This window comes from Shimia sp. R9_1 (assembly GCF_017743775.1).
GTDB lineage: Bacteria > Pseudomonadota > Alphaproteobacteria > Rhodobacterales > Rhodobacteraceae > Shimia.
The window spans coordinates 115,344-172,353 of record NZ_JAGHRN010000002.1 but is presented as its reverse complement, the minus strand read 5'-3'; the positions used below and the strand labels follow the sequence as shown (position 1 = coordinate 172,353).

Annotated in this window: 50 protein-coding genes, 2 tRNA genes and 1 riboswitch (2 of these 53 only partly in view); of the genes, 29 read left to right on the top strand and 23 right to left on the bottom strand. The window is 58.7% G+C overall.

What is annotated here, in order from left to right:
• The 5 genes from galE to J7399_RS07165 all read left to right on the top strand — a co-directional run.
• A protein-coding gene (gene galE, locus J7399_RS07185; protein WP_209084981.1) for a UDP-glucose 4-epimerase GalE crosses the window boundary here: on the top strand, nucleotides 1-804 show its 3' portion. The gene continues 180 nt to the left of window position 1, outside the view; the window shows 804 of its 984 coding nt (coding positions 181-984); its start codon lies off the left edge, out of view; it ends in the stop codon at nucleotides 802-804.
• Nucleotides 805-853: 49 nt separating this feature from the next.
• Nucleotides 854-1,837: a glycosyltransferase family 2 protein gene (locus J7399_RS07180; protein ID WP_247742804.1), complete on the top strand. Its 984-nt coding sequence runs from the start codon at nucleotides 854-856 to the stop codon at nucleotides 1,835-1,837.
• A 185-nt stretch (nucleotides 1,838-2,022) separates the two neighbouring features.
• Nucleotides 2,023-3,009 (top strand): glycosyltransferase family 2 protein, encoded by a 987-nt coding sequence (locus J7399_RS07175; protein WP_209084979.1) that lies wholly within the window; start codon nucleotides 2,023-2,025, stop codon nucleotides 3,007-3,009.
• The gene (locus tag J7399_RS07170; protein WP_209084978.1) at nucleotides 3,006-4,703 is read left to right on the top strand and encodes a beta-1,6-N-acetylglucosaminyltransferase; all 1,698 of its coding nucleotides are present in this window, start codon (nucleotides 3,006-3,008) and stop codon (nucleotides 4,701-4,703) included. The genes J7399_RS07175 and J7399_RS07170 overlap by 4 nt, the downstream gene beginning before the upstream one ends.
• Before the next feature lie 6 nt (nucleotides 4,704-4,709).
• A complete protein-coding gene (locus tag J7399_RS07165; protein ID WP_209084976.1) occupies nucleotides 4,710-6,134 on the top strand; it encodes a sulfotransferase family 2 domain-containing protein in 1,425 nt (474 codons plus the stop codon).
• Between the two features lie 60 nt (nucleotides 6,135-6,194).
• Here J7399_RS07165 and J7399_RS07160 read toward each other — a convergent pair whose 3' ends face one another.
• The 7 genes from J7399_RS07160 to J7399_RS07130 all read right to left on the bottom strand — a co-directional run bounded on the left by J7399_RS07160 (nucleotide 6,195) and on the right by J7399_RS07130 (nucleotide 11,083).
• Entirely contained in the window at nucleotides 6,195-6,659 is a 465-nt protein-coding gene (locus J7399_RS07160) for a PTS sugar transporter subunit IIA (RefSeq protein ID WP_209057914.1), read from the bottom strand.
• A gap of 42 nt (nucleotides 6,660-6,701) precedes the next feature.
• Nucleotides 6,702-7,271, bottom strand: a complete 570-nt coding sequence (raiA, locus tag J7399_RS07155; RefSeq protein ID WP_209057912.1) for a ribosome-associated translation inhibitor RaiA — start codon at nucleotides 7,269-7,271, stop codon at nucleotides 6,702-6,704.
• A 347-nt stretch (nucleotides 7,272-7,618) separates the two neighbouring features.
• Nucleotides 7,619-8,377, bottom strand: a complete 759-nt coding sequence (lptB, locus tag J7399_RS07150; RefSeq protein ID WP_209057910.1) for an LPS export ABC transporter ATP-binding protein — start codon at nucleotides 8,375-8,377, stop codon at nucleotides 7,619-7,621.
• 3 nt (nucleotides 8,378-8,380) lie between these two features.
• A complete protein-coding gene (lptA, locus tag J7399_RS07145) occupies nucleotides 8,381-8,863 on the bottom strand; it encodes a lipopolysaccharide transport periplasmic protein LptA (protein ID WP_348539444.1) in 483 nt (160 codons plus the stop codon).
• 3 nt (nucleotides 8,864-8,866) lie between these two features.
• Complete coding sequence (gene lptC / locus J7399_RS07140; protein WP_209057908.1) at nucleotides 8,867-9,478, bottom strand: LPS export ABC transporter periplasmic protein LptC; 612 nt, start codon at nucleotides 9,476-9,478, stop codon at nucleotides 8,867-8,869.
• Nucleotides 9,479-9,484: 6 nt separating this feature from the next.
• Entirely contained in the window at nucleotides 9,485-10,459 is a 975-nt protein-coding gene (locus J7399_RS07135; RefSeq protein WP_209084974.1) for a KpsF/GutQ family sugar-phosphate isomerase, read from the bottom strand.
• Nucleotides 10,460-10,471: 12 nt separating this feature from the next.
• Complete coding sequence (locus J7399_RS07130) at nucleotides 10,472-11,083, bottom strand: ribonuclease D (RefSeq protein ID WP_209084973.1); 612 nt, start codon at nucleotides 11,081-11,083, stop codon at nucleotides 10,472-10,474.
• A gap of 215 nt (nucleotides 11,084-11,298) precedes the next feature.
• On the opposite strand from J7399_RS07130, the gene J7399_RS07125 reads away from it, so the two are divergent.
• The 3 genes from J7399_RS07125 to J7399_RS07115 all read left to right on the top strand — a co-directional run bounded on the left by J7399_RS07125 (nucleotide 11,299) and on the right by J7399_RS07115 (nucleotide 16,525).
• Entirely contained in the window at nucleotides 11,299-12,003 is a 705-nt protein-coding gene (locus J7399_RS07125) for a hypothetical protein (protein WP_209084972.1), read from the top strand.
• Between the two features lie 290 nt (nucleotides 12,004-12,293).
• Nucleotides 12,294-13,409 (top strand): efflux RND transporter periplasmic adaptor subunit, encoded by a 1,116-nt coding sequence (locus tag J7399_RS07120; protein WP_209084971.1) that lies wholly within the window; start codon nucleotides 12,294-12,296, stop codon nucleotides 13,407-13,409.
• A gap of 5 nt (nucleotides 13,410-13,414) precedes the next feature.
• A complete protein-coding gene (locus tag J7399_RS07115) occupies nucleotides 13,415-16,525 on the top strand; it encodes an efflux RND transporter permease subunit (protein ID WP_209084970.1) in 3,111 nt (1,036 codons plus the stop codon).
• Between the two features lie 108 nt (nucleotides 16,526-16,633).
• Here the strand turns inward: J7399_RS07115 and J7399_RS07110 are convergent, their stop codons facing one another.
• Together J7399_RS07110 and J7399_RS07105 are read right to left on the bottom strand one after the other, a co-directional pair.
• Entirely contained in the window at nucleotides 16,634-16,948 is a 315-nt protein-coding gene (locus J7399_RS07110) for a hypothetical protein (RefSeq protein ID WP_209084969.1), read from the bottom strand.
• Nucleotides 16,949-17,389: 441 nt separating this feature from the next.
• On the bottom strand, nucleotides 17,390-19,864 hold the full coding sequence (locus J7399_RS07105) for an AAA family ATPase (RefSeq protein WP_209084968.1): 2,475 nt from the start codon (nucleotides 19,862-19,864) through the stop codon (nucleotides 17,390-17,392).
• Nucleotides 19,865-20,285: 421 nt separating this feature from the next.
• On the opposite strand from J7399_RS07105, the gene J7399_RS07100 reads away from it, so the two are divergent.
• Together J7399_RS07100 and J7399_RS07095 are read left to right on the top strand one after the other, a co-directional pair.
• Nucleotides 20,286-20,891, top strand: a complete 606-nt coding sequence (locus J7399_RS07100) for a recombinase family protein (protein WP_209084966.1) — start codon at nucleotides 20,286-20,288, stop codon at nucleotides 20,889-20,891.
• A gap of 585 nt (nucleotides 20,892-21,476) precedes the next feature.
• Nucleotides 21,477-21,881 (top strand): hypothetical protein, encoded by a 405-nt coding sequence (locus J7399_RS07095; protein WP_209084964.1) that lies wholly within the window; start codon nucleotides 21,477-21,479, stop codon nucleotides 21,879-21,881.
• Here J7399_RS07095 and J7399_RS07090 read toward each other — a convergent pair.
• Both J7399_RS07090 and J7399_RS07085 read right to left on the bottom strand, forming a co-directional pair.
• Nucleotides 21,863-23,302, bottom strand: a complete 1,440-nt coding sequence (locus tag J7399_RS07090; RefSeq protein WP_209084962.1) for a DUF6538 domain-containing protein — start codon at nucleotides 23,300-23,302, stop codon at nucleotides 21,863-21,865. The genes J7399_RS07095 and J7399_RS07090 overlap by 19 nt on opposite strands.
• A gap of 80 nt (nucleotides 23,303-23,382) precedes the next feature.
• A tRNA-Leu gene (locus J7399_RS07085) sits at nucleotides 23,383-23,469 on the bottom strand.
• Nucleotides 23,470-23,705: 236 nt separating this feature from the next.
• On the opposite strand from J7399_RS07085, the gene J7399_RS07080 reads away from it, so the two are divergent.
• A complete protein-coding gene (locus tag J7399_RS07080; protein WP_209084961.1) occupies nucleotides 23,706-24,686 on the top strand; it encodes a complex I NDUFA9 subunit family protein in 981 nt (326 codons plus the stop codon).
• 88 nt (nucleotides 24,687-24,774) lie between these two features.
• On the opposite strand, the gene J7399_RS07075 is transcribed toward J7399_RS07080, so the two are convergent.
• From J7399_RS07075 to J7399_RS07060, 4 genes are all read right to left on the bottom strand, one after another.
• Nucleotides 24,775-26,241, bottom strand: coding sequence for a globin-coupled sensor protein (locus J7399_RS07075; RefSeq protein WP_209084960.1), 1,467 nt, complete (start codon nucleotides 26,239-26,241; stop codon nucleotides 24,775-24,777).
• 389 nt (nucleotides 26,242-26,630) lie between these two features.
• Nucleotides 26,631-27,410, bottom strand: a complete 780-nt coding sequence (locus J7399_RS07070) for an ion transporter (protein WP_209084959.1) — start codon at nucleotides 27,408-27,410, stop codon at nucleotides 26,631-26,633.
• Nucleotides 27,411-27,545: 135 nt separating this feature from the next.
• Nucleotides 27,546-28,388 carry a sterol desaturase family protein gene (locus J7399_RS07065; protein ID WP_209084958.1) on the bottom strand — a complete coding sequence of 281 codons (843 nt, stop codon included), beginning with the start codon at nucleotides 28,386-28,388 and terminating at the stop codon, nucleotides 27,546-27,548.
• Nucleotides 28,378-28,944 (bottom strand): TetR/AcrR family transcriptional regulator, encoded by a 567-nt coding sequence (locus tag J7399_RS07060; RefSeq protein WP_209084957.1) that lies wholly within the window; start codon nucleotides 28,942-28,944, stop codon nucleotides 28,378-28,380. Before J7399_RS07060 ends, J7399_RS07065 begins: the two co-directional genes overlap by 11 nt.
• Before the next feature lie 116 nt (nucleotides 28,945-29,060).
• On the opposite strand from J7399_RS07060, the gene J7399_RS07055 reads away from it, so the two are divergent.
• The 3 genes from J7399_RS07055 (at nucleotide 29,061) to J7399_RS07045 (ending at nucleotide 31,368) form a co-directional block, all read left to right on the top strand.
• Nucleotides 29,061-29,906, top strand: a complete 846-nt coding sequence (locus tag J7399_RS07055) for a bifunctional helix-turn-helix domain-containing protein/methylated-DNA--[protein]-cysteine S-methyltransferase (protein ID WP_209084956.1) — start codon at nucleotides 29,061-29,063, stop codon at nucleotides 29,904-29,906.
• A 153-nt stretch (nucleotides 29,907-30,059) separates the two neighbouring features.
• The gene (locus J7399_RS07050; protein WP_209084954.1) at nucleotides 30,060-30,707 is read left to right on the top strand and encodes an OmpA family protein; all 648 of its coding nucleotides are present in this window, start codon (nucleotides 30,060-30,062) and stop codon (nucleotides 30,705-30,707) included.
• Nucleotides 30,708-30,822: 115 nt separating this feature from the next.
• Nucleotides 30,823-31,368: an NAD(P)H-dependent oxidoreductase gene (locus tag J7399_RS07045; protein ID WP_209084952.1), complete on the top strand. Its 546-nt coding sequence runs from the start codon at nucleotides 30,823-30,825 to the stop codon at nucleotides 31,366-31,368.
• A gap of 153 nt (nucleotides 31,369-31,521) precedes the next feature.
• On the opposite strand, the gene J7399_RS07040 is transcribed toward J7399_RS07045, so the two are convergent.
• Nucleotides 31,522-32,556 carry an FAD-dependent oxidoreductase gene (locus tag J7399_RS07040; RefSeq protein WP_209084950.1) on the bottom strand — a complete coding sequence of 345 codons (1,035 nt, stop codon included), beginning with the start codon at nucleotides 32,554-32,556 and terminating at the stop codon, nucleotides 31,522-31,524.
• A gap of 87 nt (nucleotides 32,557-32,643) precedes the next feature.
• Between J7399_RS07040 and mnmD the strand changes: the two genes are divergently transcribed.
• Nucleotides 32,644-33,321 (top strand): tRNA (5-methylaminomethyl-2-thiouridine)(34)-methyltransferase MnmD, encoded by a 678-nt coding sequence (gene mnmD / locus J7399_RS07035; protein WP_209084948.1) that lies wholly within the window; start codon nucleotides 32,644-32,646, stop codon nucleotides 33,319-33,321.
• Complete coding sequence (locus J7399_RS07030) at nucleotides 33,318-34,184, top strand: DMT family transporter (protein WP_209084946.1); 867 nt, start codon at nucleotides 33,318-33,320, stop codon at nucleotides 34,182-34,184. Before mnmD ends, J7399_RS07030 begins: the two co-directional genes overlap by 4 nt.
• On the opposite strand, the gene J7399_RS07025 is transcribed toward J7399_RS07030, so the two are convergent.
• Nucleotides 34,181-36,133, bottom strand: a complete 1,953-nt coding sequence (locus J7399_RS07025) for a lytic transglycosylase domain-containing protein (protein WP_209084945.1) — start codon at nucleotides 36,131-36,133, stop codon at nucleotides 34,181-34,183. The two genes, J7399_RS07030 and J7399_RS07025, sit on opposite strands and share 4 nt — an antisense overlap.
• Nucleotides 36,134-36,297: 164 nt before the next feature.
• Here J7399_RS07025 and dapA point away from each other — a divergent pair, with 164 nt between their 5' ends.
• Complete coding sequence (gene dapA, locus J7399_RS07020) at nucleotides 36,298-37,170, top strand: 4-hydroxy-tetrahydrodipicolinate synthase (RefSeq protein WP_209084944.1); 873 nt, start codon at nucleotides 36,298-36,300, stop codon at nucleotides 37,168-37,170.
• A gap of 104 nt (nucleotides 37,171-37,274) precedes the next feature.
• On the opposite strand, the gene ubiB is transcribed toward dapA, so the two are convergent.
• Nucleotides 37,275-38,810, bottom strand: coding sequence for a 2-polyprenylphenol 6-hydroxylase (gene ubiB, locus J7399_RS07015; RefSeq protein ID WP_209084942.1), 1,536 nt, complete (start codon nucleotides 38,808-38,810; stop codon nucleotides 37,275-37,277).
• Nucleotides 38,807-39,556, bottom strand: coding sequence for a bifunctional demethylmenaquinone methyltransferase/2-methoxy-6-polyprenyl-1,4-benzoquinol methylase UbiE (gene ubiE, locus J7399_RS07010; RefSeq protein WP_209057858.1), 750 nt, complete (start codon nucleotides 39,554-39,556; stop codon nucleotides 38,807-38,809). Before ubiE ends, ubiB begins: the two co-directional genes overlap by 4 nt.
• Before the next feature lie 232 nt (nucleotides 39,557-39,788).
• Between ubiE and mutM the strand changes: the two genes are divergently transcribed.
• The 7 genes from mutM (at nucleotide 39,789) to J7399_RS06975 (ending at nucleotide 47,864) form a co-directional block, all read left to right on the top strand.
• On the top strand, nucleotides 39,789-40,640 hold the full coding sequence (mutM, locus tag J7399_RS07005) for a bifunctional DNA-formamidopyrimidine glycosylase/DNA-(apurinic or apyrimidinic site) lyase (protein ID WP_209084941.1): 852 nt from the start codon (nucleotides 39,789-39,791) through the stop codon (nucleotides 40,638-40,640).
• Between the two features lie 63 nt (nucleotides 40,641-40,703).
• Complete coding sequence (locus J7399_RS07000; RefSeq protein ID WP_209060194.1) at nucleotides 40,704-41,480, top strand: enoyl-CoA hydratase; 777 nt, start codon at nucleotides 40,704-40,706, stop codon at nucleotides 41,478-41,480.
• Between the two features lie 178 nt (nucleotides 41,481-41,658).
• Nucleotides 41,659-42,810, top strand: a complete 1,152-nt coding sequence (locus tag J7399_RS06995; RefSeq protein WP_209084939.1) for a cytochrome c peroxidase — start codon at nucleotides 41,659-41,661, stop codon at nucleotides 42,808-42,810.
• A 109-nt stretch (nucleotides 42,811-42,919) separates the two neighbouring features.
• Nucleotides 42,920-44,182 carry an imelysin family protein gene (locus J7399_RS06990; protein WP_209084938.1) on the top strand — a complete coding sequence of 421 codons (1,263 nt, stop codon included), beginning with the start codon at nucleotides 42,920-42,922 and terminating at the stop codon, nucleotides 44,180-44,182.
• A gap of 55 nt (nucleotides 44,183-44,237) precedes the next feature.
• Nucleotides 44,238-45,758, top strand: a complete 1,521-nt coding sequence (locus J7399_RS06985) for a di-heme oxidoredictase family protein (RefSeq protein ID WP_247742803.1) — start codon at nucleotides 44,238-44,240, stop codon at nucleotides 45,756-45,758.
• Nucleotides 45,758-46,792, top strand: a complete 1,035-nt coding sequence (locus J7399_RS06980) for an imelysin family protein (RefSeq protein WP_247742802.1) — start codon at nucleotides 45,758-45,760, stop codon at nucleotides 46,790-46,792. Before J7399_RS06985 ends, J7399_RS06980 begins: the two co-directional genes overlap by 1 nt.
• A 1-nt stretch (nucleotide 46,793) precedes the next feature.
• On the top strand, nucleotides 46,794-47,864 hold the full coding sequence (locus J7399_RS06975) for a DUF1513 domain-containing protein (RefSeq protein ID WP_209084935.1): 1,071 nt from the start codon (nucleotides 46,794-46,796) through the stop codon (nucleotides 47,862-47,864).
• 129 nt (nucleotides 47,865-47,993) lie between these two features.
• On the opposite strand, the gene J7399_RS06970 is transcribed toward J7399_RS06975, so the two are convergent.
• A tRNA-Lys gene (locus J7399_RS06970) sits at nucleotides 47,994-48,069 on the bottom strand.
• A gap of 98 nt (nucleotides 48,070-48,167) precedes the next feature.
• Here J7399_RS06970 and dapF point away from each other — a divergent pair.
• From dapF to J7399_RS06955, 3 genes are all read left to right on the top strand, one after another.
• Nucleotides 48,168-49,022 (top strand): diaminopimelate epimerase, encoded by an 855-nt coding sequence (gene dapF, locus J7399_RS06965; RefSeq protein ID WP_209084934.1) that lies wholly within the window; start codon nucleotides 48,168-48,170, stop codon nucleotides 49,020-49,022.
• Nucleotides 49,019-50,284: a tRNA (N(6)-L-threonylcarbamoyladenosine(37)-C(2))-methylthiotransferase MtaB gene (mtaB, locus tag J7399_RS06960; protein WP_209084933.1), complete on the top strand. Its 1,266-nt coding sequence runs from the start codon at nucleotides 49,019-49,021 to the stop codon at nucleotides 50,282-50,284. The genes dapF and mtaB overlap by 4 nt, the downstream gene beginning before the upstream one ends.
• 72 nt (nucleotides 50,285-50,356) lie before the next feature.
• A complete protein-coding gene (locus tag J7399_RS06955) occupies nucleotides 50,357-51,010 on the top strand; it encodes a glutathione S-transferase (RefSeq protein WP_209084932.1) in 654 nt (217 codons plus the stop codon).
• Between the two features lie 7 nt (nucleotides 51,011-51,017).
• On the opposite strand, the gene J7399_RS06950 is transcribed toward J7399_RS06955, so the two are convergent.
• A complete protein-coding gene (locus J7399_RS06950; RefSeq protein WP_209057822.1) occupies nucleotides 51,018-51,458 on the bottom strand; it encodes a 6,7-dimethyl-8-ribityllumazine synthase in 441 nt (146 codons plus the stop codon).
• Nucleotides 51,459-51,536: 78 nt separating this feature from the next.
• Nucleotides 51,537-51,744: riboswitch (FMN riboswitch) on the bottom strand.
• Between the two features lie 62 nt (nucleotides 51,745-51,806).
• On the opposite strand from J7399_RS06950, the gene J7399_RS06945 reads away from it, so the two are divergent.
• Together J7399_RS06945 and J7399_RS06940 are read left to right on the top strand one after the other, a co-directional pair.
• Entirely contained in the window at nucleotides 51,807-52,445 is a 639-nt protein-coding gene (locus J7399_RS06945; RefSeq protein WP_209084931.1) for an FMN-binding negative transcriptional regulator, read from the top strand.
• 12 nt (nucleotides 52,446-52,457) lie between these two features.
• Nucleotides 52,458-53,063 carry a glutathione S-transferase gene (locus tag J7399_RS06940; protein WP_209086043.1) on the top strand — a complete coding sequence of 202 codons (606 nt, stop codon included), beginning with the start codon at nucleotides 52,458-52,460 and terminating at the stop codon, nucleotides 53,061-53,063.
• A gap of 358 nt (nucleotides 53,064-53,421) precedes the next feature.
• Here the strand turns inward: J7399_RS06940 and fdhF are convergent, their stop codons facing one another.
• A complete protein-coding gene (gene fdhF / locus J7399_RS06935) occupies nucleotides 53,422-56,208 on the bottom strand; it encodes a formate dehydrogenase subunit alpha (RefSeq protein WP_209076007.1) in 2,787 nt (928 codons plus the stop codon).
• Nucleotide 56,209: 1 nt separating this feature from the next.
• Nucleotides 56,210-57,010, bottom strand: the 3' portion of a protein-coding gene (locus J7399_RS06930) for an NAD(P)H-dependent oxidoreductase subunit E (RefSeq protein ID WP_209084930.1). The gene runs 891 nt beyond the window's last position; only the last 801 of its 1,692 coding nucleotides appear in the window; its start codon lies off the right edge, out of view; it ends in the stop codon at nucleotides 56,210-56,212.

Genomic DNA, 57,010 nt, shown 5'->3' with positions numbered 1-57,010 from the left:
GTGTTTGCCAAGTATAAACCTGTGGCCGTGATGCATTTTGCGTCGCTGTCTCAGGTGGGCGAAAGCATGTCTGAGCCCGGGAAATACTGGCGCAACAATGTGAATGGCTCCCTCAATCTGATTGAGGCCTGTATTGCGGCGGATGTGAAGCAGTTTGTCTTCTCATCAACCTGTGCGACCTATGGCGATCATGACAATGTCACTCTGGACGAAGAGGTTCAGCAGGCACCGATCAATGCCTATGGCGCCTCCAAGCGCGCGATCGAAGACATGCTCAGCGATTTTGGCGCGGCGCATGGTTTGGAAAGTGTGATTTTCCGCTACTTCAATGTGGCCGGCGCCGATCCAGAGGCTGAAGTGGGGGAGTTCCATCGCCCGGAAACCCATCTCATCCCCCTGATGTTGGATGCGATTGACGGCAAGCGGGATGCGCTCACCATCTTTGGCACCGACTATGATACACCCGATGGCACCTGCATTCGCGACTATGTGCATGTCTGCGATCTGGTGGATGCTCATGTGCTGGGGCTGAAGTGGCTGCAGGACGGCAAGGGCAGCCGGATCTTCAACCTTGGCACCGGCAGTGGGTTTTCAGTGCGCGAGGTGATTGACCAATCCCGCATCGTGACCAACCGGGAAGTGCCTTACAACGAAGGTCCGCGGCGACCGGGGGATTGCACCAAGCTGGTTTCAGGCTCGACACGTGCGGAGAAAGAGCTAGGGTGGGCGCCAAAGCGTTCCAAAATGGACCAAATGATCGCCGATGCATGGAGATGGCATCAGAACGGGCACTACGACAAGTAACCTGAGCGCGCAGCCCACAGCCAAGCCGGATTTGTGGGCGGCTTACCGTATGCGATGGCGACGGCGCGGATTGCTGTGGCGCAGTTTCCGCAGCCGCCATCAACTGACATCGGTTACCGATCGCACCGACCTCATCAAGCGCGGAGACGTGCTTGTGGTCATGACCCTGCGCAATGAGATCACCCGGCTTCCCTATACTTTGGCGCATTATCGACGGTTGGGCGTCGGCCAGTTTCTGATCGTTGATAACGGCAGCACAGACGGCAGCGAGGCTTATCTGGCGCAGCAACCCGATGTGTCGCTGTGGAAAACCGACCGCAGCTACCGTGCGGCACGGTTTGGTCTGGACTGGATGACATGGCTGCAGATGAAATACGCCCACGATCATTGGTGTCTGATGGTCGATGCGGATGAGCTGCTGATCTATGCGCATCATGACAAACGCGACTTGCCAGCGCTTACCAGTTGGCTCGATGGGCGAGGGCAGCGTGTGTTTGGCGCGCATATGCTTGATGTCTATCCCAAGGGGCCGCTCTCAGAGGCGCGCTATGAGGCCGGTCAGGACCCGATGGAGGTGCTGCAATGGTTTGATCCGGGGCCTTATCGCGCACGGCGACAGGTACCGCTGGGCAATCTCTGGGTGCAGGGCGGTATGCGGGAGCGTGTTTTCTTTGCGGACAAGCCCAAACGCTCCCCGACGCTCAATAAAATCCCGCTGGTGCGGTGGTCGCGCCGCTATGCCTATGTGAATTCATGCCATTCCGCGCTGCCTGCACGGTTGAACCACGGCTATGACGGACCGTGCGGGGATGCCCCTTCCGGAGTGCTGTTGCACACCAAGTTTCTGCCCGAGATTGTTGCCAAATCGGAAATAGAAAAGCAGCGCAAACAGCACTTCCATGCGCCCGCGAAATTTGATCACTACTATGATGAAATCGCGGCGTCCCCTGATCTGTGGTCAGAGGAGTCCCGCAAATTTGAAAACTGGCAACAGCTCGAGGCGCTTGGTCTGATGAATTCGGGCGGCTGGTAAAAGTCGAAACGTATTCCCACAGGAACCCTAGACAAATTTACCGCTATGTAACCGTTTTTAAAGGCGTTGCCTCCATTAATGGTAACGTGGCATAAGCTTACATACATGGGAATAACCCACATGCGCACAGAGATGCGTCTGTTGGGAGAGGTTAGGCTGACTTGGGCGTTTGGGACTCTTATAAGATGAGGTTGCGGCGGCGCCACCGGCTGTTGCGATCGATCCGAAAATCCCGCGAACTGAGCCCTGTTCAGAACAACACGCATGCCATTCGCCCCAATGATATCCTGCTGGTAAGCACCTTTCGAAACGAGCTGATCCGGCTGCCGTATTTCCTGGAATACTACCGCAAGATGGGGGTCGACCATTTCCTGTTTGTGGACAATGACAGCACCGATGGCACGCTTGAGTATCTGAGCGGGCAGGACGATATTTCTGTCTGGTACACCCAGCACAGCTATCGCCGCTCCAAATTTGGCATCGACTGGATGAATGGGCTGCAGCGCACCTATGCCCATGGGCACTGGTGTCTGGTGGTCGATCCGGATGAGTTCTTCATTTACCCCTTCTGTGACACGCGCCCGATCAGAGCACTGACGGATTGGCTTGATAACTCCTCAATCCGCAGCTTTGGCGCGATGCTGGTGGATGTGTATCCCCGCGGGCGGCTTGACCGGACAACCTATCGGGCAGGACAGGATCCGCTGGAGATCGCAAACTGGTTTGATGCGGGCAACTATACGCTTGAGAAGAACCCGCAATATGGAAATCTGTGGATCCAAGGTGGTCCGCGCGCACGGATGTTTTTTGCCGACAATCCACGCGCGGCGCCAGCGCTCAACAAGATACCGCTGGTCAAATGGAACCGACGCTATGCCTATGTCAGCTCGACCCACAGCCTGCTGCCGCGCGGCCTGAACCAAGTCTACGATGAATGGGGCGGCGAGAAGGCCAGCGGCGCATTGCTGCACACCAAGTTTTTGAACACCTTCTCCGAAAAAGCGGCAGAAGAGATGGAGCGCAGCCAGCACTATGCCAGTTCGCGCGAATACAAAGCCTATGCGGATCAGCTTGGTGAACAGCCTGAGTTTTGGTGCAAGTGGAGCGAGAAATACATCAACTGGCGCCAGCTTGAGATTTTGGGGCTGATGTCGAAAGGCAACTGGGCGTGAGTGTCGGCATCCTCATGCTGGTGCACACCGCACTGGACCGCGCCGAGCAGGTGGCGCGGCACTGGGCCAACGCCGGCTGCCCGGTGGTGATCCATGTGGACAAGAAGGTGCCGCGCAAAACCTACGACCGTTTTGTGGAATCCTGCTCGGATCACTCGATGATCGTGTTCTGCAAGCGCCACAGCTGTGAGTGGGGCATGTGGGGCATCGTGGCCGCCTCTCAATCCGCAGCCGAGATGATGCTGGAGCAGTTTGCCGATGTGCATCACATCTATCTGTCCTCGGGGTCCTGTCTGCCGCTGCGGCCCGTGCAGGAGCTGAAAGACTATCTGGCGGCGCGCCCGCGCACGGATTTCATTGAAAGCGCCACAACGGCGGATGTGCCCTGGACCGTTGGCGGGCTGGATCATGAGCGCTTCACGCTGCGCTTTCCCTTTTCATGGAAAAAGCGCCGCTACCTCTTTGACAAATGGGTCGATATTCAGCGGTTCGTGCGCTTCAAACGGACCATTCCCAAAGGCATCGTGCCGCATATGGGCAGCCAGTGGTGGTGCCTGACCCGCCAGACCCTCTCCGCGATTTTGCAGGATCCCGACCGTGAGATCTTTGACAAGTTCTTCAAGCGGGTGTGGATCCCGGATGAGAGCTATTTTCAGACCCTTGCGCGGGTGTATTCGAGCAATATCGAAAGCCGTTCTCTGACGCTGTCGAAATTCGATTTTCAGGGCAAGCCGCATATCTTCTATGACGACCACCTGCAGCTTCTGCGGCGGTCTGACTGTTTTGTGGCGCGCAAGATCTGGCCCCATGCGGAGAAGATCTACGGAGGCTTCCTGCGGAGCCCTGAGGGCGCAATCAAGATGAGCGAACCCAATCCGGCAAAGATCGACCGGATTTTTGCCAAAGCGGTGGAGCGGCGGACCAAGGGACGCTCAGGTCTCTACATGCAGAGCCGGTTTCCCAATGAGGGCTGGGAAAATGGCATGACCTTTGGGCGCTATTCGGTGTTTCACGGCTTTACCGAGCTGTTTGAAGATTTTGAGCCGTGGTTGGCACGCGCCACTGGCACGCGCGTGCATGGCCATCTCTATGCGCCGGAGCGTGTGGAATTTGAAGGTGGGCAGCGGGTGCTCAACGGGGCGCTCAGCGACTCGCCCAAGCTCAGGGATTACAACCCGATTGCCTTTCTGACCAACCTGGTCTGGAACACCCGTGGCGAACGGCAGTGTTTTCAGGTGGGGCCGCGCGATGAGGGCGCGCCGGTCTGGTTCATCTGCAAAGACCCGAACGCGCAGATTTCGGTGATCAGCGGCGCCTGGGCGATTCCCTTGTTCAAGTCGAACATGAATTTCGCCGACATCCGCAAAGAAGCTGCGCGGCTGCAGAAACTGGAAAGCGACCAACTTCATGCGTTGCGCAGCCCCTACGCCAAGGCACGGGTGCGCATCTGGTCGCTGGCGGAGTTCATCGAAGCGCCGATGGAGCCCTTGCAGACCATCATTGATGAGATCGGCACTGATTCCACGCGCCGTCTGGCCGAAGCGCCGAAGATGACGGATTTGACGGGATTTGGTCAGTTCCTGCAAAACCTGAAGAACCAGGGGATGCACCCTTACCTGATGGGTGATTTCCCGGTCACACAGGCGGAAAACGAACAGAAAAAACCCCCACGCAAACCCTATTTGGTGCAATAAGGCCTTATGGACCAACGCTTTGACTATTTTGTGGTTTTTGCCGAAATGCGCACGGGCTCCAACTTTTTGGAAGCCAATATCAACGAGTTTGATGGGCTGACGTGCCACGGCGAGGCTTTTAACCCGCATTTCATCGGATATCCGAACAAAGATGCCATCCTTGGTGTCTCGCTTGAAGAACGCACGGCTGATCCGATGCAGTTGATCGAGGCGGTCAAAGCGGATCAGGGGCTGTCCGGGTTTCGCTATTTCCACAATCACGAACCGCGGGTGCTCGACGCCATTTTGAATGATCCGCGCTGCGCCAAAATCGTGCTGACCCGCAACCCGCTGGACAGCTACGTCAGCTGGAAGATCGCCAAGGCCACCGGCCAGTGGAAGCTGACAGATGTGCGCCGCCGCAAAGACAGCACCGTTCAGTTTGACGGCCCTGAGTTCAAACGCCATGTGGAAGAGCTGCAGGCGTTTCAGGTGCAGATCATGCGCGGCTTGCAGGTGAGCGGACAGACGGCCTTCTATGTGGCCTATGAAGATCTGCAGGATGTCGAGGTGATGAACGGGCTGGCGCGCTTCCTCGGCCATGACGGGGCGATTGAGGCGGTCAACAAGAAGCTCAAGCCGCAGAACCCTGCTGCGTTGTCGGAGAAGGTCGAGAACTTTGACGACATCCCCCGCGCGCTGTCAGAGCTGGACCGCTTCAATCTCAACCGCACCCCCAATTTTGAGCCGCGGCGCGGGGCGGCTGTGCCGAGCTATGTGGCCTGTGCCGTGGCCCCCTTGCTCTACCTGCCGATCAATTCCGGCCCGCAGGCGGCGGTGACGCGTTGGATGGCCTCGCTCGATCATGTGGCGGCCGATGGGCTCATCGAAAACTTCAGCCAGAAGACCCTCCGCCAGTGGAAAAAGGCCCACCGGCATCACCGCAGCTTCACGGTGGTGCGCCACCCGGTCGAGCGAGTGCATGCGGCCTTCTGTGAGCGTATTCTCGCGGCGGAAGACGGGGTCTACAAACAGATCCGCAACACGCTGCGCCGCGTCTACAAGATGCCAATTCCGAAGGATCCGCCCAAAGCGGATTATGGCCCTGAGGCGCATCGCGAGGCGTTTTTGGCGTTTTTGGGGTTTGTGAAGGCGAATCTGTTGGGTCAGACCAGTTTGCGCCAGGACGGTCATTGGGTCAGTCAGGCGGTGGCGATGAAGGGATTCGCCAATCTGGCTCTACCCGACATGATTGTGCGCGAGACCGAGATGGAGAGCTATCTCCCCGCGCTGGCGATGCAAGTCGGGCGGATGGATGCCCCTGACCCAGAGCCGGTGGATCCGGGCCATCCGGTGGCGCTGAGCGCGATCTATGACGATGAGATCGAGACGCTGGTGCGGGATATCTACAAGCGCGATTACATCACCTTTGGCTTTGACAACTGGCAATGAGAAACGCGCCTGCAGCGAAAGCTGAGGCGCGTGATCTTTGTTTGCAAAGCGGCCTGAAAATCAGGCGGCCTGCACCGTGTCACCTTCGGTCAGGATCGTGAATAGCGTGGTCGGATCCGGGTTCGCCCGAAGCTTGGCGCAGATCGCACTTTCCCGCAGTTTGCGGGACACTTTGGCAAGCGCCTTGAGGTGCTCCACGCCGGCTTCTTCCGGCGCAAACAACGCAAATGCGATGTCGATTGGCTGACGATCTACCGCGTTGAAATCAACAGGCTTTTCCAAAAGGATGAAGGCGCCAGCGACGCTTTCAAGCCCGTCGAAGCGCGCGTGCGGCAACGCCACCCCATGGCCCACACCTGTGGGGCCGAGGTTTTCACGTTCCTGCAACGCTTCAACAACGGTTTGTGCGTCCAACTGGTAGGCGGATTCGGCGAGATCGCCAAATTCCTGCAGCAAACGCTTCTTGCTTGAGGCGGCCGTCACAACACGTACCGCCTCTGGCTTGAGGATCGTAGAAAGGTCCATCTTGCCTGTATCTCCGGATCGGGCGCGAAACGCCCTCTCGCTTTATGTCTGCGGGTCGATCCAGCCTATGTTGCCGTCATCCCGGCGATAGACCACATTCAACCCAGCTTTACCTTCGTTCTTGAAGATCAGTACAGGCGAGCCCGCAAGTTCCATCTGCATAACAGCCTCACCGACGCTCAAAGATGGGATCTTTGTTTCCATCTCGGCAACGATCACAGGTTGTAGCGTATCCGGCTCTGCCTCATGTTCTTCAGCTTCAGGCGCGAGGATATACGAGGAAGCCCCCAAAAGTTCAACCGGTTCGACTCTTTCCTTATGGTGATCTTTCAGGCGGCGCTTGTATCGGCGCAGCTGTTTGTCCATTTTTTCGGCACAACCATCGAAGGCTGCATAGATTTCTGTCGCATGTGCCTTGGCCTGAGCGGTCAGCCCGGTGGACAGGTGTACGGTGGTTTCACACATATATTCATGTGCGTGTTTTGAAAAAGTGATTGTCGCGTCAGTCGGTCGGCCGGCGTATTTTTCTAAGACATCGCCAAGTTCGTTTTGGACATGAGTTTGCAAAGCATTGCCAACGTCGATGTGTTTTCCGGTGATCTGATAGCGCATCCTGTCTCCTTTTCGATGACATGTCGGACCACGAGCTTTATCCGCCCGTTATCAGTTAGGTCCGAATGCTGGTAATCGACATATGCGAACCTTGCTTCAGACCTGGCCTTGGTAAAAAGGCCGCTTTGGTATCAGCGGGGGTTTTAGCAAATGTCATACTCAGCATTTGAGTATTCCAACCGCTGAGAGTCAATGATCCAAGTCAAAATCGCGGTATTTTCAACGTGTGCGATCCCGTTTTGGCGGGCATTATCTCGCCCTGCCTGTGTTGCGGTGCGCTAGAAATCTTCAGGAAATAAAGGGGTATCGGCGCGTTTTATTCGCGATAGTATCAGCGCTGGCTGACCCTAGGAAATTCGGAAGTTTTCTCCGAGATAGACGCGGCGCACGTTTTCGTTTTCCACCACTTCTTCCGGTGTGCCGGACATCAGCACCTTGCCGTCATGCAGAATGTAGGCGCGGTCCACGATTTCCAGCGTTTCGCGCACATTGTGGTCGGTGATCAACACGCCAATACCGCGCTTTTTGAGGTCGGCCACCAGATGGCGGATGTCCCCGACAGAGATCGGGTCAACACCCGCAAAGGGCTCATCAAGCAGCAGGTACTTGGGGTCCGCCGCAAGACAGCGGGCAATCTCCACACGGCGACGCTCCCCGCCTGAGAGAGCCAGAGCAGGCGCGCGGCGCAAATGCTCGATGGAGAACTCAGAGAGCAGCTCTTCAAGCCGCTCACGGCGCTTGAGCCGGTCTTTGTGGGTGATGTCGAGAATGGCGGTGATGTTGTCTTCCACCGACAGGCCACGGAAGATCGACATTTCCTGTGGCAGGTAGCCGATGCCCAGCTTGGCGCGGCGGTACATGGGCAAGGTGGTCACGTCGCGCCCGTCGATGGTCACACGCCCCCCTTCAGGCACCAGCAGGCCCGCAACCGCATAAAATGTGGTGGTTTTGCCCGAACCGTTGGGGCCAAGCAGCGCAACAACCTCACCGCGCTGAAGTTCCATGGAAAAGTCGCGGATCACCACGCGCTTGCGATAGGCCTTGCGCAGGCTCTCGACGCGCAGACCGGAATCGCCGTCGGTCACAGAAAGGGTGGGTTTGGCCATGTCTTATTCCGTCTTCAGCACAGTTTTCACCCGCCCGGTCATGCGCGCGGTGTTGTTCTGAAGGTTGAGGACCATACGGTCAGCGGAGATGGTTGTGGCGGCCTGATTGACGGTCACGTTTCCGGTCATCACCACGTCACCGCTGTCGATGGAGTAAACAGCCTCATCCGCTTCGGCGGCGTCCGGCCCCTGCACCAGCAGTACGTTGCCCTGCGCCACAAGTTTGTCGATGCCGCTGTTGTCGGGCAGGTAATGCACGTTCACCTTATCCGCGGTCATGCGCATGTCCCCTTGGGAGATGTCCACATCCCCTTCAAACACGGCGCTGCCATCAGATTGGTTCACAGACAGGCTTTCAGCGGTGACCTCAACCGGCAGGCCGGTGTCCTGCTGGCTCTGGCCAAAGCCAAGCTGCAGCCCCTGAGCTGTACCGATTGCCGGCATAAGCGCCAGCACACCAATCAAAAGCGCGCGGTAAAGAAGCACAGGTCACCTCGTTGTCTTCTGCGGTGTGTATACCAGTCGCACACCTTTTGTGAAAAACAAATATATTTCATTGTTTTCGCCCGATGGGCGCAGGGCCATCCGGCCCGCCTGAAGCTCGCCCAGCGCACTTTCGGCTGTCACCTCACTGGTGGTGTCGGCACGAGCTTCTTCCAGACCAAATGTCATGGCCTCTGTCTGGATGGTGTAGCCGGTGGAGGTCAATATCTCCACGTCGCCATCCAATAACAGTTCTTGAAACCGGCCATCCATTTCGCCTTCTTTGGCGGTCACGGTGATCTCTGTGCCGCCGCCGATCGACAGCAACGCCCCGACATTCTGCGCAATGATGCGCGAGGGGTCTTCCGCGTCCGGATGGGCGGTTTCGGAGGTCACGGTGATATCGTGGCCATGATCGGTTTTGCCTGAGAAATAAGGCGCGGTGATCTGGCGATCCCGCAGCCTTTGTTCCAGATCGACATCCGCAAAGGGAATGGCGCCTTCCAGATCGACCTGTTTTGACACCAAAAACAGTGTCGACAACAGGCCAAGTGCCGCAAGCGGCAGCAGCACTTTGAGCCATGCCACAAGGGTGGAATATGTCAGGCGCCGTCGCAAATTGGATCAGCCCAGACCGGCACGCAGGCAGTCATGGATGTGCAGCAGCCCCGCAGGGGCGCCGTCGCCCTCGGGATCCACCACAAACAGACAGGTGATCTTGCGCTGGTTCATGATGCCAACAGCCTCTTCGGCCAGCGCACCGGGGGCAATGGTCTGCGGCGCGGCGGTCATGACTTCGGTTGCAGTGCGCTCCAGCAGGCCATCCATATGGCGGCGCAAGTCCCCATCGGTGATGATGCCGAGCAGTTTGCCCGCGTCATTGGTCACCCCAACCACGCCAAAGCCTTTCTGGCTGATCTCCAGAAGCGCATCGCTCATCGCGGTGTTTTCGGCAATCACCGGCAGGGCGTCGCCGGAATGCATCAGATCCCGCACGCGCGACAGCTGCGCCCCCAGCTTACCACCAGGGTGGAACTCGCGGAAGTTTTCCGGCGTGAAGCGGCGGTGCTCCATCAGCGCCACAGCCAGCGCATCGCCCAGCGCCAGCGTCATGGTGGTGGAGGTGGTTGGCACAACACCGGTGCCGCAGGCTTCCTGCGCCTTTGGCAGAATGAGGCCTATGTCACTTTGCTTGATAAGGGTGGAGTCCACACGGCTGGCAACACCGATGAGCGGAATGTTGAAACGGCGGGTATAAGCCACAAGGTCGGCCAGCTCCGGAGTTTCGCCGGAGTTGGACAGCACCAGCGCCACATCGCCCTGCGCCATCATGCCCAGATCGCCATGGCTGGCCTCTGCCGGATGCACAAAATGCGCCGGTGTGCCTGTGGAGGCAAAGGTCGCCGCAATCTTGCGCGCGATGTGGCCGGATTTGCCCATGCCGGAGATGATCACGCGGCCTTTGGCTGACAGCAGCAGTTCGACCGCGTCGCCGATCTCCGCTCCGAAGCTTTCGGCGAGCAGGCGCAGCGCTTCGGTCTCGATGGACACCACACGACGGGCGGTTTCCAGAAAAGTGTGCTTGTCGGCATCCGTCATGGGGCAGATCCTTTAGTGCGCAAAAATATCTTGTTCCGGCCAACCGGCCAGATCAAGGCGCGCGCGCATGGGCAGGAAGTCAAAGCAGGCCTGCGCCATCTCTGTGCGGCCTTCCCGCGCCAGACGCTCGTTCAGCTTGTCGCGCAGGGCATGCAGATAAAGCACGTCAGAGGCAGCATACTCGAGCTGTGCCTCGGTCAGGGTCTCCGCCCCCCAGTCGCTCATCTGCTGCTGTTTGGAGATATCCACACCCAGCAGCTCCTGCAGCAGGTTTTTCAGACCATGACGGTCGGTGTAGGTGCGCACGAGCTTGGAGGCGATCTTGGTGCAATAGACCGGCGCCGTCAGCGCGCCAAAGGCGTGGTACATCGCGGCGATGTCAAAACGTCCGAAGTGAAACAGCTTCAGGACATTTGGATCTTCGAGCATCTTTTGCAGGTTTGGCGCGCTGGTCTGGCCTTTGGCCACCTGCACCAGATGGGCGTTGCCATCCCCGCCGGACATCTGAATCACGCACAGCCGGTCGCGATGCGGGTTCAACCCCATGGTTTCACAGTCGATGGCCACAACCGGGCCAAGATCAAGCCCGTCGGGCAGGTCGTTTTGATAGAGGAAATTTGCCATAGGTGCCTCGAGTAATCGGATGCCAAGCACTTACGGCTTTCGCGTCTGTGTTTCAATGTTTTGCGGGGCGTACGTTTACAGAGTCTAAACTGCGGCCAAATGCGTTGATGACAGGGGTGCGACGCTTGGATCACGTCTTTACGAAGGTTTTTTGACGCCCTACATAGCGGATCATGGATTTTCGCACCCCGCTTTCTGTTGATGAAGAGCTTAAAATGCTTGTTGAATCCCGCGCCCGCGAGGCCGGGCCACGGGTTGAACGTGTGGAGCAGGGCGGGCAGGTGTTCTGGATCAAGCGCCCGGAAAAGCTGGATCTGCGGTTTCGTCTGCAAAAAGGAAATCCGGAAAAGGCCTTCATGCGGGAGCGCCAAGCCTATCATGAGATGAATGCGGTGCAGGCTCCTGTGCCACAGGTGGTGGCGGATGGTCCTGATTTTCTTGTGCTGCCGGATTGCGGTAAAGATCTGCGACAACGGCTCGGAGACGTTGGTAGCGGAGGTGAGGGGCGGGATCTTCTGCTCAATGCCAGTCAGTCGCTTGGCGCGTTTCACACCTTGGGCTTTGCCCATGGCCGCCCCAGCCCGAAAGACATGTGCCTTGTGGAGGGCAAGGTGCTGCTTCTGGACTTTGAGCGCTATCAGACCAAAAACAACACCCCCAAAGGGCAGGCGCGGGATCTGGTGATTTTCGCCTTCAATGTGGCGGCGAATTCGGCGCAGATGCGCCCGGCACTGGGAGGAGCAATGGCGGCCTACCGGAATGCTGCGCCCAGCGGTATCTGGGGCATGTCACAACAGTTGTGCCGGCGTCTGAAATGGGTCGACTGGCTGACAAAGCCGATCCAGATGCGCCCCGGAAACAGGTCGCGAGAGATCAAGGCGATCCCTTTTGTGATGGATTTGTTCCTCGCCGACGCCTGAGCGTTTTGGCTGAAAATGTCCTATGTTCACAATTGCATGAAGTGGACGATACCGCTGCGCCCTTGGCTTGACTGGCGCAAGTCTGACCACTTATGCGGAATGATATATTAAAGCCGGTCAATCCCAGACCGAAAGTATCAAGCTTCTGTCCGCGTCTGTCATGCCGCTGTCACTGCCTCAAGGTTAACTTGTTGCACAATTATGCAGCTCTCTGTGTGTGCTCTTTGGGGGGCATGGCGCAGCGCATTGCTGTTCTTTCCGAATTTGACCCATATGGAGGTTCGCGTTCCATGAATGTATTGAAGCTTTCCACTGCATTGCTGTGTGGCACCGCATTGGTTTTCCTGTCCGCCTGCAAGGAAGAAGGGACCACCGTCGCCGAGCCGGTTGTGCGCCCTGTCCTGTCGATGGTTGTGGCCGATGTTGAGTCGGTGCTGAAATCGACCTACCCGGGCCGCGCCATTGCGTTTCAGGAGCTGAACATCGGCTTTGAAGTGCCCGGCAAACTGTTTGCGCGCCCTGTCGAAGTGGGGTCTGAGGTCGCGGCAAATGATGTGCTCGCCATTCTGGACGCCAAACCCTACGCCGCGCAGGTGCGTGCGTTGGAGGGACAGCGCGCCGCTCTGATCGCCAATCTGGAGAACGCTAAGGTTGAGCTGACCCGCCGCGAGGCTCTGCTGGAAAACGACTTCGTGTCTCAGGCCAATGTCGATGATCAGATCGCTGTAGTGCGCTCCACCGAAGCCAGCATCGAAGCGGTCGAAGGCTCTCTGGATGGGGCGCGGCTGAACCTTGAGTACACCACCCTTCATGCGCCGTTCAGCGGACAGGTCTCTGTGACCTATGTCGACAACTTCCAGAACGTGAACGCCCGCCAGCCGGTGGTGCGCCTGCTGGACACATCCCGCATCAAGATGGAAGTGGCGGTGCCGGAGAACCTCATCAATCTGGAACCCTTTGTGGACAGCATCGAGGTGGAATTTGCCAGCCTGCCCGGCGTAAAAATTCCGGCGCAGATTGCTTATGTGGGGCATGAGGCCTCCACCACCACCCGCACCTATCCTGTGACCATCATCATGGACCAGCCAGAAGGTGATCACATCCAGCCCGGCATGGCAGGTTATGCGACCGCGAAAGTGCAGCTGCCTGACAACTGGGCCGAGACTGGTATACAGGTGCCTGCAGGCGCTGTGTTCTCCCCCAACAAATCCGCACCGGACGACACTTTTGTCTGGGTGATTGATCCGGACACGCTGACCGTGTCCAGCAAACCGGTTGAGGTGCGCGCGTTTAACGACCGCGGCCTGCTGGTGGATGGTCTGGTACAGGGCGACCGTGTGGTCACCGCCGGGGCCAACACCCTGACCGCAGGTCAGCAGGTGCGCCTGACCGAGGTTGAGGGGTAAGACCGATGTCGCTTGCTGCAACAGCGGTCAAGAACCGCACAGTCACATATTTTGCGCTGGCCCTGATCCTTGTGATCGGCGCGCTGTCCTACTTCCGGCTGGGCCAGCTGGAAGATCCCGAATTTACGGTGAAAACCGCGCTTGTGGTCACGCAATACCCCGGCGCCAGCCCCACAGAGGTGGAGCTCGAAGTCACCGATCCCGTTGAGGGCGCCATCCAGGAGCTGCCCGAGCTGAAGTTTCTGACCTCTTATTCCCACGCCGGTCTCTCGATTGTGAAGGTGGAGATCAAACAGGAATACTGGGCGGATCGCCTGCCACAGGTCTGGGACAAGCTGCGCAGTAAAATCGGCGATCTGAACGGCCTGCCTCCGGGGGCCGGAACCCCCAATGTCATTGATGACTTCAGCTTTGTGTATGGCTTTGTGCTTGCCATCACCGGTGACGGCTTCACCTATGCGGAGCTGGAAGAATACGTCAAAGACATCCGCAAAGAGCTGAACCTTGTGGAAGGTGTTTCCCGGGTCGAGACCTGGGGTCTGCAGCCCAAAGTGGTCTATCTGGAAGCCTCCGAGCAGCGTCTGCTGGATCTGGGCCTGTCCACACAGGATTTCATCGCCACGCTCAACCTGCAGAACCAGGTGGTGAACGCAGGCGCGCTGGAAATCAGCAACCGTCGCATGCGGGTGTCCCCGACCGGCGAATTTGAAACTGTGGAAGACATCGGAAGCCTGCAGCTGCGCAGCGGTCTGCAAGACCGTATCTTTGATGCGCTGGATGAGCTGGACACCGGCATTCCTCTGCCCATTGAGCGCACCTCCGAAGTGCTGCGTCTGCGTGACATCGCCGAGATTTCCCAAGGCTATCTGGAACCCGCGCTGACCGAGATGCGCTATGACGGCCAGCCCGCCATTGCACTCTCCATCGCCAATGTCTCCGGCGGCAATATCGTCGATACCGGCCGCAACCTTGATGAGAAACTGGCAGAGATCAACGCGACCCTGCCTGTGGGTGTGGAAATTCACCGTGTGGCTTGGCAGAGCGATCTGGTCACCACGGCGATCGACTCCTTTATCATCAACCTTGGCGAGGCGGTTCTGATCGTTCTGATCGTTGTGGCTGTCTTCATGGGCTGGCGCATGGGTCTGATCATCGGTGGCGCGCTGCTGCTGACCATTCTGGCGACCTTCATCGTGATGGTGGTGCTGAAAATCGACCTTCAGCGGGTGTCTCTGGGTGCGCTGGTGATTGCGCTGGGCATGATGGTGGACAACGCCATTGTGGTGGCCGACGGAATGGCCGCACGTCTGAAAGCGGGGATGGGTCGTGTGGAAGCGGCGGTCAAAGCTGCTTCAGAGCCGGGGATTGCGCTTTTGGGCGCGACCTTTGTGGCGGTAATGGCCTTTTATCCAATCTATGCCTCCACCACCAGCGCCGGTGAATATGCCGGATCGCTCTTTGTGGTGGTCGGCGTGTCGCTCCTGCTGAGCTGGGTCATTGCCATGACCATCACGCCTTTGATGTGCATCGACATGGTGAAAGCCCCCAACACCGATGGGGACCAGAGAGAGGCCGTGATCCTGCGCGTCTTCCGCGCTGCGCTGACCGCCTGTCTGCGGGCCCGTGCGCTCACCGCGCTGGTGTCTGTCGCGCTTCTGGCGACCTCGATCTATGGCTTCTCCTTTGTGGATCGCCTGTTCTTCACAGATGCGACACGTCAGCAGTTCATGGTGGACATCTGGGCCGAAGAAGGCACCACCATCGCCCATACCTCAGAGCTGGCCAAACGCGTTGAACAGCGCCTTGACGGTGATGAGCGCGTGGCCGGTGTGGCAACCTTTGTTGGCTCCGGTGGTCCGCGCTTCTACCTGCCGGTGGATCCGGAGTTCCCCTATGCGAGCTACGCGCAGCTGGTGGTGAACACCACGAGCCTTGATGTGGTGGATGATCTGATTGCGGATCTCGACCCATGGGTGGGTGAAGCCATCCCTGAGGCCATGGTGCGGGTGCGCAAATACACCGCCGGCCCGGGCAACACCTGGCCGTTTGAGGTGCGCTTCAGCGGGCCTGCCAATGCTGATCCGGAGGTCCTGCGGGATCTGGCGGAACAGGGCATGGCGATCCTGCGGGCCACCCCGCACGCCAAGGACATCCGCAGCGATATGCGCAACCGCGTGTCCAAACTGGTGCCGGAATACAATCAGGTGACGGGCATCTGGACAGGCACCTCGCGCAGCGACATCGCCAATGCCTCGCTTCTGGCTTACGACGGGGTGCCTGTGGGCCTCTATCGTGACAAAGAAGACATGCTGCCCATCATCCTGCGTCGCACCGAAGAAGAGCGACAGACCGTGGCGCGCGACTTTGGCAACATTCAGGTGACCCCGGCGTTCTCCACCAAGAACCTGCCCATGTCGGTTGTGACCGATGGCGTCTCGGTGGAGCTCGAAGACCCCACCATTGTGCGCTGGAATCGCCGCCGTGCGGTGGCCGTTCAGGCCAGCGCGCATGAGGTGACCCTGCCCAGCCTCGTGGAAGAGGTGCGGGCCGAGTTTGAGGCGATCGAGCTGCCAGCGGGCTATAAGATGGAATGGCGTGGCGAAACCTACAGCACGGCGGATTCTCAGGACTCCCTGAAGCCCGGCTCTGCCCCTGCTTTGGTGATCATGGTCTTTATCGTGGTGGCGCTGTTTAACGCCTTCCGTCCGGCCTTGGTGATCTTCACGGTGGTGCCCTTCGCTTTGATCGGGATCACCGGAGGCTTGCTGCTCTTTGGTCAGCCGTTCTCCTTCATGGCGCTGTTGGGGGCGATGAGCCTCGTGGGTCTGATGATCAAGAACTCCATCGTGCTTCTGGATGAGGTGAACGCCAATCTTGAGAAAGGCATGGATTCGCTCAATGCGCTGATTGAGGCCGCTGTGTCGCGTCTCAACCCGGTGCTGCTCGGGGCGGCGACAACGATCCTTGGGGTGCTGCCGCTGTTGCAGGACATCTTCTGGATCGCCATGGCCACCACAATCGCAGCGGGTCTGACCATCGGCACATTGATCACCATGTTCATGGTGCCGGTGTTCTACGCGCTGATGCATGGCATCAAAGCGGGCCGCAAAGCCTGATCCACGCGGCACCCATCCGCCGCAGGACAAATTGAACTGATCTTAAACCGTCCGGTGCCTTTGGGTGCCGGGCGGTTTTTTTGTGTGGCGACTTCTCACCTGTCTGCGCTAATTCACTGAGACAAATTCCGAGCTGGTGAACAGATAGGAGGATTCGCTTTCTCCCCCTACGCGGATTTTGATGATTAAATCGGGTGTCGTCTCTACTACCTCGTACTTGGTGCCAGGTGGGAGGATGCCGCATAGCCTTTGTTTCGTGAGGTAATCAAGCATCTGGTCCTCCCTGGAGGTGATCGCGTATACCAGCTTGGCGTAGTCATCAGGCGTCACACAGGCAGGCGCCTCGCCCTTCAGTATGTCAGCGTGGGCTGAGCCTGAGAGTAGCGCCGTTGTGATGCAGGCTGTTGCAATGGTCTTCTTCAAATTTCAGTTTCCTTATACGGCAGATCGCAGCCAAAAATAGGTGCCATTCCATGACTTTAGGCTAACAGTGACCTATCGTTCTGGGGAAGGTATTTGTGCCTCTGTAGGGCTTGTATCGCAGTTTTTATTGCGGATAGCGGAGCGGAAGACGTCGCAGTGCTGGGCGCAAAACACAAAAAACCGCAGTAAACTGCGGCGTTTTTGCGAACCAATTTTTCAGAAGAAAATTGGTGCCCAGAAGAGGCGGAGGTGAGCCTCTATTGGTTTATTAAGTTTTTGTTTTTCAACGATATAAAGTAGACATCGGTTCAGCATTGTAACCTCTTGTGTAACCTTTCTGATGGCTTAGTGAACAGCCTCATTCGGTGTCATTCAAAATGCTATTTTGCAAGTTGAACCCGTACTTCTATCCGAGAACAGTTCACCTAGTTGAACGGCTAGCTATTTTTGACGTTTAGTGAAGTCTTCCACTGTTCGGAAGGAGCCTACCTGAGATCTTACTGCTTCGGAGAAATCAAAGTATGCTGTAGCTATGCCTGAAGCCTGCCACTGTTCTTCTAAGTACTCTCTGAAGATTTTGGCCTTTTCCAAGCGATGATGGATGAAAAAGGAGCCCGCTACCTCAACTACCTTTTCACGGGCAACTTCGTCGAAAATTGGTGTGTCGATTGCCACCGCATCCAAGAAGCTAAAACTGCACATCCATTTTCTAACGTGGTACATACCTATCGAGGTTGCCCGATAGTGGAAGGTATCGGGTAGCACGCCTTCGTCCACCTCAATTTCTCTAAAATGCGCGTGAGGAGTTTCAACGAGCCTATTTCGGGCTAGTTTTCTAAGAGCATGTCTTATCTGGTCTTCTTCGAAACCTAGCTTTTGCATTTCTGCCGAAATTGCTTCGCCCATTACAAACCCATCGCGGTTGGCCACACCTGAGTTCGAATACAAAAAAGCTAGCAAAGCTGGCTTCAGAAAGTGTTCTCTTGGGTCCGCACTAGAGACATCAAAAACGTTACATGCATAAAGAGATGATTGAGGATTGTAGTGTGCATATTCACCTAGCAGGGCGTGTTTGGTGAACTCATGAAGCGGTACTTGATATCTGCCGGTGCGGCCCTCTATTTCAATGATTTTCTCTGACTCGACATTTGGGCTTCCGAAGAAGCTAGCAACCAGCTCAATCACTGATCTCGTATTACCGCCTGTGATATTTCCTAGAAACGCTTGGATATCTTGGTTGGAGCGAATTGATCTTAGTGTCGCTTTCAGAAAAAGTACTATCCCATCGAGACGGAAGCGGATTCCATCAAGCGATGCAAGTTGTTGTTTTCCCTCGGCAACTCGTATGGCAAATTGTAAGCGTTTTTGAATAACTTCGTCCGCAGGGGGGGGGGATATAGAAAACATTCGATTCTGATAACCAGACAGCGCACCACGTTTTTTTGAGTCGAAAAATGTACTGGGACGAAGGGCCACAAAAACGAGACAAGACCCACTTGCAGATAGCTCCTGCGCTATTAGAAAAGCTTGCTGCTGCGTTTCAAAGTTTCGCTGGTCGGCATTGTCCAGAACGATGACGATTTGCCGTTTTTGGCCGTGGCAGAGATGGGCTAAAGCGGCCTGAAGATTTGAAGCTCGTTCATTGATCAGCTCATTTAGGTAGTCGATCTTTCTCAATTGATATTGTGCCGGATCGAGTGACTTTAGGCTACCATTTGGACCTTCATCAAACTTACTTAGTGCTTTGTAGTGAGCAGATTTGGCAAAGTCTTCGGAATCTATGTTAATGGTGTATTGACTGCTCAGAAGCTCGACGATCTCTTGAACAATGAACTTGCGTAAGTCCGTCGCAATAGTGCCCTTTTGACCAAGGTTGATATGTAAAAAAATCGAGTCGTTCTTGTCATTTTCTTCCAGTTGAAAGGATAGGTTCTCAAAGAATGACGTCTTACCAACACCTACGTCGCCTAGCACCACTACAGGCCGCGTTGACAAAGTTGCACCAAGGTCAGCGTCTTCAAAAATTGGTTGCTCATTGTTCCATTCACGCTGAGCCCTCAGTTGCTTCGGCTCCGAGGAGTCAGGGGCGACGCGTCGATATCTATGTTTGATTATCTGTTTACTAAGTAATGTATGTCGATTGTTTGCTTCAACTGGGACATAGCAGTCTCTGTAAAAACTTCTGCGAACTTGTTGATTGTCTTCGATTTCTTCAAGTAGCAGGGTGGATAGTGTTCTAATGTTCTCTTGGAAGTCGCTTCTGTATCGATAACGAGTTGGATCGGGGATCGTCTCTGATGCCTTTGTGGGTATCCTCGGGGATCGATGGAGAGAAATATCGCGGTAAGCCCGATTTTCGGAAATACCCTCAGGGGAGAGAATTTTCCAAAGCAGGGGGAAATGATCCAAATAGTTTTGAAAGCCATCAAAAAAATAGCATTCGCCTTCCGAAGGCGCCCCATGTGGACTTACGGCCTGAAAGACTAGGAGTTGAGGGCCATTACAGACGATACCGAGTCTGGCTCCTTTCAACGCGCAATACTGCAAGCACTGATTGAAAGCAGAATTGAGTTCCTTTGAAGCCTCAAGCAATGGTGCAATTTTGCGAACTTGCATTCGTTGTCCGCCAGGCAGGTCACCGAAAGAAACTGCTTCACGCTTTGCTTCTAAAATGGCCTTTATCGGCGCGATGTCGCCAAGGAGATAGTCAATTCTTCCACCATCACCGTCTGGCTCTTCAACACGAATGTTGGGCACCTGCCAACCAAGGCACTCCTTTAGTAGTCGATCTATGAATTGGAACCTATTCTGAGCTTCATTCCACTCTTCACTGTCTTCAGGCCTGCTTTTAAGGATGTCCTGAAGCTTTTTGCGCCCTTCGGTCATCTCATGTTTAGACAGCATTCTTCCAACCAATCTGATCTCCTAAGTAATTTGGGCACATTCATGTTCTTAACGTCAACCTGAGACTATCGATCACGGGTTGGTCTTCGTGCCGACGGAGAGTGGATCATTCATTGTGAATCATCAAGGGGTAGATTTGAGCTTAAGAAAATCAGGCTTGGATTGCACACTGCTGTGTCAATGACCTCTCATATCTAAGACAATAATAAGCACCTAAACTGTGACCTTTTTTGAAGCCCTTTTTTGACACCCGCTACCCCTTCTAGCGATGTGAAAATTTTGATGTTTGGGGTTTAGAGCTGCCAAAGAACCTTGCCCTGCTGTCAGCATCAAATGGTGTCGGGATTGCATGTCAGTGGAGTGGGTTCAGACTTTTGGCAGACTGATTGTCACCACTCCTTAGACCCAAATGGCAGACAAGGAGAACACAACCATGCTGATTGGATATGCACGTACATCGACCCTAGAACAGATTGCCAGCCTAGCGACACAGAGAGAGTCACTGAAGGCGATTGGCTGTGAAAGGGTGTACGAGGAGCAGATAAGTTCAGTGGCTGTCAGAGAGGCCCTCAGTGACGCTATGAGCTTCTGTCGAGAGGGCGATACTTTGGTTGTCACAAAGCTCGATAGACTGGCTAGATCGGTGAAACATCTTGGCGACATTATTGAGGAACTGGAGGCCAAGAAAGTCGGACTAAAGATACTCAACATGTCCCTCGACACTTCGCACGCCACAGGAAAGCTGATGCTAAACGTGTTGGCTTCGGTAGCACAGTTTGAGCGAGAGCTGATGCTTGAACGGCAAAGAGAGGGCATTGCCAAAGCCAAAGCGGAAGGGAAGTACAGGGGAAGGCCAAGCAAGCTCGCCAAGCATCAACACAAAGTTCAAGCACTGTTGGAGGCAGGTCAGACGAAGCAACAGATAGCAGCGGCACTTCAGATTTCGGAGCGCTCTGTCTATCGCATTTGTAGTCGGATTCTGGATGCTCGGAGAACGGACACCGCAAAACAGAATCTTTCTCCTCAGGTAGACATTTAAACGACGCTGAGGCCGTCTGAGGAGCGTTCTGGCGCATGTTGAGGGACGCAGCCTTGTCTGTGTGCCCCAACCTCCCTCAACTTGGCTCTATGGAGTCACATTTCCAAATCCGTGTTCCATACCTGTACTTATAAGAAGGGAGATGGCGTCTTGTCGCTAAATTCCTTCATTCCCAAAAAACAAAACACTCCATTGGTCCTTGCGAAATCGAGGGTCTTTGAGCGTTGAAGCAATCCAAGAAAGTGCAAAATGTCTGAAACAATTCAGTGCATGACCTGTGAAACTGTCTTTGAGCGGTCAAGAAGGAACCAAAAATACTGTAGCGATAACTGTCGAAAGCGCTTCAGCAAGCGTAAGTCGAGGGCCTTTGCGAAGGAGCAAGGCGAAGCTGATCGAGACGCTGCAAGGGAACAAACGGTAAGGTATGATCGGTTGATGAGATGGACTGAGCTCCTTTGGACAACTCCACCGGATAGACGACTGGGATATGTCAAAGACTTGGTTGATCTAGCTCGATCTGGCGAAAGCAAATCACGTTCCCTCCTGACAAACAGATTTTATCTCTGCGCAGGCAGCGAGACGCTCATGCGTGTCCTTAACCGAGGGGATAAAGTGCTTTGCGGGTCAGTTTGTTACCTTGATACGAAGTCGCAAAAATACCATCGAGTCAATGACTACGCATCGTACCTTCTCTGGCTAAGGCTAACCAGTTATCCAAATATCGTTCAATCTGCCGAACTTTATTGCCAAAAATTCTGGGGTGCTTCGGTGTATCAAGTAGTCAAAGGTACTAAAGAGGGCCCAATCGAAGAACCTGAAACTGGTGAAATGATGGAGGGGACTTGTTCCTCTCCTCGTTATCAGAAACGCATAAATGGACAAAACGTCGTCATCATAGATATAAAGAAGACCTTGGTGGGATACCTTGGTTTGAAGCAAGCAAATGTGCCCAAAGAGCCGTTAGCTGAGCATTACCTTTTGGTCGGCTGAGAGCCCGCTTCGTCTGCACTGTTTACCTCAGTCTCAAGAACAATCTTCGACAAACAAATCGTTTTGCGCTCCATTGAGAACCCCTCTCCGTAAGATGCTCCAACGCCAGCATTTTTCCAGCCACAAATCGCATTCCTGAGCTCTTCGGGAGCACCTGTGTCTCTGAGTCGATCTTGAACACTATGGCGGAAGGAGTGCATCGTTTTTTTGCCTCCGTCCTTTGGACTGAATCTAATCAACCACTTATTCAAAGTAGCTGAGGCAGAGTCTGCCTTATGTTTGAAGGGGGTAGTCGAAAAGTTGATGTATTTCGGAAATAAGAAGCCATTCTTCTGGTGCTCTATTGCACGCTCTACAGCCCAACGCCCAGCGCCCACCAAAGGTACTGTTCGATTTGAGCCCTTTGTCTTCAGAGACCTGACTTCGTGCTCTACAACTTTGATGTAGGGATATTCACAATTCAAAAAAACATCTTCGGTTCTGAGACCAACTGCTTCAGCCAATCGTAAGCCGGACTCACTCAGCAGAGCGACAATCCACCTCTTGTCATCATCGATCTCACGGCATGCTGATTGGATTGCTAAAATCTCTTTGGTCGTAAAGGGCTCCCTTGCAGTTACGTCTTTACCTAGGCCAGCAATTAAGATGGCTTCGAAGATACCTTTGTCTTCCAGTTCATGTTCTCTGGCAACTGTCCTGAAGACAGGGCGAATGTCGTTTAGTCGCCTCTGAACGGTCGATGTGGTGTTTCCCTTCGCCAACAAGTGATCTCTGAAGTCGTTGGCATTTTGTCGTGTGTATCTTGTTATAGGCAGGTCGCCAAAAAGGGATGCGAAATCGTTGACCACCTTTGCTCTGGTTTTACCCTGACGGCTCTGAGGGTCTTCGCCTTTGATCGATTGATACTCTGTCAGTGCTTCGGAAAGCAGTAGGGGTGGTTTGCTATTGTTGTGTAGCAGTTCAGCGGCTCTGTGGTGCACCGTAGGCAGTTGGTCTTGCCAGTTATTATCAACTACATCTGGATGGGTTCCGGCTTGAAAGTGCAACTCATCCAAAAAGCGCCCGTAGTGTGCGTTTTCAGTGTCCAGCCTATCCCCTTGGTACGGAGCAAAACCAAAGCTATCCAACAGTGCAATAGCTGCGGCATCCACATCCTTAGTGGTTTCGAGTTCTCCGCTGCGCAGATTCTTCCATAGTGCTTCTTGTTCAAGGGCCATTTGGTTGGCCTTTTGGGCGGCTTCAGATTGGTTCTTGGTCTTTAGAGAAACAAACATCACACCAGCCTTGTTTAGGTTGGGATAGTGACGTTGGACATCCTCAGGAATGCGTCTCCGAAAATACCAAACTCCCCCCTTTTGCTTTTGGTGCAGGTATTTAACCACGATCTGGAAGGCTCCGTATTCAGCTACAACTAGAGGCACTGTGTACCTCCCTGTGTAACCTCAGGAGCGGCGTACGTGGTTCTAACACGTTGATAGTAAACATATTTTGGGAGAACCAATGGTGCCCAGAAGAGGACTCGAACCTCCACGTCCATACGGACACTAGCACCTGAAGCTAGCGCGTCTACCAATTCCGCCATCTGGGCACGGGTTGGTGAGGCAGGCATTTAGACCTGTGCGGGGGGGGTGTCAACGCGATTCTGGAAGTTTTTTAAAAAATCTCACCGGCGCGTTTGCGGAATGCGGATCGGGTCGCGCAGCGATCTGTTGCAAAGGCTCTAATTGACTGGGTTTTCTTGTCGCGGAGCCCGCCTTGAAGCTTGTTCGGAATCAGCCTGAACGATATTTCTTTCGGGAAGGCTCGGTAAGCGGAGGTCCCACCATGTCCAAACTTGTCACCATTTTCGGCGGTTCTGGTTTTGTGGGGCGTCATATTGCGCGGCGGATGGCCAAAGAAGGCTGGCTGGTGCGTGTCGCGGTGCGTCGCCCCAATGAGGCGATGTTTGTGAAACCCTATGGCTCCGTGGGCCAGGTCGAGCCGGTGTTCTGCAATGTGCGCGACGATGCCTCTGTGAAAGCGGCGCTGCTGGGCTCTGATGCGGTCGTAAACTGTGTCGGCATACTGGCGGATCGCGGCAAGAACACCTTTGATGCGGTTCAGCATGAGGGGGCTGAGCGCATTGCCCGCATCGCGGCGGCGGAAGGCGTGGCACGTATGGTGCAGCTCTCAGCCCTTGGTGCGGACAGCGACAGCGCCAGCCAATACGCCCGGACCAAAGCCGCAGGCGAAAACAGCGTGTTGCAGCATATGCCCAACGCGATGATCCTGCGCCCTTCGGTGATCTTTGGGCAGGATGATGAATTCTTCAACCGCTTTGCCTCCATGTCGCGCATGGGGCCGGTGCTGCCGATCATGGGCGGCGACACCAAGTTCCAGCCGGTCTATGTGGATGATGTGGCTCAGGCGGCTGTGATGGGCATCACAGGCGACGTCAGCGGCATCTATGAACTGGGCGGGCCGGAAGTGAAAAGCCTGCGCGGCTGGATTGACGAGATGCTCACGGTGATCCACCGCCGCAAACTGGTGCTGAACCTGCCTTTTGGTGTGGGCCGCCTGATGGCCTTTGGGTTTGGCCTTCTGCAAAAGCTGACGCTGGGGCTGTGGCACAACTCGGTGATCACCGCAGATCAGTTGATCCTGCTGCGCAGCGACAATGTGGTGTCTGAAGGGGCGCAGAGCTTTGAGACTCTGGGCATTACCCCCTTGGCGCCCGAAGCGGTGATGGCTGACTACCTCTGGCGGTTCCGCCCCTCCGGCCAATATGACGCCATCAAGGATTCCGCACGCAATCTGAAAGTTTGAGGCCACCTGTCCCAAAGGCATATGTCGGCACAGCAAAAAGGCGCCCTTGGGCGCCTTGGTCGATTGCGGATGTTGAGGGGGCGGCGGTTTAGGCGACCTCCACCCAGTCTTCATCCTGCGCGCGCTCGGCCTCCTCGCTGGCCGCTGCCTGCAGGATAAACCCGTTCACCAGCTGCGACATGGCCTCTGTGTCACGTTGCATTGAGCCCATCGCGGCGGCGGTCTGTTCCACCATGGCGGCGTTTTCCTGCGTCACGCTGTCAAGCTGAGACAGCCCTTTGGCGATCTCGGTCAGGCCGCTGGACTGCTCGCGCGCAGAGGTGGCGATTTCCGAGCTCAGGCTGGCGGCCTGTTCCACGTCAGAGACAATGGTGCCAAGCGCTGAGCCTGCGCGGTCCACCAGCTCCACACCACGTTCCACAAGGTCGTTGGTGTCTTTGATAAGGTCACTGATCTGCTGTGCGGAATCGGCCGCACGCTGCGCCAGACTGCGCACCTCCGAGGCCACCACGGCAAAGCCGCGACCGGCATCCCCCGCGCGTGCCGCTTCGACGCCTGCGTTGAGCGCCAGCAGGTTGGTCTGAAAGGCAATCTCGTCGATCAGGCCCGAGATGTCGGAGATCTTGGCAGAGGCTTCGGCAATCTCGCGCATGCAATGCACGCTTTCCAGCACCACGCTGTGGCCGCTTGCGGCGTTGGAGCGGGTGGCGGAGACCACGCGGTCCGTGTCTGAGGTGGCGGAGGTGGAGGCCTGCACGCTGGCGGTGATTTCATCCACCGAATGCGCGGTTTGCTCCAGCGTGGCGGCCTGCGCCTCGGTGCGCCGCGCAAGGCTGTCTGCGGAGTCGTTGACCTCGGTTGCGGTCAGGTCGAGATCCACCGTCGCATCCTTGATGGTTCTGATGATATCGCCCATCGTCAGCATGAGATCGTTGAAATCGATACGCAGCTCGTTGAAACGCGCCGGATAGTCGCTTTCTTCCGGGCTTGGAATGGGCTGGGACAGGTCTTTGTTGGCCATACGCGACATGGCGGCATTCAAATGGCTCATGGCCTGTTCCCGCTCCGCCCGCTGTGCAGTGAAGTAGGACTCAATCACCAGATTTGTGTCGAGCGCAAAGGCACGGGCCAGCGCGCCAAGGGCGCGGCTCGGATCTTCGCTGCGGCGGCGCAACCACGAACCGCTGAGCCGCTTCAGAAGCAGGCTCTGAATATGGGTTGAGGCGCGCGCGTAACCTGAGAGGTAGAAATCAAACGGCAGCTGGATGCGGTAATGCACCTGACCGATGGTTTCTGCGGATTTAAGGTAGGCCGGTTCAAATTCCCCGCTTAACAGCATTTCCCAATGCTCTTTCTGGCGAGTGCGCGCGTGGTTGAGGATATCCTCTGTGGGGAAGAACCTGGCCACTTCCGCTTGGTTTATGGCGAAGGTGTAGAAGTCCTCCAAGACATTATCAAGCAGTGGCGTGACGATGCGTCCGGCGTGTTTGAGAGCTTCTAGATCTGCGCCAGTGAGTGAAAAATGTTCGAGCTGTGCTGAGATATTTGTAGTCATGTCATCTATTCATCGTGCTGTGCGAGGATGACATAAGCGGCCCAAATCCTAAGGAGCTGTATAGGATTTCCAAACTGCACGGTTCAGTCTTTGCCGCTCTCAGTTTTGCAAAACATATCTGGAAAATACATATATTTCAGTATGATAATTTTTATCGACGATAAAAGGTGCAGCTCGGAAACCCAATTGGAAGCAAGGTGGCCTTAGGGCCTTAATAAACAAGTGGTTTAGATCGATGTCTTACAAAAAACACCTTAGGGTTGCGAAAAAAGATGGATAATAGTCGCAATCGTTATTTCTGCTGTTTTCGCCAACCTACTCAGAAGTATAGGCGGGGATGAAAGTGCATAAAATTTTATGCACCTCCCACCCGACGCAAAAGGTATTGATTAATCAGCGGATTTTTCTTTCAGCGCTTTTTCGATTTCGGCCAAACGACTCAAGACCTCATCGCGATAAGTGCCGGTTTCCGCCTCTGCTTCGACGTGATGGGCGTCCTGCATGGAATTTACCACCAGACCAACCACAAGGTTGAGCACCACAAAGGTGGTCAGCAGGATAAACGGCACAAAGAACATCCACGCATAGGGGTAGATCTCCATCACCGGGCGCACGATGCCCATGGACCAGCTTTCCAGCGTCATGATCTGGAACAGCGAGTAGCCGGATTTGCCCAGCGTACCGAACCAATCGGGGAAGGCGGTGCCAAAGAGTTTGGTGGCCATGACCGCGCCGATATAGAAGATCAGCGCCATCAGCAGAAAGACCGAACCCATGCCGGGCAGGGCGTTGATCAGCCCCTCAATCACCCGCCGCAGCGATGGCGCGACCGAAACCACACGGAGCAGACGCAAAATGCGCAGCGCCCGCAAGACCGCCAGCCCCTGCGCCGCCGGCACCAGCGCAATCGCAACAATCACGAAGTCAAAGACGTTCCAGCCGTCGGTGAAAAACCGGCCGCGCTGCACATAGAGTTTGGCCGCGATCTCGCCGACAAAGATCGCCAGACAGAGCCCATCCAGGGTGATCAGCAGCGGACCCATGGTCTCCATCAGCGGTTTGGAAGTCTCCAGACCCAGAATGACGGCATTGAAAAGGATCACGCCAAGGATGGCGTTCCGAAAGGTCGGGCGCTCGATGATGGCGCCGATTTTGTCACGAAGGCTCATGAAGTTGGTCTCAAGGTTGCGCGTGAAAGACTGTCACGCGCTTTCATATGGGAGGGGCGTGGGGTTTCGCAACCCGCACGCCCCTGAGGAGATTGGTAAAGTTGGGCGCAGGGCCTCTTGGTCCTAAGCTGCGCGTTACGGTTTCCAGCCCGGAGGGCCAAACAGGCGGCCAAACAGCTCGCGCCCGGATTTGGCGCGGGTGATGTCACGCCACAGGGCGGGCAGCTCGGAGAACCAGACTTTCACCGGGTTCTGGCTGTCAAAGTCGGTGGTCAGCCCATAGCGCGGACGCTCCTCTTCCACTTGAAAGCTGCCAAAGATACGGTCCCAGATGATCAGGATACCGGCATAGTTCTTGTCGATGTATTTGTCGTCACAGCCATGGTGCACGCGGTGATGGGACGGCGTGTTCAGCACCCACTCCAGCGGACCAAGCTTGCCGATCAGCTCCGTGTGCAGCCAGGTCTGATAGGCCAGTACAAGGATCACGGACCCCAGCACCAGATCCGGGCTGAAGCCGACCAGCACCATCGGGACATGGGCAATGAAGGACCATAGGCTTTCCAGCGGGCCAAAGCGCACCGCTGTGACGATGTTGTAGTCGCGGCTGGAGTGGTGCACGGCGTGCTGGGTCCACAACAGGCGCACGCGATGGGCGATGCGGTGCTCCCAATAATAGGTGAGGTCCGCAAGCAGAACGGCGGCCACAATCCAGGGCCAGGTTGTCGGCAGATGCCAGCTCACCACCGTGTCGCTGAACACATAAAGCCCCACATAAAGCGCCGTCATCATGCTGGCTTCCACCAGAATGTAAGGCACCTGTGTGGAGGCGCTGGCGAGCATCTCAAGCCAAGTTTTGCCTTTCAGCGACCCTTTGAACCAGGCTTCCGCGATCTCGATCACCAGAATGGCGATGCCGATGATGAAAAACACCTCATCGACCTGTTGGGCGAGCTCCATAAAGCGTTCAGGTAGCATCATCTGTCTCCTTTCGTGTTAGGCTCAGGCCGGATGTGAGGGTGCGCCATGTGAGCGCGGCGGCCTCCTCTGCGGTGGCGTCGCCGTCGCGCACAACCGCCCAAGCGGCATAAGTGAGCGTCTCAAAGGCCTGCACAATCCAGGCCGTGGGCACAGCAGCGTCAAAGCCGCCCTCTGCCTTGGCGGCCTCGACCGCCTCTGCCAGCTCCTCAAGCTGCCGGGTGTAGGCAGCCAGAACCTCCGGCACATGGTCCAGCGGCTCATTGGCGAGAAACATCTGCCGGTCTGCCAGCGGGATCATCGCCTCAAGGCTCAATCGCAGCGCCTCGGTGTGGCTTTCGGCATCCTGTGTTTTGGCCTCAATCGCGGCATCCAGCTCTTTCATGGCGGCCATGGCCAACGCGGCCATCAGCTCTTCGCGCCCTTTGTAGTGGCGATGCAGCGTGGCCCGGCCGATCCCGGCCTCATCCGCCACATCCTGCAATGTGGCCGTGGGGTTAGCGGAAAAGACGGTAAAGCCCGCCTCGATGATTTTGGTGTCTGTGCCATAAGTCATGAGACATAGATGTCTCATTTTTGGCGGATGTCAAGGGAGACCCAAAAATGCGCATTTTTCGGGTCGCTCTATGACAAAGCTCGGCCTAGGGTGAGCGCAAGATGAGGAGATGCGCCATGAACGACATGACCGAAGGCTATCATTACAATGTCATGCGCCGCGCGATCGAGCTGATTGATCAGGGCGGCGAAACCATGTCTCTTGAACAGCTTGCCCAAGCGATGGGCATGAGCCCCGCGCATTTCCAGCGGCTGTTCACGCGCTGGGCCGGGGTCTCTCCCAAACGCTTCCAGCAATATCTCACCCTCGGCCATGCCAAAGTGCTGCTGCACGAGCATTTCACCACGCTGGACACGGCCAATGCCGTTGGCCTGTCCGGCTCCGGCCGCCTGCATGATCTCTTTCTGCGCTGGGAGGCGATGAGCCCCGGCGATTACGCCAAACGCGGCGAGGGGCTGACGATCTATTGGGGCTGGTTTGACAGCCCCTTTGGTCTCTCGCTGGTCACCGGCACTGAAAAGGGCATCTGCGGCATCGGCTTTGCGGCTGAGACGGGGGAGGCGGAAACCATCGAAGATCTCTTCTCTCGCTGGCCCAAGGCCAATTTTGTCGAAGACCCGATGTTTTTGCGCCCCTGGGTGCTCGCCGCCTATCAGGCAGAGCGGGCCGAACTGGAAAAGGTGCCGGTCTATATGATCGGCTCGGCGCTGCAGATCAAAGTCTGGGAGGCGCTGATGCGCATTCCGTCGGGCGAGGTCACGACCTATTCCGAAATCGCGCGGGTGATTGGCAAGCCCAATGCTGTGCGCGCCGTGGGCACTGCGGTGGGGCGCAATCCAGTGAGCTGGCTCATCCCCTGCCACCGCGCCATGCGCAAATCCGGCGGTTTGGGTGGCTATCACTGGGGCCTGCCGGTAAAACGGGCGCTGCTGGCTTATGAAAGCGCACGCGCCGAGGCCTGAGCAGCGCGTTCAAGACCCATCACAAAGCGGGGATTTCGGCGTCTATTCGCCGACTTCGGGCGGCAAAACGCTTGGGGACGCCGCGTCGATCGCATATATTGAGCCTCAACAGCCGGCAGAACCGGCGATCAAGTAAGTTATTGAGGCTTTGACATGAAAAAATTCACCCTGTCCTGCTGCGCGCTGTCTTTGGTGGCATTGGCTGCCTGTACCGATCCGAACTATGTAACCGGCGGCGGCACCGATCCCCACCGTCAGACCAAGAGCGGCGCGATCATTGGCGGCGTTCTGGGCGCGGGCCTTGCGGCGGCAACCGACAGCAACATCGCAATCGGCGCAGCTCTTGGCGCCGGTGTCGGCGCCGTGGTTGGCAGCGAGTTGGACAAACAGGAAGCCGAGCTGCGCGCGCAGCTGGATGACGATGTGCGCATCGAAAACACCGGCGACCGCCTGATTCTGACCATGCCGCAGGACATCCTCTTTGCGGTGGACAGCTTTGAGGTCAGCAGCTTCCTGAAAGACGATCTGGCCAAAGTGGCCAGCAGCCTTGAGGCTTACCCGAATTCCACCGTTCAGATTCTGGGCCACACCGACAACACCGGCAGTGCCAGCCACAACCAGACCCTGTCTGAGCGCCGCGCCAATGCGGTTGCCGATGTGCTTCTGGAAAACGGCGTGTCGGTCTCCCGCATCCAGACCATCGGCCGCGGCGAGGACCAGCCGATTGCCTCCAATCTGGACGAAGCGGGCCGCCGCCAGAACCGCCGCGTGGAGATCGTGATCCTGCCGTCCAGCGTGTGATCTGACCCTCTCTGGCGCGGATCTCTGCATTTGCGCACATAGTTTGTTGAAAGGCGTCGCTTGTGTGCGGCGCCTTTTATCTTACCTTATCCTTGTGTGAACAAGGAGATCTCAGATGCCTCATAAACTGCTTGGTCTGTCCGGCGCGTTGCGCAGCGGCTCCACCAATCGACTGTTGCTGCACGAAGCGGCGCGTCTTTACGGTGCGGCTGATTATATCGAAGCGGATCTCAACCTGCCGCTTTATGACGGGGATCTGGAAAGCGAGAGCGGCCTGCCCGAAGGGGTGAACACCCTTGTGGCGCAGATTGCAGAGGCCGATGCGCTGCTGATCTCCACACCGGAATATAACGCGGGCGTCACCGGCGTTCTGAAAAACGCCTTGGATTGGATCAGCCGCCATTCCGAGAAGCCGATGGTGGGCAAACCCACAGCTCTGATGAGTGCGGCCGCTGGCCGTGCGGGCGGCGTGCGTGCCCAGACCATGCTGCGCAGCTGTCTGGTGGCCTTCCGCCCCCGCATTGCGCTTGGCTCTGAATTTGGTCTGGCCAACAGCAGCAATGAATTTGATGCGGACGGTCGGCTGACCAGCGAGCATTACACCGCGTCCCTGACCGCCTTGATGGAGGCGCTCAAAGACGACGTCGGGCGCAGCCAGTAAGGCGAGGCAGCATCGTGCCACAGCCGTGCAACGCGTGAAAACGGTCTCATAGACCAGCTCCCGGCCCTGGGTCGGGTGAAGCCCCCTCCCGTGGGGAGGGTCGGGGGCTGGTCGGCTTCGCCGCCCATGTGATCGGATTGCAAGGACGCTAGGCTAGAGCGAAGCTTCAGGGCGGAAGGCGTCGGGCACGGCGTCTTTGCCCTCAAGCACCAGATCCGCCATCACTTCTCCGGCTTTTGGTCCCATACCAAAGCCGATTTTAAAGCCCCCATTGGCGATGAACTCTCCGTTGCGTGTGGGATGCGCGCCCAGCATCGGGGCGCGGCTTTTGGCGCGCGGGCGCACACCGGCCCAGCGTTCGATCACCTCGGCCTCTTTCAGCGCAGGCACCGCCGCATGGGCGCGCGCCAGCACGTCATCAAGCTGCGCATCGGTGCTGGTTGCATCTTCAAACTCGCGCTCGCTGGTGGAGCCAATCGCCACCGTGCCATCCGCATGGGGCACGATATGCACCGCATCGGCAAAGAGCTGCGGCGCTTGTGACTGATCCAGCCGCAACAGCGCCGCCTGACCTTTGACGCCATTGCCAACCGCTTTGCCCATCTCGTCTGACAGCACCAACAGGCCTTCATAACCCGTGGCCCAGACCACCTTGTCCTCAGGTGTGCCCTCTTTGGTGATCTCGGCACCCTTCGCGATGAGCGCGGCAGCCAGCGCTGCACAGGCGCGGCGCGGGAACATGCGGCCGGTCAATGTGTCATGGATCAGCCAGCCTGTGGGGCTGACCGGAGCCCAGTCGCCAAGGCTGTCTTGCGGCACAATCTCCCAGATGGCTTTGCCCTGCCAGAGTTCCTTGGCGCTTTCGGCGCGGGCCTTGGCCAGTGTCAGCGCGTGCGCGTCGCGGATCGGCTGAATGCGCCCGGTGCGGCCATAGCCTGCACTCACGCCACCTGCAGCCTCCACCTCGGCCCACCAGCCCTCTGCCATGATCAGGCTCTCAAACTGAAAGGCCTTTTTGACGTTCCAGTTCTCTGGCGTGTGCGGCGCCAATGCGCCTACCAGACCGCCGCTGGCCCCAGCGCCCACGCCATTGGGGTCAATCACCCGCACCTTGGCACCGCGTTTCGCACAGGCCCAAGCCACCGACAGCCCAAAGGCCCCCGCGCCCATCACCGTTACATCCACCATGGTCCCATCCTTGTCTGCGTTGATGCCCATTGCCAAAGCGCGCGTTTGTGGTCAAATGCCGCGCACACCTCCATAAGGCAAAGCATGATGAGCGACCAGCAGGCGGATCTTGAATGGCGGCAGGATGCCATTCCCGTGTCCACACGTTTTGATGACCCTTACTTCAGCCTCGACAATGGGCTGGCCGAGACGCGCCATGTGTTTCTGGCAGGCAATGAGCTGCCCGCGCGGTTTGTGCCGGGGTTTCACATTGCGGAGCTGGGCTTTGGCACCGGGCTGAACCTCTTGACCACATGGATGGCCTGGGATCAGGCGGGGGCGCAAGGCCCGCTGCGTTTCACCTCTTTTGAGGCTTTCCCGATGAGTGCGGATGAAGTGGCGCGCGCTCTGGCGGCTTTCCCGGAGCTGGGCGACTATGCGGACCGTTTGGTTACGGCCTATCGCGAAGACACAACGCTGGCCACGCTTGAAGGCATTGAGGCGCAGGTGGTGGTGGGCGATGCACGCGAAACCCTCGCTGCCATGGATTTTGAAGCGGACGCGTGGTTTCTGGATGGGTTTTCCCCGGCCAAAAACCCCGAGCTCTGGGATGAGGCCTTGCTGCGGCAGGTGGGCACACACACCAAAGCAGGCGGCACGGCGGCAACCTACACAGCCGCTGGTTTTGTGCGCCGCAATCTCGAAGCCGCAGGGTTTGAGGTGACCCGCATTCCGGGCTTTGGCCGCAAGCGCCATATGACCCAATGTGTGAAACCCGCCGCATGAGCGCCACCAACAACCGTCTTGGCATCCTGTTGATGTCGCTCACCACGCTGGTCTTTGCGCTGCAAGATGGCATCTCGCGGCATCTGGCGGGCGAGTATAACACCTACCTCGTGGTGATGATCCGCTACTGGTTCTTTGCGCTGTTTGTCATTGCCCTGTCGGCCCGCCAAAGCGGCGGTCTGCGCAAGGTGGCGCAAACGGCGTTTCCGTGGTTGCAGATTGGCCGTGGCGCGCTATTGGCGCTGGAAATCTGCGTCACCGTGCTGGCCTTCACCCTGCTGGGGCTCACCGAGACCCATGCGATTTTTATCTGCTACCCGCTGATGATCGCGGCGCTCTCCGGCCCGGTGCTGGGCGAGCGCGTTGGCTGGCGGCGCTGGCTGGCCATCGGGCTGGGGGCCGTTGGTGTGATGATCATCCTGAAACCCGGCTCCGGCGTGTTCAGTCCGGTGGCCGCCGTGCCGCTTCTGGGTGCGCTGATGTTTGCCGTCTATGGCCTGATGACCCGCTATGTGGCGCGCAAAGACAGCGCGCAGACCAGTTTCTTCTACACCGGCGTGGTCGGCTGTGTCGTGATGACCGCCATTGGCGTGTTTTACTGGGAGCCGATCGCCGCGCCGGATTGGATCTGGATGGGCACGCTCTGTGTGAGCGGGGTCGCGGGCCATTGGCTTCTGATCCGCACCTATGAGGTCGCTGAGGCCAGCGCGGTGCAGCCCTTTGCTTATCTGCAACTGCCCTTTGCCGCCGCGCTTGGCATGGCCGTGTTTGGCGAGACGCTACGCCTCAACGTGGCCATCGGCGCGGCGATTGTGCTGGCAGCAGGGCTCTTTACATGGTGGCGTGAACGGCAGGCGGCCTAGTTCAAGCGCTGGATGGTGCCGCCCACGATCTCGCGGCCAAAGGGCACTGGATGCGGGTCTTTGCCAAGCCGTGCGCGGTACACCGGCAGGCTTTCCGCTACCCGCATCACATAGTTTCGGGTTTCGTTGAACGGGATCAGCTCGATCCAGTCGATCATCGCCTCGGTTGAGCCGCCACGCGGATCGCCATTGGTGGCCATCCAGCGTGTCGGACGGCTTGGGCCCGCGTTGTAAGCGGCAGCAATCATGATGATATTGCCGTTAAAATCCTCAGACAGGCTGGCCAGAAAGGCGCTGCCAAGGCGCGCGTTATAAGCCGGATCCGCAGTGAGATTGCCCAGAACATAGACCTCGCCCACATCTCTTGAGACGTCACGCGCGGTGCCGGGCATCAGCTGCATCAACCCGCGCGCCCCGGCGTGGCTCACCACCACCGGATCAAACTCGCTTTCGCGCCGCGCAATCGCGAGCGACAGCTCATCCGCCACCGGCAGGCTCTGATCGGTGAGCGGATGCAGCGGATAATAAGGCCCGGGCAGGGTGACACCCATGCGCACCATCTGTTTGCCCAGCATCACCGCCACATGTGGTTGGTTCAGATCCAGCGCCATCTGGCCCATCTGGCCCAAAGCCGCGCGGTCCTGCGTTTCGCTCAGATGCACCCAAAACCGCTCGGCAAGGCTCAGTTCGCCAGCGTCCAGGAACATCCGCGCAGCCTTATGCACGCTGGAGGTTGTCCACGCCGCTTTGCGCCAGTCCGGAAAGCGCTCATTGCCCTTCAGGGATGGGTCATAGGCGATCCCGGCCTTTTCAGCGGCGAGCAATCCGTAGAAACTTGTCTGATGCGCGCCCCCGGCGACATAGGCCTGCTGTGCGGTGGCTGTGTCGCCCATGGCCTCATAGGCGCGGCCCATCCAATAGCCTGCTCGGCCAAGGGAAATCGGCGTTTCCACACTTTGCGCAAAACGCAGGAAATGCGCGGCGGCCTGTTCCGGACGGTTCAGATAGCGCAGCGCCACATAGCCCGCCAGCCATTCACAATCGGCATAGGCATAGCCCGCCTCAGGTGTCAGCCGGTGGTTGGCGGCAAGCGCATAGGCGGTGCGGTAGTTGCCCGCGCGCATCTGGTTGCGCATGAGAGAGCGGCGGCGCGGGGCCCATTCTTCCGGCTCGCCCAATGTGCCCGCCTTGCTGCGCGCCAGGATCAGCTCAATCGCACTGTCATTGCGGTCCTTGCGGTGGCGCCAGACAAACCGCTCATGGGCCAGCCCCGGATCATCCTGCAGGCTGGCAGGCACCGCGGAAATCAGACCGTCGACCCCATTGACCATTGCGCGCAGTCCCAGCCGCGCCTTGGCCAGCGCAACCCAGCCCTCTGACACATGGGGATACATCGCCTCGGCATTGCTTTCCCAGTTTTTCCACAGCATCGCATCCAGCCGCGCGGTGTGATGCGGGGCCAGCAACTTGCCGTAGCGGCTGAGAAAATCTGCTTTGGTCTGGGCATTCATCGCCATGGTGCGCCAGGCCAGCACAATCCCGGCCTCTGCGGTGCCCGCCTCACCGGCCTGCTCCAGCACCCGCGCCTGTGCCAGCGCGCCTTCTGCGGTCTGCGCAGGCCCGTGCACAAAGAACGACATGCCCATCCGGTGGCTCACATCCGCAAAACTCGCCTCTGATTGCTTGCGCAGATAGGGCAGGCCGGGCCAGTCGCCGCGCCGGTCCAGAAAGGCGAGCACCTGATCGGGGCTGCCTTCGCCAGCACGCAGACGGTGCCATTCCACGATGTCGCGCGCCACCTGATCGGTGTTGCGCACGGCCCGCGCGGCAGCGGCCCAATCTTTGGCGCGCACAGCGCTCATCGCCGCACGCAGCTCCTCGCGATGCTGGGCGGAGGCGGGCAGGGCCATAAGCAAGGCCACAACAACTGTCAGAAAAAGACGCAACATGGCTTGCATTTTCCCATGCCAAACAGGATAGAACCCGCACGATACGACGCGCCTTCCCCAGCCTCAACTCACAATCTTGGCAAGCGGGCAACTTACCGCTAGGGTCCGCGCGATTTCACACCACGGGCAATTCCGCCCAGCTGCGCAAAACAAAGGAGCGTGCCATGTTCAAAGGGTCTTACCCCGCACTCGTCACGCCGTTCACGAACGGCGAGCTGGATTTGGAAACGCTCAAGAAACTGGTGGAGTGGCACATCGGCGAAGGCACCAACGGCTTTGTGCCGGTTGGCACCACCGGTGAAAGCCCCACCCTGAGCCACGCCGAACATGAGGCCGTGGTGGAAGAAGTGGTGCGCGCCGCTGCGGGCCGTGTGCCGGTGATCGCGGGCGCAGGCTCCAACAACACGCTGGAAGCCATCCATCTGGCGCAACACGCGGAGAAAGTCGGCGCGGACGCCATCCTTGTGGTGACGCCTTACTACAACAAGCCAACCCAGCGTGGCCTGATTGCGCATTTCACCGCGATCCACGATTGCTGTGCGCTGCCAATCGTCATCTACAACATCCCGGGCCGTTCGGTGGTCGATATGACGCCGGACACCATGGGTGAGCTGGCCAAGCTGCCGCGCATTGTGGGCGTGAAAGATGCCACCGGCGATCTGGCCCGCGTGAGCCAGCAACGCGCCACCTGCGGCCCAGATTTTGTTCAGCTCTCCGGCGAAGACGCCACCGCGCTTGGCTTTAACGCCCATGGCGGCGTGGGCTGCATTTCTGTGACGGCTAACGTCGCCCCGAAGCTTTGTGCCGAATTCCAGGCGGCTACCCTTGCAGGTGATTACGCCAAAGCGCTGGAGTATCAGGACAGGCTGATGCCGCTGCATGAGGCAATCTTTGTGGAGCCGGGCCTTGTGGGCGCAAAATACGCGCTGTCCCGTCTGGGCCTGTGCAACGAAGAAGTCCGCCTGCCGCTGACCGGCCTGACCGACGCGACCAAGGCACAGATCGACGCCGCCATGGCGCATGCTGGCTTGCTCTAAGAACGTTTGAAAATTCGGGCTGCGGCCCAAAAAAAGAGAAGCGCCCAATGGGCGCTTCTTTTGTGTTGACGGGGAGGGTGCTTGAGAGCGAGGCGCGTCTCAGCTCAGTGCCAGACCCCATAGCCCAGAACAACAAGCGCAGAGGTGGCCAGCGCGCCCACGGCAGCACCGGACAGAGCCCATGGCCAGACTTTGGGCGGCGTGGTGTCTTTCTGCTCGGACTGCGCGATCAGGGCCGCCTCCACCATCGCAGGCAGCCGCGGACCAAAGCGGGTCATCACCCGTGCGGTTTTGGCGAGATCTTTCAGCAAGGCGCGCGGGCCGATGCTTTTCTGGATGTAGGCGCTGACCACAGGTTTGGCGACGTCCCAGATGTTGAGATGCGGATCCAGCGAGCGCGCGACCCCTTCAACCACCACCATGGTGCGTTGCAGCAGGATCAGCTCGGTGCGGGTTTCCATGCCAAAGCGCTCGGTCACCTCAAACAGGTAATTGAGCAGACGCCCCATGGAGATGCGGTTCGCATCCATGCCAAAAATCGGCTCTCCCACCGCACGCAGCGCGCGGGCAAACTCATCCACATCGCGATCCGCAGGCACATATCCAGCCTCAAAATGCACTTCGGCCACACGTTTGTAATCCCGCTGGATAAAGCCAAACAGGATCTCCGCATAAACCCGGCGGGTGTATTCGTCGATGTGCCCCATGATGCCGAAGTCATAGGCGATGATGTCGCCATTGGCGGCGACCTTCATGTTGCCCTGATGCATGTCCGCATGGAAATAGCCGTCGCGCAGCGCATGATTGAGGAACAGCTCCAGCACCCGCGCCCCCAGCTTGGCACGGTCATGGCCGGCCGCATCTAGCGCCGCATTGTCACCAATCGGCACACCTTCGGCCCAGCCAAGCGTCATCACACGTTTGGCCGAATAGCCCCAGTTGACCGTGGGCACCTGAAACATCTCGTCGTCTTGGGTGTTCGCGGCAAACTCGCTGGCGGAGGCGGATTCAAGCCGCAGGTCCAGCTCTCCGGTGACCACCCCGTCAAAGTGCTCGATCACCTCCATCGGGCGCAGACGGCGCGAGGCGGGCGACAGCGAGGCAATCATATTGGCGGCAAAATAGAAGGCATCCACATCTTTGCGAAACGCCCGCTCAATGCCCGGACGCAGGACTTTTACCGCCACTTCCTCTCCGGTTTCTGCCAGCCGTGCGCGGTGAACCTGCGCAATGGAGGCTGCCGCCACCGGCTCTGAAAACTCTGAGAAGACCTCATCGGCATTCACCCCCAGCTCCTGCTGCACAGCGGCCTTGGCCTCCGCCACAGAGAAGGGCGGCAGCTTGTCCTGCAGCACGCGCAGCTGTTGGGCAAGGTCACCGCCCACCACATCGGGGCGGGTGGAAAGCACCTGACCAAATTTGATGTAGGCCGGGCCAAGCGCCGTCAGCGCACGTGGCAGCGGCGGGGCCTCCGGATCGCCCTTGATGCCCAGCCACTGAAACGGCCAGGCCAGCCCGCGCAGCACAAGGCGCACGTGGCGCGGGGCTTCAAAAGCATCCAGCACCACACCCATGGCGCCGGTGCGCTCCAGCGTGGCGCCGGTGCGGATCAGGCGGATGATGTTATGGGGGCCTCTCACAGTTTCCAGCCCGAATGCAGTGCCGCGATGCCCATGGTCAGGTTGCGGTATTTGGCGTTCTCAAATCCGGCGGTCTTGACCATATCCAGGAAGGTGTCCTGATCGGGGAATTTGCGGATGCTCTCCACCAGATACTGATAGCTGTCGCGGTCGTTGGCGATCACCTGCCCCATGCGCGGGATGATGTTGAAGGAATAGAGGTCATAGGCCTTCTGCATCAGCTCGTTGGGGATCTGTGAAAACTCCAGCACCATCAGGCGGCCACCGGGCTTGAGCACGCGAAACGCCTCGTTCAGCGCCTCTTGCGGGCGGGTCACGTTCCGGATGCCAAAGCTGATGGTGTAAACATCAAAGCTGTTGTCCGGAAACGGCAGCGCCATGGCGTCGCCCACCACCCAGTCAAGGCTCTCGGCCATATGGTCGGCCTCGGCGCGTTTGCGCCCTTCCACCAGCATCGGCTCGGTGAGGTCACACACCGTGGCATGGCCGTGGCCCGCGCGCTTGAGGAATTTGAAAGAAATGTCGCCGGTGCCGCCCGCCACATCGAGCAGCTTCTGCCCGGGGCGCGGCGCCAGCCAATCCATCATCGCGTCTTTCCAGATGCGGTGGATGCCCATTGACATCACGTCGTTCATCACATCGTATTTGGAAGCCACCGAGCCAAAAACGCCCTGCACACGGCCAGCTTTCTCGCTTTCCGGCACCGTTTCAAAGCCGAAATGGGTGGTGTTGTCGTTGTTCGCCATCACGCGCAATCCTTTTGGTTGCCTTCTTCATATAGGGCGTGCGTGAGGGGTACAATGCGTCGAATTGGTGAGAGGGGGACGGGCCAAGTTTTGCCCGGCGCGCATAGCAAGCCGGTCTGCGCCTGCCTGCCCCCCGGCAGGCGCATTCTGCGCCCACCCAGGCAGGCACAGCCCTATCGTTGTGACACAACCTCGGCTACAAACTCTGAAACTTGCGCAACAGGAACGCCACATGCCCGAACTCCCCGAAGTCGAAACCGTCCGCCGCGGGCTGCAGCCCGCCATGGAGGGCGCGGTGATTGCCAATGCGGCGGTGAACCGTCCCGATCTGCGCTGGCCGTTTCCCGAGCGTATGGCTGAGCGGCTGACCGGAGCGAAAGTCCTGCGCCTGCGCCGCCGCTCCAAATACATCTTGGCCGATCTCGACACAGAGGAATCCCTGCTCATTCACCTTGGCATGTCCGGCCGCATGACGGTGTCGGGGGATCCTTTGGGGCAATTTGTGCATGAGCACCCAAAGGCAGAGAAGCATGATCACGTGGTCTTTGACATGGACAACGGCTCGCGCATCACTTTCAATGATCCGCGCCGCTTTGGGGCAATGGATCTACTGCCCGCTTACAACACCGAAACCCACCCGCTTCTGGCCAAGCTGGGGCCGGAGCCTCTGGGCAATGATTTTCACGAATCCTACCTTGTGGAGCGGCTCGCCGGGCGCAACACGCCGATCAAATCCGCCCTTCTGGATCAGCGCATCGTGGCGGGGCTGGGCAATATATATGTCTGCGAAGCACTCTACCGCGCAGGGGTAGCGCCAAAACGCAAGGCAGGGGCGATTTCCAAGGCCCGGGCACAGTCCCTTGTGCCCATCATCCGGCAGGTGCTGGCAGAGGCCATTGAGGCAGGCGGCAGCTCTCTGCGGGACTTTCGTCAGGCGGACGGAGAACTGGGATATTTTCAACACAGCTTTGACGTCTACGGGCGGGAGGGCGAATCCTGCAAAACCCCAGACTGCACAAGCAAAATAAGCCGAATCACCCAATCCGGCCGCTCATCCTTCTATTGTGCGCAATGCCAAAGATAGCTTGATCGAATTGCCTCAAATGGTAAGGAATCACTCCTGACCGGAACAATGAAAGCATCACTCATGGCTTTTGAGACGATCATCGTCGAAATTGAAGACCACGTCGCCCTTATCAAGCTCAACCGTCCTGACGCGCTCAATGCGCTCAGCCAACAGCTGGTGGGCGAGCTGCTTACAGCGCTGCAAAGCGCGGACCAGAACGACAAGGTGCGCTGCATCGTGATCACGGGCTCAGAGAAAGCCTTTGCCGCGGGGGCTGACATCAAAGAGATGTCTGAGATGAGCTTTGCGGATGTGAACCTCTCCAACCTCTTTGCCGAATTTGGCGACCGCATTCAGGACATTCGCAAGCCGGTGATCGCGGCTGTGTCCGGCTATGCGCTGGGCGGCGGCTGTGAGCTGGCAATGGCTTGCGACTTTATCATCGCGGCCGAGAACGCGAAATTTGGCCAGCCTGAGATCAACCTCGGTGTGATCGCCGGAATTGGCGGCAGCCAGCGTCTGACCCGCGCCGTGGGTAAGGCAAAATCCATGGACATGAACCTGACAGGGCGTTTCATGGATGCCGCTGAGGCAGAGCGCGCAGGTCTTGTAAGTCGCGTTGTGGCGCCCAAGAAGCTGATGGAAGAGGCGATGGGCGCGGCCCAGAAGATTGCGGAGAAGTCCCTGATCGCGTCCCAGACAGCCAAAGAAGCGGTGAACCGCAGCTTTGAAACCACCCTGCGTGAGGGCCTGTTGTTTGAACGCCGCGCGTTCCACTCGCTCTTTGCCACTGAAGATCAGAAAGAGGGGATGGCCGCCTTCGTCGAAAAGCGCGAGCCACAGTTCCGCGACCGCTGATCCTACGCTCAGTCTTTTGAAAGGGCCGTCCCAAGGGGCGGCCTTTTTTCTTGCCTGTTTTCCTACCTGTGGGCCGCAGGGTAGGGCGTCCGGTCGATCTTGCGACATTTGCGTCAATTGACTCTTTGGCTCTTACGCGAGAAAAGGCGACAAAATTGCTAGGTATTAAGGTTCACCGATGCGTTTCTCCTCAAAATTCTTCAGCCTCTCTCTGCTCAGCCTGAGCCTTGCCGGTCTGGCAACGCCGTCAACCGCCGAGGATCAGTTGCCCCAAACCAAGGCCGCGCTGGGCGAGCTGTTGTTCTTTGACGTGAATCTGTCGGCCAACCGCACACAGGCCTGCGCCACTTGTCATGATCCGGAGTATGGTTTTGCCGACCCGCGCGGCATGGCCTCCATTGGAGATGATGGCACCTCGCTTGGCGACCGCAACGCCCCCAGCGCCAGCTACGCGGCCTTCTCCCCCGCCTTTCACCAGAACAGCGAGGGGCAGTGGGTCGGCGGGCAGTTCTGGGATGGCCGCGCCGCAAGTCTTGCTGATCAGGCCGGTGGGCCGCCCACCAACCCGGCAGAAATGGGCATGAAAGACGCCGCCTCCGTTGTGGCCCGCCTGAGTGAGAACGCCGTCTATGAACAGGCCTTTGCGCAACTGTTTGAGGGGGACGTGCTGGCCATGCCAGAGTCTGGTTATGCGGCGATGACAGAGGCGCTCGCCGCCTTTGAGAAAACCGAAACCTTCGCGCCGTTTGACAGCAAATATGACCGTTTCCTGCGCGGGGAGGCAGAGTTGAGCCGTGAAGAAGATCTTGGCCGGGTGCTGTTCTTTTCTCAGCAGTTCACCAACTGCAACCTGTGCCACCAACTGCGCCGCAGCCCGACCGACCCGCGCGAGACCTTTACGAACTACCAGTTTCACAACATCGGTGTGCCGCAAAACACCGAGCTGCGCGCGGCCAATGGCGTGGCGCCAGACACTGTCGACAAAGGTCTGATGGCCAATCCGGCTGTCATGGAGGATCCCATGCAGCGCGGCAAATTCAAAACGCCAAGCCTGCGCAATGTGGCTGTGACCGGCCCGTACATGCACAACGGCGTGTTTCAGGATCTCCGCACGGTTGTGCTGTTTTACAATCAGTACAACACCACCAACGAGGCGCGACATATTAACCCAGAGACCGGCGCGCGATTTGGCATGCCGCCGGTGCCATTGACCATTTCGGTGAAAGAGCTGACCCACGGCCCGGCGCTGGATGATCAGCGTGTGGACGCCATTGTCGCCTTTCTCAAGACTCTCACAGACGCGCGTTATGAGCATCTGCTTGCCGAATAACGGGGACGATTTCTCAATCGGTGTTGAATTCCAAGTGAAACAATAAGGATTGACTTGTCTGATTAATTTTATCAGTTAAGTGCTAAAGTTCATCACTGGGATTAAAACCATGACTCGTGCATTTCTAACCACCACCGCGGCCGTTTTGGCCCTCGCCGCTCCGGCAGTTGCTGCCACCAAAGCGGACGTTCTGACCAACTACGCGGACATCGCCGCCGCGAAGTACGAAGACAGCCTGACCACCGCCAAAACCCTGCAAGCGGCAGTGAACGCGCTGGTCGAAGCACCTTCCGCAGAAGCGCTGCAAGCCGCCAAAGACGCTTGGCTGGCCTCCCGCGTGCCTTACCAGCAGACCGAAGTGTATCGCTTTGGCAACGCCATCGTGGATGATTGGGAAGGCAAAGTGAACGCATGGCCGCTGGACGAAGGTCTGATCGACTATGTGGACGCCTCTTATGGCGGCCCAACCGATGAGAACCCGCTTGCGACGCTGAACGTTGTTGCCAACGCGACGCTCGACATCTCCGGCACCGCTGTGGATGCAACCGACATCACCCCTGAGCTGCTGGCCAGCACCTTGCACGAAGCAGACGGTGTGGAAAGCAACGTGGCCACCGGCTACCACGCGATTGAATTCCTGCTCTGGGGCCAGGACCTGAACGGCCACGAACACGGCGCAGGCGACCGCAGCTGGACCGATTTCGCAGCCGGTGATGACTGCACCAACGGCAACTGTGACCGCCGCGCAGCTTACCTGAAAGCCGCGACCGACCTTCTGGTCAGCGATCTGGAATGGATGGCTGCACAATGGGTTGACGGTGGCGACGCGCGCACTGCCGTGACCGGCGATGAGGACGCAGGCATCGTGACCATCCTGACCGGCATGGGCTCCCTGTCCTACGGCGAGCAGGCCGGTGAGCGTATGCGCCTTGGCCTGCTGCTGAACGATCCGGAAGAAGAGCATGACTGCTTCTCTGACAACACCCACAACAGCCACTACTACGATGGTCTGGGCATCCAGAACGTCTATCTCGGCGAATATGTGCGTGTGGACGGCTCTCTGGTCTCCGGCGCGTCGCTCTCTGATCTGGTGGCCGAAGCGGACGCTGGTCTGGACGCAGAGCTGAAAGGCAAGCTCTCCACCACCATGATGGGTCTGGGCCGCATCAAAACCGCTGCCGAATCCGGTTTCTCCTATGACCAGATGCTGGAGCGCGGCAACGCGGCTGGCGAAGCGCTGGTGATGGGCGGCGTGAACGGCCTTGTGGATCAGACCAAATCCATTGAGGCCGCCGTGGCCGCACTGGGTCTGGACCAACTGGCCTTTGAAGGCTCCGACAGCCTCGACAATCCGGACTCTGTGTTCGAATAATATCACCCAATACGAGGGGCGGGATGGTCCCGCCCCTCTTTCTTTTGTAGCGATGATGCCAGCCAAATCTTTTCTCCTAGCCACGGCTCTCTGCACCCTTGCCAGCGCTGCCCGCGCGCAAGACCTTGATGACCGCCATCTGACCATTGTGCCGCGCACCGCTGAGGAAGCCGCGCGCATCGCCAAGGTCACAGCGCCCCCCACCGATTTTTCCAAACCGCAGCCGTTTGAGGCCCGCCCTGCCGGGGCCGCCACCGTGCCGGTGCGCCGCGATGATCTGGCCTTTGATCAACCCTCCGCCAATCTTGGCATCGACGCCGGTCTCGATTTCCGGCTGGGCGAGGCGATGTTTGACAAACTTTGGGTGTCTTCGCCCACTTCCACGCTGGCCTCTGACGGCCTTGGCCCGCTTTACAATGCGCGCGCCTGTCAAAGCTGCCACATGCGCGGCGGGCGCGGACATGCGCCGGACGGGCCTGAAGATGATGCGATTTCTTTCGCGCTCAAGCTGTCCATCCCCGGCACGCAGTCAGAGCAGATCTATGAGATCGAAGGCTTTGTCGGCTCCCGTCCGGAGCCGAACTATGGCCGCCAAATTCAGGATTTCAGCCTGCCGGGCCATCCCGCAGAGGCGCATATAGACGTCGCCTACGACAGCTTTGAGGTGGCGCTCTCAGGTGGCGAGGTGGCCACCCTGCGCCGCCCGACCTTCTCGACCCGTGATCTCGGCTATGGGGCGTTCCACCCCGATGTGATGTTCAGTCCGCGTGTTGCGCCGCAGATGATCGGCCTTGGCCTTTTGGAGGCCATTCCTGCCGCAGATATTCTTGCCAACACAGATCCGGATGACGCGGATGGTGATGGCATTTCAGGCCGCGCCAATATTGTCTGGTCGCGTGAATTTCAGCGCCCGATGCTGGGCCGCTTTGGTCTCAAGGCGGGCGCGCCCACCCTGCGCCAGCAGACCGCCGGCGCTTTTGCCACTGACATCGGCATCTCCAGCCCGCTGTTCACCAAAGGCCACGGGGATTGCACCGAGGCGCAGGTGGACTGTGTGAATGCCATCCATGGCGACAAAGACGTGCGGGTCTTTGAAGTGGATGATGTGGGGCTCGATCTCACCACCTTCTACAGCGCCAATCTGGCGGTGCCTGCGCGCCGCGATGTGGATGCGCCTGAGGTGCTGCGCGGCAAAGAGGTGTTCTATGACACTGGCTGCGCCTCCTGCCACCGTCCCGCCTATGTCACCCACCGCCTGGTCGATCAGCCCGCCCAGAGCTTTCAGCTGATCTGGCCCTACACCGACATGCTGCTGCATGACATGGGTGAAGCCCTTGCCGACAACCGCCCCGAAGCCCGCGCCACGGGCCGCGAATGGCGCACGCCGCCGCTCTGGGGAGTGGGGCTCACCGAGCGTGTTTCGGGCCACAGCCAGTTTCTGCATGACGGCCGCGCGCGCTCGCTGCTGGAGGCGGTGCTCTGGCATGGCGGGGAGGCCGAAACCATGAAGCAGCGCGTAATCGCGATGCCCCCCGAAGACCGCGCCGCCCTGATCCGCTTTCTGGAGAGCCTCTGATGATGAAACCCGCCCTTTTTGCCTGCGCACTCAGCCTCGCAGCCCCTGCTTTCGCTCAGGAAGAGATCCGCGTCGATCAGGGCGCGCTGGTCGACGCGGCGGTGTCTCAGCACATCCTGCCGCGGTTTGATCACCTTGCCGCCACCACGGCGACCCTTAGCGAGGCAGCAGACGCCAATTGCAGCCCCACCTCCGAAACCCTGCGCGCGGCCTATCATGCAGCCTTTGATGCCTGGATGGGTGTGAGTCACCTGCGCTTTGGCCCCACCGAAACCAATGATCGCGCCTTTGCGCTGGCCTTCTGGCCCGACACCAAGGGCTTCACTCCCAAAGCCCTCTCCGCGCTGATTGCCGACGAAGATCCGGTGATCGAATCTGAGACCGAATTTCAAACCGTCTCCGTGGCCGGTCGGGGCTTCTTCGGGTTGGAGTTTCTGCTCTATGACGCGCAGCTCAGCACGTTGGGCGATGTGAGTTATCACTGCGCCTTGGTGCGGCGGGTGGCGTCAGACATCGCGCTGCAATCAGAAATGATCCTCACCGACTGGAGCGAGGGCTACGCGGCTCAGCTCACAGACCCTTCAGAGGCTGGCCCCTACACAACCGACGCAGAGGCGCTTCAGGTGATCTACAAGGCGCTGGATGCCGGGCTACAGTTTGATTCCGAGGTGCGTTTGGGCCGCCCACTCGGCAGCTTTGACAAACCCCGTCCCACCCGCGCAGAGGCCCGCCGCTCCGGTCGCAGCCTGCGCAATGTGGCAACCTCCACCGCCGCGCTGGGCGAACTGGCTGCGCTGCTTTCTGCTCAATCCCCGCTGATCGCTGAGGAATACACACAGGCCTTTGCACTCATCGCAGCACAGGCCGAAGAGCTGCAGGATGATCCGGTCTTTACCGGTGTTGCGGAGGTTCAGGGGCGGTTTAGGGTCGAAATTCTGCAGCAATACATCGACCGCGCGCGCGAAATCACCACCTTGGAGCTTGGCCCCGCGCTGGGCGTGAGCGCGGGCTTCAACGCGCTCGATGGCGACTAACATGGTCAGCCGCCGCCGCATGCTGGCAGGTCTTGCCGCCAGCAGCCTTCTGCCCTCGGCCAGCTGGGCCAGCGTCGGCACCCCGGCCTTTCTGTCTGCCGCCCGCGCCCCTGACGGGCGCTTTCTGCTCGCTGGTCTGACGGACGCGGGCGAGATCAGCTTCACCATTCCTCTGCCAGCGCGCGGCCACGCCGCTGCGGCCCATCCCGCACGCGCCGAAGCGGTGGCCTTTGCCCGCCGCCCCGGCACCTTCGCGTTGGCACTGGATTGCCGCGATGGCACGGTGCTGGCGCGGCTTGAGGCCCCGGAGGGGCGGCATTTCTACGGCCATGGCGCATTTTCACCGGATGGCGCGCAGCTCTTCACCACAGAGAACGACTATGAGGCCGGTCTGGGCGTGATTGGCATCTGGGATGTGGCCGCAGGCTACCAGCGCTTAGGAGAGGTCTCCTCCGGCGGTGTTGGCCCGCACGAGATGCGCCTGATGCCTGATGGGCAGAGCCTTGTGATCGCCAATGGCGGCATTGAAACCCACCCCGACATGGGGCGCGCCAAGCTGAACCTGCCGACCATGGCACCGAATCTCAGCTATCTCGATCTGTCCGGGGCGATTCTCGAAACGGTTTCCCTGCCGCCCGCACTGCATAAGAACTCAATCCGGCACCTTGCCCATCACACCGATGGCACCGTGGCGCTTGCCATGCAGTGGCAGGGCGTTGAGGAGGCCGCACCGCAGCTTCTGGGCCTGCACCGGCGCGGCGGTGACATCACGCTCCTGCAAGCGCCAGAGCGCCTCCACCGCGCGCTGGATGGCTATGCGGGCAGTGTGGCGATCTCCGGAGATGGGCGCGCCGTGGCGATCACCTCTCCCCGTGGCGGCGTGGTGCATGTGTTTGACCTCGCCAGCGGCCAATTCCTGCAGGCGCAGCCCGAAGACGACGTCTGTGGAATCGGAGCGAGCGCAAAGGGGTTCTTTTTTGCCACCGGCACCGGCGCGGTCGGCACTCTGGGCGAGGCCGCCAGACAGCACCACCTTCAGTTTGACAATCATCTGGTGCCGATCGGCACCTGACGCGCCGGTCTTTGCCGCAGTCCTATAAAAGACGCCTGTGTTGGTCGGGGCGGAAAGGTCAGGCCCTCAATAGCGAAAACGGACAGCGAAATCGCTGCCCGTTTTTCGTTTCCGATCAATCGGTTAAAGTGGTGAGCCGTATAGGATTCGAACCTATGACCCACTGATTAAAAGTCAGTTGCTCTACCAACTGAGCTAACGGCCCACTCTGTGAGGGCGGCTTTTAGAGTTAGCCGCGGGGGGGGTCAAGCGGATTCGTAGAAAAAAATCACACGACTGGAAACTAATCTGTTTCGGGCGTATATGCGCGCAATGGATACACGTGCTCAAACCCCTCTGACGTTCATGAAAATGCATGGTCTCGGCAATGATTTTGTCGTGGTGGATGCACGTGCGCGCACATTCGATTTGACCGACAGCCAGATCACCGCGATTGCCCACCGGCAAAAAGGCGTGGGTTTTGATCAGCTTGCGGTGATCACCCATGGCGCAGCAGGCAGCAATGCAGATGCGCATCTGACGTTTTATAACGCCGATGCCTCCACCTCTGCGGCCTGTGGCAACGCCACGCGCTGTATTGCGCGCCATCTGATGGATGAAACCGGCGCTGAGTCGCTGACCCTCACCACAGATCGCGGCACATTGTTTGCCCGCGAAGCAGGCGAGGGGCTTGTCTCGGTCAATATGGGCCACCCGCAGCTGACTTGGGATGAGATTCCCCTCGCTGAGGCCTTGGATACGCTGGAACTGCCCATCGACGGTGCGCCAACCGCCACCGGCATGGGCAATCCCCATTGCACCTTCTTTGTGGAGGATGTCGCCGCGGTGGATCTGGCCGCCTTTGGCGCGGCGCATGAGCATCATCCGCTGTATCCTGAGCGCACAAATGTTCAGGTCGCCCAGATTGTGGGGGAGAATCACATCCGCATGCGGGTCTGGGAGCGTGGCGTGGGAATCACGCTTGCCTCAGGCTCCTCCAGCTGCGCCACCGCTGTGGCCGCTGCGCGCCGGGGTCTCACCGGCCGCAAGGTGCAAATTGATCTGGATGGCGGCACGCTGTGGATTGACTGGGCCGAGGACGGCGTCTGGATGACCGGCACCACCGAGCATGTGTTCACCGGCCAATTCACCGAAGCTTTTCTGGAGCGCGCCAAATGACAGCCGCCCCGCCGAAGTTCACCACCCTTGGGTGCCGTCTGAATTCCTACGAATCCGAGGCAATGAAAGACATGGCGCAGTCCGCGGGGCTGGAAAACGCCGTGATTGTGAACACCTGCGCGGTGACCGCCGAGGCCGTGCGCAAAAGCCGACAGGAGATTCGCCGTCTGCGCCGCGAAAATCCCGACGCGCAGATCATTGTCACCGGCTGTGCCGCGCAGACCGAGCCGGAAACCTTCGCCGCCATGAGCGAGGTCGACAAGGTCATCGGCAACACCGAGAAAATGAATCCCGCCACATGGCAGGGCATGGCTGCCGATTTCATTGGCGAGACCGAAAAGGTGCAGGTCGACGATATCATGTCGGTCACCGAAACCGCGGGCCATCTGATTGACGGCTTTGGCACCCGCTCGCGCGCCTATGTGCAGGTGCAAAACGGCTGTGACCATCGCTGTACCTTCTGCATCATCCCTTATGGCCGGGGCAATTCGCGCTCTGTGCCCGCCGGTGTGGTGGTCGATCAGATCAAACGTCTGGTGGACAAAGGCTTTAACGAGGTGGTGCTCACTGGTGTGGATCTCACCAGCTGGGGCGCGGATCAGCCGATGCAGCCCAAACTGGGCGATCTGGTGATGCGCATTCTCAAGCTGGTGCCGGATCTGCCGCGCCTGCGCATCAGTTCGATTGACAGCATCGAGGTGGATGAGAACCTGATGATGGCGATTGCCACAGAGCCGCGCCTGATGCCGCATCTGCATCTCAGCCTGCAACATGGCGATGATCTGATTCTCAAACGCATGGCACGGCGTCATCTGCGCGATGATGCGATCCGATTCTGCGAAGAGGCCAAAAAGCTGCGTCCGGAGATGACCTTCGGCGCGGATATCATCGCGGGTTTCCCCACAGAATCAGACGCGCATTTTGCCAATTCGCTGAAGCTCGTGGAGGAATGTGACCTCACATGGCTGCATGTCTTCCCCTATTCCAAGCGCGAAGGCACCCCGGCGGCCAAAATCCCAAGTCAGGTGAATGGCACCATCATCAAGGCCCGCGCCGCTGAGCTGCGCGCCGCAGGGGAGGCGCAGGTGGCCAAACATCTCGCCGCACAGCTTGGCAAAACCCATCACATCCTGATGGAAAACACCCATATGGGCCGCACAGAGCAGTTCACCGAGGTGCATTTTGACGCGCCCCAGCAAGAAGGCGCGATTGTCACGGCGGCGATCACCGGTGTGCAGGGGACGCAGCTGCTGGCATCATGAGACTGGGGGCCAGCCCCCATCGCGCAGGCGCGATACCCCCGGGATATTTGAGGCAAGAGGAAACGTGAGACCATGTCAGAGGCCCCGATTCTCTATTCTTTCCGGCGCTGCCCCTACGCCATGCGTGCGCGGCTGGCGGTGGCGGTCTCTGGCGTGTCTGTGGAGCTGCGGGAAATCCTGTTGCGCGACAAGGCGCCGGCCTTTCTTGAAACCTCGCCCAGCGGCACTGTGCCGTGCCTGAAAGACGGCGCAGAGGTGATTGATGAAAGCCTCGATGTGATGCTCTGGGCGCTGCGCCAGAATGATCCTGATGACTGGCTTGTCATGCCCGAGGCCGGATTCGCGCTGATTGAAGAGGCGGATGGGCCGTTTAAGCGTGCACTGGACCGCACGAAATACCACACGCGCTACGCGGATGCCGATCCCGAGGAGAGTCGCGCCGCAGCCATGCAGTTTCTGAATAGCTTGGAAGATCAGCTGGGAGACGGCTGGCTCTTTGGAGACAAACCGAGCTTGGCAGATATGGCGATCCTGCCCTTTGTGCGCCAGTTCGCCTTTATCGACAAAACCCGTTTTGATGCGGAGGCGGGGCCCAACCTTGCCGATTGGCTGGCGCGGTTTCTGGAGTCTGAGGCCTTTGCCAATATCATGCCCAAACTGCTGGTCTGGCAGGCGGGAGATGCGCCCACGGTGTTCTGCGGGCACATTGAAAAGTCAGAGTGCTAAGAGCCGCTTAGGCGGCTTTCTGAAGCGACTCGCGGGTTTTCAGAATGCCGAGCGCTGCACGGGCGGCCTCGCGGCCTTTTTCCACAAAATGCGCTTTGTAGATCGCCATATGGTGCTCGGTTTCCTGGAAATGGTGCGGCGTGAGCGACACGGACAGCACGGGCACGCCGCTGTCCAATCCGGCGCGCATCAAGCCATCCACCACGGCTTGGGCCACAAAATCATGGCGGTAGATCCCGCCATCCACCACCAGCGCGGCGGCGGCCACTGCGCCATATTGGCCGCTTTCGGCCAGATCGCGCGCCAGCAGGGGCATTTCAAACGCGCCGGGCACGTCAAAAACATCCACTTGGGCGTCCGGGATCAGCTCGCAAAACCCTTTGAGCGCCTGATCGACGATATCGGCATGCCATTGTGCCTTGATGAAGGCAAATCGGGTGTGTGTCATCGTAATCTCCTTTGGTTCAGACACGTCACCCAAGGCGATTACGTACGCATAAGGCGCAGCCCCACGGCCACACCCATCGCACGTTCTCTTTCATCCGGACTTTAACCGTCGGCTCTGGCCTCTCACCAGATCTGCTGACACGCCTTTTCTGGCTCCACATCTTATCCCAAAACCGGTTCCCACTTTTGGGGATGTGGATGTATCCAAACAAAGACGCCGCTCGCGGGCTTACGGGTCGTGCCCGCATACCGCCGGTGGGGAATTTCACCCCGCCCTGAGAACGATGGCACCTTGCCAACATGGGGTCAGCTTTGCAACATCGCGCACAACGAACGACGTGAGGTTTTTATGCACCCCAACCCAGCCTTTCGCGGCACGGCAACCGAGAAAAACCTCGCCTTTGCGCGCGAGCGTGGCTTTGGCACACTGGCGCTCTCAGGAGCGGAGGACGCACCGCTGCTGTCCCATGTGCCGTTTCTGATTTCCGAGGCGGGCGACTACGCTGATCTGCACCTTGTGCGCTCAAATCCCATGGTGCGCGCAGCCAAGTCTGCGGTGCCTGCACGCCTCGCCGTGACCGGCCCTGACAGCTATGTCTCACCTGACTGGTACGGCGTGGCGGATCAGGTGCCCACATGGAATTATGTGGCGGTGCATCTCACCGGCCGGCTGGAGCCACTTGCGAGCGAGGCGCTGCCCGATCTGCTCGATCGCCTGTCCGCGCAATTTGAGGCCCATCTGGCGCCAAAACCGCTTTGGACCCGGGACAAGATGGACGCAGATGCCTTCGCGCGCATGCTGCGCATGATCCTGCCTTTCCGGCTGCATATCGAGGATGTGCAGGGCACCTGGAAGCTGGGCCAGAACAAACCCACAGATGTGCGCCACGCCGCCGCCGCGCAGATGGCCGCACATGGGTTTGGTAGTGAAACACGGGAGCTTGCCGCCCTGATGCAATCTCCCTTTGCAGACCCTGATATGGAGTAAGAGATGTCCAAGTTGCAACTGATCCATTCCCCGGCCTCTCCCTTTGTGCGCAAGGTGAATGTCACCCTGGCGGAGACCGGGCAAACCGATGATGTGGAGCTGGTGCGGGTCAAAACCACGCCTGTGTCCACCGCAGATGAGGCCGCTGCGGCCAACCCGCTGGGCAAGATCCCCGCATTGGTGCGCCCCGATGGGCCTGCGATCTACGACAGCCGCGTGATCTGCCGCTACTTGGTGGCGCGCGCGGGGGCGGATCTCTACCCAGAGGAGCGCCTTTGGGATGTGCTCACACTGGAGGCCACCGCAGATGGTATTCTGGATGCGGCGGTGCTGGCGGTCTATGAGCGTCGTGTGCGCCCGGAGGAGATTGTCTCAGAGGCTTGGATTGAGGCGCAATGGGGCAAGGTCACCGGCGCGCTGGATGCCATCAATGAACGCTGGATGAGCCATCTCTTTGGCCCGCTGGATATGGGCCAGATCGGCGTGGGCTGCGCGCTGGGCTATCTGGATTTCCGCCATGGGGACCGCAACTGGCGGCAGGGCCGTGACGGGCTTGCGGGCTGGTATGCGGAATTTGCCAAGCGCGAGAGCATGCTGGCCACCATGCCCTCTGACTGAGCCTTGTGACTGAACTGGCTTTGGCCCGGAGCAAAGGCGCAGCGCGCCGCCGGGCATCGCCCATCCGCCCCTATGGGCGGGCGATTTTGTAATGTTAGAGACACATTCTAGGTCAACGTCCCACAGATCTGCAACGACTGGAACGGGTCACATAGACCGGCCCCCGACCCTGGGTGGGGGTGAAGCCCCCTCCCGTGGGGAGGGTCGGGGGCTGGTCGGCTTCGCCGCCTGCGTTTTGGCGGAGACCAAGCTTTTCAGATTTTAAGGACGACGCTTTAAGGGTTCAGAGCGCGGATACATAAAGCGCGCTGAACAGAAGGGAGCATCGCCCACCCGCGGACGGGCGATGCCCTGAGTTTTACTCTGCCGCGATGGTCGGCGTTTCGGCTTTCTCGACTTTCACGGCGGAGAATTTGAACTCCGGGATTTTCCCGTAGGGGTCCAGCGCCGCGTTGGTCAGGATGTTGGCCGCCGCTTCCACATAAGCAAAGGGCAGGAACACGTTGTCCGGCGCCACCGCACGGTCGGCCCGCGCCATCACGGTGACAGAACCGCGACGGGTGGACAGCGTGAGGTATTCACCCGGCTCCACGCCCAGCTTGCGCAGGGTGGAGGGGTGCAGCGAACAATTCGCCTCCGGTTCCAGCGCATCCAGCGTGGTGGCGCGGCGGGTCATCGACCCGGTGTGCCAGTGCTCCAGCTGACGCCCTGTGATCAGCACCATCGGATACTCATCGCTCTGGGTGTCATCCGGTGCAATCACCGACGCCGGTGTGAAGCGCGCACGCTTGCTTTCGCGCGGGAAGCCATCGCCAAACACAATCGCCTGACCGGGATCTTCCGGGCTCAGCGACGGGTAGGTCACCGCTTGGCCTTCCAGACGCTCCCAGGTGATGTTGTCGAGGCTGCCCATGTTGAGCTTCATCTCGGCAAACACCTCTTTGGGGTGCGTGTAAGACCAGTCCAGACCCAGACGTTTGGCCAGCTCGACCTCGATCCACCAGTCTTCCTTCGCCTCGCCCGGAGGCGGGGTGACAGGGCGGCCCATCTGGACCTGACGGTTGGTGTTGGTCACCGTGCCGGATTTCTCATACCAGGCAGAGCTTGGCAGGATCACATCGGCATAGTTGGCGGTCTCGGTCAGGAAGATGTCCTGCACCACCAGATGGTCAAGCTTGGCCAGAGCGGCACGGGCGTGATCCACATCCGGGTCAGACATCGCCGGGTTTTCCCCGAGGATATACATGCCCTTGATGTCGCCTTCATGGATTGCATCCATGATCTCAACCACGGTCAGACCCTTCTGGTTGGAGAAGTCCTCGCTTTCCCAGACCTTGGTGAAGGCCGAACGCACACCGTCGTCCATCACCGACTGATAGTCCGGCAGGAACATCGGGATCAGGCCCGCATCAGAGGCGCCCTGCACGTTGTTCTGACCACGCAGCGGGTGCAGACCGGCGCCCGGCTTGCCCACATTGCCGGTCATCAGCGCAAGGCTGATCAGGCAGCGGGCATTGTCGGTGCCGTGGATGTGCTGGCTGACGCCCATACCCCAGAAGATCATGCCGGCCTTGCCGTTGGCAAAGGTGCGTGCCGCGTCGCGCAGCAGCTCAGGATCGATGCCACAGATCGGCTCCATCGCTTCCGGGCTGAAGTCCTTCAAATGGGCTTTCATCTCTTCCCAGTTCTCGGTGAACTGCGAGATATAGGCCTCATCATAAAGCTCTTCTTCCACGATCACATGCATGATCGCGTTCAGCATGGAGACATCCGCGCCCGGCTTGAACTGCAGCTTGTGGGAGGCATAGCGCCCAAGCCCCACGCCGCGCGGGTCACAGACGATCAGCTTGCCACCGCGTTTGGTGAACTGCTTGAAGTAGGTCGCCGCAACCGGGTGGTTCTCGATCGGGTTACAGCCGATGGTGATCGCCACATCCGCGTTTTCGATCTCGTTGAAGGTGGCCGTCACCGCGCCGGAGCCGACGTTCTCCAGAAGTGCTGCCACCGAGGAGGCGTGACACAGTCGGGTGCAGTGGTCCACGTTGTTGTGACCAAAGCCCTGACGGATCAGTTTCTGGAACAGATAGGCTTCTTCGTTGGAGCATTTGGCAGAGCCGAATCCGGCAACATTCGTGCCTTTTTCTGCGCGCAGCTTTGACAGCCCACCGGCCGCCGCATCCAGCGCCTCTTCCCAGCTTGCTTCGCGGAAATGGGTCATCAGATTGCCCGGATCCACGTTCAGACCTTTGGCTGGCGCGTCGTCGCGACGGATCAGCGGCTTGGTCAGTCGGTGGGGGTGCTCAATATAGTCAAATCCGAAGCGCCCTTTGACGCAGAGCCGGTTTTCATTGGCCGGTCCGTCAATGCCTTCGACATATTTGATCTTGTCGTCTTTGACCTTGAACTTGATCTGGCAGCCAACACCGCAATAGGGGCAGACGCTTTCGACTTCGCGGTCATAGTCCGCGCTGTCACCCGCGCCGGTTTCATCCAGCATTGTGGCTGGCATCAGGGCGCCGGTCGGGCAGGCCTGAACACATTCGCCACAGGCCACACAGCTTGAGCCGCCCATCGGGTCGTTCTGGTCAAACACGATCTGAGAAGACGCGCCGCGCCCGCTCATGCCAATAACGTCATTCACCTGAACCTCGCGGCAGGCCCGCACACAGAGGTTGCAGTGGATGCAGGCATCCAGATTGACGCTCATCGCCACGTGAGAGGCATCCAGCAGCGGCACCGCCTCAGGCGCTTTGGCCGGGAATCGAGACTGTTCCACCCCAACTTGCGCCGCCATCGCGCCAAAATGGCTGCTGGCGTCGTGCTTCACCTCTGGCTGATCCGCAGCCAGAAGCTCGATCACCATCTCGCGGGCCTTCTTGGCGCGGGTGCTTTCGGTGTGGACCACCATGCCGTCGCTGGCGGGGCGGATACAGGAGGCCACAAGCGTGCGCTCGCCTTCCACTTCCACCACACAGGCGCGGCAGTTGCCGTCCGGACGATAGCCCTTGGCCGGTTTGTGGCACAGATGCGGGATCACAAAGCCGTCGCCATTGGCGGCTTCCCAGATCGTTGTGCCTTCCGGCACGGTCACATCTTTGCCGTTCAGAGAGAAGGTCACCATGTTCAGTTGTGCACCGTCAGCCATCTCAGATCTCCTCCCCAAAGTGTTTCATCACAAGGCGGATCGGGTTGGGGGCCGCCTGCCCAAGACCACAGATGGAGGCATCGCCCATCACCTGACACAGATCTTCCAGAAGCGGCTGATCCCAACTGTCCGCCTGCATCAGCTTCACCGCTTTTTCACAACCGGTGCGGCAGGGGGTACATTGGCCACAGCTCTCATCCTCAAAGAATTTGAGCATGTTTAGAGCCGCATCTTTGGCGCTGTCCTGATCAGACAGCACAACCACAGCAGCAGAGCCGATGAAGGTGCCAAGCGGTTGCAGCGTGTCAAAATCCAGCGGCACATCATTCAGGGATGCTGGCAGCAGACCGGAGGACGGGCCACCGGGCTGATAGGCTTTGAAGACATGGCCCTCTGCCATGCCGCCCGCCGCTTCAATGATGTCATCAATGGTGGAACCCGCTGGCAGCAGGTACACACCCGGTTCCGCCACACGGCCGGACACCGAATAGTTGCGCAGACCCTTGCGGCCGTTCTTTTCGACGGAATTCAGCACCTGTGGGCCAAAACGGGCAATCCGCGCCACCCAGTACAGGGTCTCCACATTGTGCACGAGGGTTGGCTGGTTGAAGATGCCGACCTGCGCCACAAACGGCGGGCGGTGACGCGGCAGGCCACGCTTGCCTTCGATCGATTCGATCATCGCGCTTTCTTCGCCGCAGATATAGGCACCCGCGCCGCGACGTACGTCGATGTAGTCTTCGGCCACGATGCCTTCTTCCACCAGATGCGCGATCTCCTTTTTCAGGATCTTGATCACACC

What these genes read in the sequence shown, in the direction of transcription:
- J7399_RS07120 (WP_209084971.1), top strand. Translation starts at nt 12,294, where the DNA reads ATGAATGTATTGAAGCTTTCCACTGCATTGCTGTGTGGCACCGCATTG.
- J7399_RS07070 (WP_209084959.1), bottom strand. Translation starts at nt 27,410, where the DNA reads ATGAGCCTTCGTGACAAAATCGGCGCCATCATCGAGCGCCCGACCTTT.
- J7399_RS07060 (WP_209084957.1), bottom strand. Translation starts at nt 28,944, where the DNA reads ATGACTTATGGCACAGACACCAAAATCATCGAGGCGGGCTTTACCGTC.
- dapA (WP_209084944.1), top strand. Translation starts at nt 36,298, where the DNA reads ATGTTCAAAGGGTCTTACCCCGCACTCGTCACGCCGTTCACGAACGGC.
- J7399_RS07180 (WP_247742804.1), top strand. Translation starts at nt 854, where the DNA reads ATGCGATGGCGACGGCGCGGATTGCTGTGGCGCAGTTTCCGCAGCCGC.
- J7399_RS07165 (WP_209084976.1), top strand. Translation starts at nt 4,710, where the DNA reads ATGGACCAACGCTTTGACTATTTTGTGGTTTTTGCCGAAATGCGCACG.
- J7399_RS07100 (WP_209084966.1), top strand. Translation starts at nt 20,286, where the DNA reads ATGCTGATTGGATATGCACGTACATCGACCCTAGAACAGATTGCCAGC.
- J7399_RS07000 (WP_209060194.1), top strand. Translation starts at nt 40,704, where the DNA reads ATGGCTTTTGAGACGATCATCGTCGAAATTGAAGACCACGTCGCCCTT.
- dapF (WP_209084934.1), top strand. Translation starts at nt 48,168, where the DNA reads ATGCGCGCAATGGATACACGTGCTCAAACCCCTCTGACGTTCATGAAA.
- J7399_RS07025 (WP_209084945.1), bottom strand. Translation starts at nt 36,133, where the DNA reads ATGTTGCGTCTTTTTCTGACAGTTGTTGTGGCCTTGCTTATGGCCCTG.
- J7399_RS07075 (WP_209084960.1), bottom strand. Translation starts at nt 26,241, where the DNA reads ATGACTACAAATATCTCAGCACAGCTCGAACATTTTTCACTCACTGGC.
- J7399_RS07045 (WP_209084952.1), top strand. Translation starts at nt 30,823, where the DNA reads ATGCCTCATAAACTGCTTGGTCTGTCCGGCGCGTTGCGCAGCGGCTCC.
- J7399_RS06945 (WP_209084931.1), top strand. Translation starts at nt 51,807, where the DNA reads ATGCACCCCAACCCAGCCTTTCGCGGCACGGCAACCGAGAAAAACCTC.
- J7399_RS07040 (WP_209084950.1), bottom strand. Translation starts at nt 32,556, where the DNA reads ATGGTGGATGTAACGGTGATGGGCGCGGGGGCCTTTGGGCTGTCGGTG.
- J7399_RS07055 (WP_209084956.1), top strand. Translation starts at nt 29,061, where the DNA reads ATGAACGACATGACCGAAGGCTATCATTACAATGTCATGCGCCGCGCG.
- J7399_RS07065 (WP_209084958.1), bottom strand. Translation starts at nt 28,388, where the DNA reads ATGCTACCTGAACGCTTTATGGAGCTCGCCCAACAGGTCGATGAGGTG.
- J7399_RS06950 (WP_209057822.1), bottom strand. Translation starts at nt 51,458, where the DNA reads ATGACACACACCCGATTTGCCTTCATCAAGGCACAATGGCATGCCGAT.
- J7399_RS07115 (WP_209084970.1), top strand. Translation starts at nt 13,415, where the DNA reads ATGTCGCTTGCTGCAACAGCGGTCAAGAACCGCACAGTCACATATTTT.
- mutM (WP_209084941.1), top strand. Translation starts at nt 39,789, where the DNA reads ATGCCCGAACTCCCCGAAGTCGAAACCGTCCGCCGCGGGCTGCAGCCC.
- mtaB (WP_209084933.1), top strand. Translation starts at nt 49,019, where the DNA reads ATGACAGCCGCCCCGCCGAAGTTCACCACCCTTGGGTGCCGTCTGAAT.
- J7399_RS07125 (WP_209084972.1), top strand. Translation starts at nt 11,299, where the DNA reads ATGCTTGTTGAATCCCGCGCCCGCGAGGCCGGGCCACGGGTTGAACGT.
- J7399_RS06980 (WP_247742802.1), top strand. Translation starts at nt 45,758, where the DNA reads ATGATGAAACCCGCCCTTTTTGCCTGCGCACTCAGCCTCGCAGCCCCT.
- mnmD (WP_209084948.1), top strand. Translation starts at nt 32,644, where the DNA reads ATGAGCGACCAGCAGGCGGATCTTGAATGGCGGCAGGATGCCATTCCC.
- raiA (WP_209057912.1), bottom strand. Translation starts at nt 7,271, where the DNA reads ATGCGCTATCAGATCACCGGAAAACACATCGACGTTGGCAATGCTTTG.
- J7399_RS07030 (WP_209084946.1), top strand. Translation starts at nt 33,318, where the DNA reads ATGAGCGCCACCAACAACCGTCTTGGCATCCTGTTGATGTCGCTCACC.
- J7399_RS07080 (WP_209084961.1), top strand. Translation starts at nt 23,706, where the DNA reads ATGTCCAAACTTGTCACCATTTTCGGCGGTTCTGGTTTTGTGGGGCGT.
- fdhF (WP_209076007.1), bottom strand. Translation starts at nt 56,208, where the DNA reads ATGGCTGACGGTGCACAACTGAACATGGTGACCTTCTCTCTGAACGGC.
- J7399_RS07050 (WP_209084954.1), top strand. Translation starts at nt 30,060, where the DNA reads ATGAAAAAATTCACCCTGTCCTGCTGCGCGCTGTCTTTGGTGGCATTG.
- J7399_RS06955 (WP_209084932.1), top strand. Translation starts at nt 50,357, where the DNA reads ATGTCAGAGGCCCCGATTCTCTATTCTTTCCGGCGCTGCCCCTACGCC.
- J7399_RS06990 (WP_209084938.1), top strand. Translation starts at nt 42,920, where the DNA reads ATGACTCGTGCATTTCTAACCACCACCGCGGCCGTTTTGGCCCTCGCC.
- J7399_RS06985 (WP_247742803.1), top strand. Translation starts at nt 44,238, where the DNA reads ATGCCAGCCAAATCTTTTCTCCTAGCCACGGCTCTCTGCACCCTTGCC.
- J7399_RS07160 (WP_209057914.1), bottom strand. Translation starts at nt 6,659, where the DNA reads ATGGACCTTTCTACGATCCTCAAGCCAGAGGCGGTACGTGTTGTGACG.
- J7399_RS07175 (WP_209084979.1), top strand. Translation starts at nt 2,023, where the DNA reads ATGAGGTTGCGGCGGCGCCACCGGCTGTTGCGATCGATCCGAAAATCC.
- J7399_RS06995 (WP_209084939.1), top strand. Translation starts at nt 41,659, where the DNA reads ATGCGTTTCTCCTCAAAATTCTTCAGCCTCTCTCTGCTCAGCCTGAGC.
- J7399_RS07135 (WP_209084974.1), bottom strand. Translation starts at nt 10,459, where the DNA reads ATGACGGATGCCGACAAGCACACTTTTCTGGAAACCGCCCGTCGTGTG.
- lptB (WP_209057910.1), bottom strand. Translation starts at nt 8,377, where the DNA reads ATGGCCAAACCCACCCTTTCTGTGACCGACGGCGATTCCGGTCTGCGC.
- ubiE (WP_209057858.1), bottom strand. Translation starts at nt 39,556, where the DNA reads ATGGCGAACAACGACAACACCACCCATTTCGGCTTTGAAACGGTGCCG.
- J7399_RS07130 (WP_209084973.1), bottom strand. Translation starts at nt 11,083, where the DNA reads ATGGCAAATTTCCTCTATCAAAACGACCTGCCCGACGGGCTTGATCTT.
- J7399_RS06975 (WP_209084935.1), top strand. Translation starts at nt 46,794, where the DNA reads ATGGTCAGCCGCCGCCGCATGCTGGCAGGTCTTGCCGCCAGCAGCCTT.
- J7399_RS07095 (WP_209084964.1), top strand. Translation starts at nt 21,477, where the DNA reads ATGCGTGTCCTTAACCGAGGGGATAAAGTGCTTTGCGGGTCAGTTTGT.